Annotated in this window: 56 protein-coding genes (2 of these 56 running past the window's edge); 6 read left to right on the top strand and 50 right to left on the bottom strand. The window is 60.6% G+C overall.

The features are described from left to right. The 4 genes from KF814_10285 to KF814_10270 form a co-directional block, all read left to right on the top strand. Positions 1-1,311: the 3' end of a PAS domain S-box protein gene (locus KF814_10285; GenBank protein MBX3236532.1), read on the top strand. The gene continues 2,298 nt to the left of window position 1, outside the view; 1,311 of the gene's 3,609 nt are visible here — the last part of the coding sequence; its start codon lies off the left edge, out of view; its stop codon occupies positions 1,309-1,311. After that, positions 1,308-2,555, top strand: coding sequence for a response regulator (locus KF814_10280; GenBank protein MBX3236531.1), 1,248 nt, complete (start codon positions 1,308-1,310; stop codon positions 2,553-2,555). The genes KF814_10285 and KF814_10280 overlap by 4 nt, the downstream gene beginning before the upstream one ends. A 288-nt stretch (positions 2,556-2,843) precedes the next feature. Beyond that, positions 2,844-3,740, top strand: coding sequence for a DUF3473 domain-containing protein (locus KF814_10275; protein MBX3236530.1), 897 nt, complete (start codon positions 2,844-2,846; stop codon positions 3,738-3,740). Between the two features lie 140 nt (positions 3,741-3,880). Continuing rightward, entirely contained in the window at positions 3,881-4,447 is a 567-nt protein-coding gene (locus KF814_10270) for a hypothetical protein (GenBank protein ID MBX3236529.1), read from the top strand. Positions 4,448-4,574: 127 nt separating this feature from the next. On the opposite strand, the gene KF814_10265 is transcribed toward KF814_10270, so the two are convergent. The 23 genes from KF814_10265 to KF814_10155 form a co-directional block, all read right to left on the bottom strand. After that, complete coding sequence (locus KF814_10265; GenBank protein MBX3236528.1) at positions 4,575-5,105, bottom strand: peptidylprolyl isomerase; 531 nt, start codon at positions 5,103-5,105, stop codon at positions 4,575-4,577. Between the two features lie 153 nt (positions 5,106-5,258). Continuing rightward, entirely contained in the window at positions 5,259-5,966 is a 708-nt protein-coding gene (gene rnc, locus KF814_10260) for a ribonuclease III (protein ID MBX3236527.1), read from the bottom strand. 24 nt (positions 5,967-5,990) lie between these two features. Next, positions 5,991-7,241 carry a beta-ketoacyl-ACP synthase II gene (gene fabF / locus KF814_10255; protein ID MBX3236526.1) on the bottom strand — a complete coding sequence of 417 codons (1,251 nt, stop codon included), beginning with the start codon at positions 7,239-7,241 and terminating at the stop codon, positions 5,991-5,993. A gap of 14 nt (positions 7,242-7,255) precedes the next feature. Next, entirely contained in the window at positions 7,256-7,489 is a 234-nt protein-coding gene (gene acpP, locus KF814_10250; GenBank protein ID MBX3236525.1) for an acyl carrier protein, read from the bottom strand. Positions 7,490-7,586: 97 nt separating this feature from the next. After that, positions 7,587-8,330, bottom strand: a complete 744-nt coding sequence (gene fabG / locus KF814_10245; protein ID MBX3236524.1) for a 3-oxoacyl-[acyl-carrier-protein] reductase — start codon at positions 8,328-8,330, stop codon at positions 7,587-7,589. A gap of 42 nt (positions 8,331-8,372) precedes the next feature. Further along, entirely contained in the window at positions 8,373-9,320 is a 948-nt protein-coding gene (gene fabD, locus KF814_10240; GenBank protein ID MBX3236523.1) for an ACP S-malonyltransferase, read from the bottom strand. Between the two features lie 137 nt (positions 9,321-9,457). After that, the gene (locus KF814_10235; GenBank protein ID MBX3236522.1) at positions 9,458-10,432 is read right to left on the bottom strand and encodes a ketoacyl-ACP synthase III; all 975 of its coding nucleotides are present in this window, start codon (positions 10,430-10,432) and stop codon (positions 9,458-9,460) included. Next, on the bottom strand, positions 10,432-11,463 hold the full coding sequence (gene plsX, locus KF814_10230) for a phosphate acyltransferase PlsX (GenBank protein ID MBX3236521.1): 1,032 nt from the start codon (positions 11,461-11,463) through the stop codon (positions 10,432-10,434). The genes KF814_10235 and plsX overlap by 1 nt, the downstream gene beginning before the upstream one ends. Before the next feature lie 151 nt (positions 11,464-11,614). Further along, complete coding sequence (gene rpmF / locus KF814_10225; GenBank protein ID MBX3236520.1) at positions 11,615-11,800, bottom strand: 50S ribosomal protein L32; 186 nt, start codon at positions 11,798-11,800, stop codon at positions 11,615-11,617. A gap of 43 nt (positions 11,801-11,843) precedes the next feature. Beyond that, positions 11,844-12,452: a DUF177 domain-containing protein gene (locus KF814_10220; protein ID MBX3236519.1), complete on the bottom strand. Its 609-nt coding sequence runs from the start codon at positions 12,450-12,452 to the stop codon at positions 11,844-11,846. A gap of 92 nt (positions 12,453-12,544) precedes the next feature. Continuing rightward, positions 12,545-12,790, bottom strand: a complete 246-nt coding sequence (gene rpsR / locus KF814_10215) for a 30S ribosomal protein S18 (GenBank protein MBX3236518.1) — start codon at positions 12,788-12,790, stop codon at positions 12,545-12,547. Positions 12,791-12,835: 45 nt separating this feature from the next. Continuing rightward, positions 12,836-13,228 carry a single-stranded DNA-binding protein gene (locus KF814_10210; GenBank protein ID MBX3236517.1) on the bottom strand — a complete coding sequence of 131 codons (393 nt, stop codon included), beginning with the start codon at positions 13,226-13,228 and terminating at the stop codon, positions 12,836-12,838. Further along, on the bottom strand, positions 13,215-13,565 hold the full coding sequence (gene rpsF / locus KF814_10205; protein ID MBX3236516.1) for a 30S ribosomal protein S6: 351 nt from the start codon (positions 13,563-13,565) through the stop codon (positions 13,215-13,217). Before rpsF ends, KF814_10210 begins: the two co-directional genes overlap by 14 nt. Positions 13,566-13,753: 188 nt before the next feature. After that, positions 13,754-15,355, bottom strand: coding sequence for an ABC transporter substrate-binding protein (locus KF814_10200; protein ID MBX3236515.1), 1,602 nt, complete (start codon positions 15,353-15,355; stop codon positions 13,754-13,756). Positions 15,356-15,377: 22 nt separating this feature from the next. Continuing rightward, complete coding sequence (locus KF814_10195; GenBank protein ID MBX3236514.1) at positions 15,378-15,959, bottom strand: SCO family protein; 582 nt, start codon at positions 15,957-15,959, stop codon at positions 15,378-15,380. A 12-nt stretch (positions 15,960-15,971) separates the two neighbouring features. Then, positions 15,972-17,978 (bottom strand): YncE family protein, encoded by a 2,007-nt coding sequence (locus KF814_10190; GenBank protein ID MBX3236513.1) that lies wholly within the window; start codon positions 17,976-17,978, stop codon positions 15,972-15,974. Beyond that, positions 17,975-23,971, bottom strand: a complete 5,997-nt coding sequence (locus KF814_10185; GenBank protein ID MBX3236512.1) for a hypothetical protein — start codon at positions 23,969-23,971, stop codon at positions 17,975-17,977. The genes KF814_10190 and KF814_10185 overlap by 4 nt, the downstream gene beginning before the upstream one ends. A 39-nt stretch (positions 23,972-24,010) precedes the next feature. Further along, positions 24,011-25,561, bottom strand: a complete 1,551-nt coding sequence (locus tag KF814_10180; GenBank protein MBX3236511.1) for a hypothetical protein — start codon at positions 25,559-25,561, stop codon at positions 24,011-24,013. A 594-nt stretch (positions 25,562-26,155) separates the two neighbouring features. Continuing rightward, positions 26,156-26,725: an acyloxyacyl hydrolase gene (locus KF814_10175; GenBank protein MBX3236510.1), complete on the bottom strand. Its 570-nt coding sequence runs from the start codon at positions 26,723-26,725 to the stop codon at positions 26,156-26,158. 118 nt (positions 26,726-26,843) lie between these two features. Beyond that, positions 26,844-27,155, bottom strand: coding sequence for a hypothetical protein (locus tag KF814_10170; GenBank protein ID MBX3236509.1), 312 nt, complete (start codon positions 27,153-27,155; stop codon positions 26,844-26,846). 66 nt (positions 27,156-27,221) lie between these two features. Continuing rightward, on the bottom strand, positions 27,222-27,866 hold the full coding sequence (locus KF814_10165; GenBank protein ID MBX3236508.1) for a porin family protein: 645 nt from the start codon (positions 27,864-27,866) through the stop codon (positions 27,222-27,224). A gap of 147 nt (positions 27,867-28,013) precedes the next feature. Beyond that, positions 28,014-28,226, bottom strand: coding sequence for a hypothetical protein (locus KF814_10160; protein ID MBX3236507.1), 213 nt, complete (start codon positions 28,224-28,226; stop codon positions 28,014-28,016). Positions 28,227-28,260: 34 nt separating this feature from the next. After that, entirely contained in the window at positions 28,261-28,731 is a 471-nt protein-coding gene (locus tag KF814_10155; GenBank protein MBX3236506.1) for an acyloxyacyl hydrolase, read from the bottom strand. A 429-nt stretch (positions 28,732-29,160) separates the two neighbouring features. Here KF814_10155 and KF814_10150 point away from each other — a divergent pair, with 429 nt between their 5' ends. Beyond that, a complete protein-coding gene (locus KF814_10150) occupies positions 29,161-29,706 on the top strand; it encodes a hypothetical protein (protein ID MBX3236505.1) in 546 nt (181 codons plus the stop codon). Positions 29,707-29,778: 72 nt separating this feature from the next. Here the strand turns inward: KF814_10150 and KF814_10145 are convergent, their stop codons facing one another. The 10 genes from KF814_10145 to KF814_10100 form a co-directional block, all read right to left on the bottom strand. Next, positions 29,779-30,984 (bottom strand): hypothetical protein, encoded by a 1,206-nt coding sequence (locus tag KF814_10145; GenBank protein MBX3236504.1) that lies wholly within the window; start codon positions 30,982-30,984, stop codon positions 29,779-29,781. A 123-nt stretch (positions 30,985-31,107) separates the two neighbouring features. Continuing rightward, entirely contained in the window at positions 31,108-32,199 is a 1,092-nt protein-coding gene (gene ychF, locus KF814_10140; protein ID MBX3236503.1) for a redox-regulated ATPase YchF, read from the bottom strand. A gap of 79 nt (positions 32,200-32,278) precedes the next feature. Next, positions 32,279-32,860, bottom strand: a complete 582-nt coding sequence (gene pth, locus KF814_10135; GenBank protein ID MBX3236502.1) for an aminoacyl-tRNA hydrolase — start codon at positions 32,858-32,860, stop codon at positions 32,279-32,281. 5 nt (positions 32,861-32,865) lie between these two features. Further along, entirely contained in the window at positions 32,866-33,639 is a 774-nt protein-coding gene (locus KF814_10130) for a 50S ribosomal protein L25 (protein ID MBX3236501.1), read from the bottom strand. 38 nt (positions 33,640-33,677) lie between these two features. Further along, positions 33,678-34,619, bottom strand: coding sequence for a ribose-phosphate pyrophosphokinase (locus tag KF814_10125; GenBank protein ID MBX3236500.1), 942 nt, complete (start codon positions 34,617-34,619; stop codon positions 33,678-33,680). 223 nt (positions 34,620-34,842) lie between these two features. Then, positions 34,843-35,745, bottom strand: coding sequence for a 4-(cytidine 5'-diphospho)-2-C-methyl-D-erythritol kinase (gene ispE / locus KF814_10120; protein ID MBX3236499.1), 903 nt, complete (start codon positions 35,743-35,745; stop codon positions 34,843-34,845). Between the two features lie 21 nt (positions 35,746-35,766). Beyond that, a complete protein-coding gene (locus KF814_10115) occupies positions 35,767-37,146 on the bottom strand; it encodes a sigma-54-dependent Fis family transcriptional regulator (GenBank protein ID MBX3236498.1) in 1,380 nt (459 codons plus the stop codon). Beyond that, positions 37,131-38,825 carry a PAS domain S-box protein gene (locus KF814_10110; GenBank protein ID MBX3236497.1) on the bottom strand — a complete coding sequence of 565 codons (1,695 nt, stop codon included), beginning with the start codon at positions 38,823-38,825 and terminating at the stop codon, positions 37,131-37,133. The genes KF814_10115 and KF814_10110 overlap by 16 nt, the downstream gene beginning before the upstream one ends. A gap of 192 nt (positions 38,826-39,017) precedes the next feature. After that, positions 39,018-40,232 carry a type II secretion system F family protein gene (locus KF814_10105; GenBank protein MBX3236496.1) on the bottom strand — a complete coding sequence of 405 codons (1,215 nt, stop codon included), beginning with the start codon at positions 40,230-40,232 and terminating at the stop codon, positions 39,018-39,020. A gap of 159 nt (positions 40,233-40,391) precedes the next feature. Beyond that, positions 40,392-40,934 carry a CDP-alcohol phosphatidyltransferase family protein gene (locus KF814_10100; protein MBX3236495.1) on the bottom strand — a complete coding sequence of 181 codons (543 nt, stop codon included), beginning with the start codon at positions 40,932-40,934 and terminating at the stop codon, positions 40,392-40,394. Positions 40,935-41,107: 173 nt separating this feature from the next. Between KF814_10100 and KF814_10095 the strand changes: the two genes are divergently transcribed. Beyond that, positions 41,108-41,428, top strand: coding sequence for a hypothetical protein (locus tag KF814_10095; GenBank protein MBX3236494.1), 321 nt, complete (start codon positions 41,108-41,110; stop codon positions 41,426-41,428). Here the strand turns inward: KF814_10095 and KF814_10090 are convergent. From KF814_10090 to murF, 17 genes are all read right to left on the bottom strand, one after another. After that, positions 41,419-42,564: a serine hydrolase gene (locus tag KF814_10090; GenBank protein MBX3236493.1), complete on the bottom strand. Its 1,146-nt coding sequence runs from the start codon at positions 42,562-42,564 to the stop codon at positions 41,419-41,421. The genes KF814_10095 and KF814_10090 overlap by 10 nt on opposite strands. Positions 42,565-42,678: 114 nt before the next feature. Continuing rightward, the gene (locus tag KF814_10085; protein ID MBX3236492.1) at positions 42,679-43,188 is read right to left on the bottom strand and encodes a DivIVA domain-containing protein; all 510 of its coding nucleotides are present in this window, start codon (positions 43,186-43,188) and stop codon (positions 42,679-42,681) included. 19 nt (positions 43,189-43,207) lie between these two features. Beyond that, positions 43,208-43,504, bottom strand: a complete 297-nt coding sequence (locus tag KF814_10080) for a YggT family protein (GenBank protein ID MBX3236491.1) — start codon at positions 43,502-43,504, stop codon at positions 43,208-43,210. After that, a complete protein-coding gene (gene proC, locus KF814_10075) occupies positions 43,504-44,322 on the bottom strand; it encodes a pyrroline-5-carboxylate reductase (GenBank protein MBX3236490.1) in 819 nt (272 codons plus the stop codon). The genes KF814_10080 and proC overlap by 1 nt, the downstream gene beginning before the upstream one ends. Then, the gene (locus KF814_10070; GenBank protein MBX3236489.1) at positions 44,315-45,022 is read right to left on the bottom strand and encodes a YggS family pyridoxal phosphate-dependent enzyme; all 708 of its coding nucleotides are present in this window, start codon (positions 45,020-45,022) and stop codon (positions 44,315-44,317) included. The genes proC and KF814_10070 overlap by 8 nt, the downstream gene beginning before the upstream one ends. A 97-nt stretch (positions 45,023-45,119) precedes the next feature. After that, the gene (gene pgeF / locus KF814_10065) at positions 45,120-45,854 is read right to left on the bottom strand and encodes a peptidoglycan editing factor PgeF (protein MBX3236488.1); all 735 of its coding nucleotides are present in this window, start codon (positions 45,852-45,854) and stop codon (positions 45,120-45,122) included. Between the two features lie 38 nt (positions 45,855-45,892). Then, positions 45,893-47,092, bottom strand: coding sequence for a cell division protein FtsZ (gene ftsZ, locus KF814_10060; protein MBX3236487.1), 1,200 nt, complete (start codon positions 47,090-47,092; stop codon positions 45,893-45,895). A gap of 55 nt (positions 47,093-47,147) precedes the next feature. After that, a complete protein-coding gene (gene ftsA / locus KF814_10055) occupies positions 47,148-48,392 on the bottom strand; it encodes a cell division protein FtsA (protein ID MBX3236486.1) in 1,245 nt (414 codons plus the stop codon). Continuing rightward, positions 48,389-49,258 carry an FtsQ-type POTRA domain-containing protein gene (locus tag KF814_10050; GenBank protein MBX3236485.1) on the bottom strand — a complete coding sequence of 290 codons (870 nt, stop codon included), beginning with the start codon at positions 49,256-49,258 and terminating at the stop codon, positions 48,389-48,391. The genes ftsA and KF814_10050 overlap by 4 nt, the downstream gene beginning before the upstream one ends. 4 nt (positions 49,259-49,262) lie before the next feature. Continuing rightward, a complete protein-coding gene (locus tag KF814_10045; GenBank protein MBX3236484.1) occupies positions 49,263-50,264 on the bottom strand; it encodes a D-alanine--D-alanine ligase in 1,002 nt (333 codons plus the stop codon). A 6-nt stretch (positions 50,265-50,270) separates the two neighbouring features. After that, entirely contained in the window at positions 50,271-51,221 is a 951-nt protein-coding gene (gene murB / locus KF814_10040; GenBank protein ID MBX3236483.1) for a UDP-N-acetylmuramate dehydrogenase, read from the bottom strand. A 4-nt stretch (positions 51,222-51,225) separates the two neighbouring features. Then, a complete protein-coding gene (locus KF814_10035) occupies positions 51,226-52,614 on the bottom strand; it encodes a UDP-N-acetylmuramate--L-alanine ligase (protein ID MBX3236482.1) in 1,389 nt (462 codons plus the stop codon). A gap of 82 nt (positions 52,615-52,696) precedes the next feature. Further along, a complete protein-coding gene (gene murG / locus KF814_10030; GenBank protein MBX3236481.1) occupies positions 52,697-53,818 on the bottom strand; it encodes an undecaprenyldiphospho-muramoylpentapeptide beta-N-acetylglucosaminyltransferase in 1,122 nt (373 codons plus the stop codon). Then, a complete protein-coding gene (gene ftsW, locus KF814_10025; protein ID MBX3236480.1) occupies positions 53,815-55,023 on the bottom strand; it encodes a putative lipid II flippase FtsW in 1,209 nt (402 codons plus the stop codon). The genes murG and ftsW overlap by 4 nt, the downstream gene beginning before the upstream one ends. A gap of 105 nt (positions 55,024-55,128) precedes the next feature. After that, positions 55,129-56,514 (bottom strand): UDP-N-acetylmuramoyl-L-alanine--D-glutamate ligase, encoded by a 1,386-nt coding sequence (gene murD / locus KF814_10020; protein MBX3236479.1) that lies wholly within the window; start codon positions 56,512-56,514, stop codon positions 55,129-55,131. Between the two features lie 9 nt (positions 56,515-56,523). Next, positions 56,524-57,600 (bottom strand): phospho-N-acetylmuramoyl-pentapeptide-transferase, encoded by a 1,077-nt coding sequence (gene mraY, locus KF814_10015; GenBank protein MBX3236478.1) that lies wholly within the window; start codon positions 57,598-57,600, stop codon positions 56,524-56,526. A gap of 62 nt (positions 57,601-57,662) precedes the next feature. After that, positions 57,663-57,671, bottom strand: the end of a protein-coding gene (gene murF, locus KF814_10010; protein ID MBX3236477.1) for a UDP-N-acetylmuramoyl-tripeptide--D-alanyl-D-alanine ligase. The gene runs 1,431 nt beyond the window's last position; 9 of the gene's 1,440 nt are visible here — the last part of the coding sequence; its start codon lies off the right edge, out of view; it ends in the stop codon at positions 57,663-57,665.

Raw genomic sequence — 57,671 nt, 5'->3', positions numbered from 1 at the left:
CTGAGAGGCGATCCCGTTCGATTCCGTCAGATCGTCATGAATCTGCTCAGCAACGCCATCAAGTTCACCGATCAAGGCCGTGTTTCCGTCTCTGCGGCACTTCTGTCGGCAAGCGATTCCGACGCGGTGATCAGCATTTCCGTATCCGATACGGGTATCGGCATCTCAGGTGAGGCCCAGGAACGAATCTTTGAAGCCTTTTCACAGGCAGACGGCTCAACCACTCGCCGTTACGGCGGCACAGGGTTGGGCCTCTCAATCGCCAAACAATTGGCGGGGTTGATGGGCGGATCCATCACCATCGACAGCACCGTGGGAGCAGGGTCCACGTTCCGCTTCACCGCTCGTTTGGGGCGCCAACTGCCCGGCACGGCGGCTCACAAGGGCCTGAAAGGCATCGGCCGAGACATGCACTTCCCTGAGATTACGGAGCCGGCAGCTTTGCCATCTCAACCGGCAACTCTCGGCCCCGCGCCGGTCCGGATGAGGATTCTCCTGGCAGAGGACAATTCCGTGAATCGGGAGGTCGCATGCGGGATGCTGGAGTTGCTCGGGTATGAGGTGCAGACGGTCGAAAACGGCGGCCAGGCGGTTCGTGCCTTGATGTCTGCGCCGGACGGCCACATCAACCTCGTACTCATGGACTGTCAAATGCCGGAAATGGACGGATTGACTGCCACCAGTGAGATCCGCCGTCAAATGAACGCGTCGGGGCGGCGCCACATTCCGATCGTAGCCTTGACGGCCCACGCCATGCAGGGGGATCGTGAACAATGCCTGGCCTCGGGAATGGATGATTACCTCACGAAGCCCTTCTCTCAGATACAGCTTCGCGATGTGCTGACGAAATGGCTTTCGGCAAGCCCGCCCACTTCCGTTCCAAGTACGGCTTCGTCTCCGTCGGACACAACGACGCCGCAGGACCAGCCGGCAGCGGCCGACACGACGAGTCCGTCGCTTGACCTCAAGGCATTGGACAGTATCAGGGCCCTGCAACGCCCGAGCCGACCGAACGTGCTCGCGTCAGTCCTGCGTAAGTATCTCGACAGTTCTCGAGAAAGCGTCGATGCCCTCCGGGACGCAATTCGCGCTCATGATCCGGCTGCCTTACAGGCGATTGCCCACCGGCTGAAGTCCAGCAGCGCCCAGTTAGGAGCCATCGCGGTGGCGGCTCGATGCAAGGAGTTGGAAGCGCTCGGGATCCAACAGAATCTGATCGACGCAGACCGGATCTTTGAGCAACTACAGACCGAGTATGCCTTCGTATGCACGGCATTCCGCAATGAGATCTCCAAAGGAGGATCGGCATGATTCCCGCTCACGCGACGCGGCCCCCTCTCGCCTTGATCGCAGACGACGACATTATCATTCGGATGTTCGCTCGTGAGGCGTTGGAGCAGGTGGGATGGACCGTCGAGGAAACCGAAAATGGCCGCGAGGCGTACGAACAATTTCAACGTTGTACGCCGGATGTGGTGTTGCTGGACGTCATGATGCCGGAAATGGACGGGTTTACGACCTGCGCGGCCCTGCGAAAATTGCCCGCCGGCGAGCATACGCCGATCTTGATCATGACGGGCTTGGATGATTTCGAGTCGATCACCAAAGCCTACGACGCGGGCGCCACTGACTTCATCGTGAAACCACTCAATGCCCTGCTCCTAACGCATCGAATCCGCTACATGGTACGCGCCAGCCAGGTGCTGCAGGAACTCAGGAGCAGCCAGGCCAAACTGACCCAGGCTCGCGACGCGGCTTTGGAAGGGGCCCGGGTGAAGTCCGAATTCTTGGCCACCATGAGCCACGAGATCCGAACCCCAATGAACGGCGTGCTCGGTATGACCGATTGGTTGCTCGAAACCGAACTCACCCCGGAACAACGGGATTGCGCCGAAACGATCCGGACGTCCGGCGATGCCCTACTGGTCATCGTGAACGACATTCTGGATTTCTCAAAAATCGAGTCCGGGAAACTGGCCCTGGAAACGTTGGATCTCAATCTGCCGCAGTTCGTGGATCGAGTGCTGGCTCAATTCGCGGAGCGAGCACAACGTAAGGGTCTGATTCTGTCTTCCCAGGTCCATGAGGACGTTCCCCGAGCGCTTCGAGGCGATCCCGGGCGACTTCAGCAAGTACTGAGCAATCTACTCGGCAATGCGATTAAGTTTACCGACCAGGGGCACGTCTCCGTCCTGGTGGAGCTTGAAAGATCCACCCCTGCCCACCTTCTACTCGATGACGCCGGGCTGGGAGGCACTCCCCCCCCGACAAGCCCCACGGCCGCCAAGATCCGCTTCTCCGTGAAGGACACGGGCATCGGCATCCCCACTGTCGCATTCAAGAAACTCTTCCAACCGTTCGTCCAGGCCGACGGATCCACGACAAGAAAATACGGCGGGACCGGGCTCGGATTGGCTATCTGCAAACAGCTCGTGGAACTGATGGGCGGGCATATCGGTGTGGAGAGCCAGCCTGGTCAGGGGAGCACCTTCCGCTTTACGGTCCCTCTCGACCTGCAAACAGCCGCAATAGGAACAGGTTCGAAAGCCGCATAGCCCTCATTTCTCGCTGGAGCCGCCCCTCGCACGTCACGCGATTATCTTTTCCGATACGTCCTGGTATCGCCACAGATACAGATAATTTTCTCTACCAAACCCCTCGACAGGTATCCTGTTGAAAATACTCAATATCGTGAAAGGCGCGGAGCTTGCTCTGCAAAAGTTTGCTTTACATTACTGTCGTACCCATAGTATACAGGGCAGGCATTTGGTCCCCTCCCATAGGGATGACCCTCCAGGTCCAGCCGGCCCAGGATTATTCAGCAGACCACCAAGGGATCACCGGTGCACTGCCTCACTTTCGACATCGAGGAACATTTTCAGGTTTCGCGTTTCGATTCCCCCATTCGTCGCCGTCATTGGTCATCCTTCGAAACTAGGGTTTCCTCCAATACCTGCAAACTGCTGGATTTGCTGGCCCGCACCCAAACCCGCGCCACGTTCTTTGTGCTCGGTTGGGTCGCGGAGCGTCACCCTGGTCTGATCAAGCAAATCGCCGAATGTGGCCATGAGATCGCTTCGCACGGCTATGACCACGAACTCGTCACCGCTCAAACGCCAGAACTGTTCAGGGCCGATGTCCGTAAATCGAAGCGGATCCTCGAAGACCTAGTTGGCACTGCCGTGCACGGCTACCGCGCACCAGGTTTCACCGTGACTCAGGAAACCCTGTGGGCGTTACCCATTTTGGTTGAGGAAGGGTTCACATACGACTCCAGTATCGTCCCCATCCGTCACGACCATTGCGGGCTCAGCGGCGCTCTGCCGACGTATCACCTTCGCCACACGGATTCGGGTCCGATTTGGGAGGTTCCCCCCTCCACCGTCAACCTGTTGGGTGTCCGGATGCCCGTGGCAGGAGGCAGCTACTTCAGATTGTTGCCCTATTGGCTGTCCAGCCTCCTTTTGAAGCGCCTGGAAGGACAGGGACAGCCGCTGGTCATGTATTTCCATCCGTGGGAGTTGGATCCCCAGCAACCCCGAATGGACGGCCCCATGATCTCTCAGCTGTTCCACTATTCCAATCTGGATCGGATGGAAAGTCGGCTGAATGACCTGGTCATGAACTTCCGGTTCGGTCCGATTCTTCCGCAAATCAGTTTGATGTCCGCCATCCCGGGTGAAGTCAGACCGACGGCCCCGATCGTTCCTCCCGCAGAGATCGCTCAGGACGTAGCCTAACGGGCTTTGACCTCCCACTGCCCTCCTCGATTCCCTCGCATGACAGATCTCCTGCGCATATGGGGATTGCACTCAGGTTCTGATTTGAGTACGGTGAGGGCTCGACGTTGTTCTCACACTCAACCACTCCTGGAGTCCCCATGACGAAGGTCCGCTTGCGATTGCTCCATATCGTCGTCTCCCTGCCGACCATCCTGATGCTCGCCCTCCTGTTCCCCTTGAACGGGACGGCACAGACGGTCGATGAAACCGTCAAATTCATCGGCGAGATGGCAAACACCCACGGGTTCGTACGCGCGCTGAGTTGCCGCAATCCGAAGGCCCCCAAACCGACAAAGATGACCGAGATTTACACAGTCATCCCCACCGGCGCGAAGTTCGGATTGGTCGAGCTTAATCATGGCCACGACGAGGTCATGACCGGTTTTACCCAATTCGACCTGCATGACATTGAATCGGTGGAATATCAGGGACAACAGGCCCAAGAAGGACCGGTTGCACTCTATGGTGTCCGGTTGGTGTGCAAAGCCACTGGGCCCTGCATCCTCAAGACGAGTTATTGCAGCGGCGCCGTCTCCAATCTCGAAGCCCAGTTCCCAGACGACACCCTGTTGTTTCGATCGGCTTCTCACGCGGAGCGAGTTGCCAAAGCGCTGGCACACCTCCTCAGCCTAGTCCGAGCGGAAAAAAGCACCTCCCCATTCTGATTTCCACGTTGGAGTTTAGCGAACGTTGCGCCGAAGGCGCGCGGGCCGAGGCCGCTGAGCATGGCTCCGGCGACCACATGGCGTGATCGCCGGATCTGAGATCGGAAGTGGAGGCGGGGGAACTCGGCTATTCGACGATCGTCACCGTCATCTCGACACGATCCAGCGGATTGTCGCAGGGGCCCTTGTCCGGATGATTGGGCGCGCCACCCTGGCACATCACCCGTGGAACCGCCACGATCTTGTCCGCCACGCCGATGCCTTTAACCACCTCACCGAAGATCGTGTATTTGCGATCCAGGAACCGCGAATCCTCCACCACCACAAAGAACTGAGAGCCGGCACTGTCAGGGTCCTGAGCGCGCGCCATCGAGAGCACCCCACGCTTGTGTGGAAGGTCGCTGAATTCGGCCTTGACATTGTGACCAGGCCCGCCCTGACCGTAGGTATCCTTCTTCAACGAGTTCTTGGTGTTGGGATCGCCGCCCTGGATCATGAACCCTGGGATGACCCGATGAAAAATCGTGCCGTTATACAGCCCGCTCTTCGCTAACTTGATGAAGTTCTCCACGTGCTTCGGTGCAACATCCGGCAGAAACTTGATCTCCATGTCTCCGAACTTCGTCTTGATGATGGCGCGCGCGTTCTTGATGTTGATCGGCTCCTTCTCCGCAGCGGGCTGGTCGGCAGCCCAGGAGGCGCCGCCCATCTCCACCGTCAGTACGAGACCCGCCATTGCCACCAGTCGCATCCACCTGCTCTTTCTACGATCTTCCATGGTGCCTCCTCGTTGGTCATCCATCCGCATCGGTTACGGCATCACCTGAGCCAGCGCTTCCCTGGCCGCCATCTGCTCCGCCTCTTTCTTGCTGTGTCCCCGTCCGATCCCCATGACGGTTCCCTGAATTGTCAGCTCCACTTCGAAGATCTTTTCATGGTCCGGACCGGTCTCACGAACCGTGACATAGCGCGGGAGTTGGTCAAATCGCTTTTGACAGATTTCCTGCAGTCGAGTCTTGTAATCGTCGCTGCCGAGACGTCCGCCCTGCGTTCCGACCAGTTCGAGTTCCGAACCGAGCACCCGGAGTGTAAAGGTTCTGCTCGCATCCAGCCCTCCGTCCAAATACACCGCCGCAATGAGCGCTTCGAGCGCATCCGCCAAGAGCGAATTCTTTTCTCGGCCCTTTGAGAGCTCCTCGCCTTTTCCCAACCGTAAGAATCGGCCCAGGTCCATGCGCCGTGCGGATTTGGCCAGCGACGTCTCGCTCACCAACCGAGCCTTCAGCTTGGACAGGGCCCCCTCACTGCTGTCGGGCAGCGCCGCCGCTAGGTGCTCGCTGATGATCAGGGAAAGAACGGCGTCGCCGAGAAACTCCAGGCGTTCGTTCTGCTGCCGATCCTTCGTTCGGCGCTCGTTGCTGTAGGACTTGTGAGTCAGCGCCTCTTCCAACAGGCGCGGGCTCGCGAAGCGGTAGCCCAACAAGCGTTGGACGGTCTCGAGTGACGTGACCGGGGTCATAGGACCTGTTGGGCGCGGAAGAAGTTAGAATTCAACCTTGCGAAACAGCAGGCAGGCATTGACCCCGCCGAAGCCGAATGAATTGGAGAGGACCACCTTTGGGCTGGCCGTCCGAGCCTTGTTCGGGACATAGTCGAGATCGCAGGCCGGATCAGGATTCTCAAGATTGATGGTCGGCGGAAGCATGCCCTGGTGCAAGGCCAAGATACTGAACACGGCTTCGATGCCGCCCGCCGCACCCAGCAGGTGACCGGTCATGGACTTGGTCGAACTGACGGCGATCTTGTAGGCCTGTTCACCAAAGACCTGCTTGATCGCCTTGGTTTCGATCGCATCCGCCATCGTGGACGTCCCGTGCGCGTTGATGTACCCGATATCGGTCTTGGCCACGCCTGCATCCTTCAGGGCAAGTTCCATGCAGCGCACGGCTCCTTCACCCTCTTCCGGTGGTGCCGTAATATGGTACGCGTCGCTGTTCATGGCGTACCCGACGAGCTCGGCATAGATCCTCGCCCCTCGGCGCCGCGCATGTTCCAACTCTTCGAGAACAACCACCCCGGCCCCTTCGCCCAACACGAAGCCATCGCGGTCCTTATCGAATGGGCGACTCGCCCGTGTCGGCTCACTGTTGCGAAACGACAGGGCTTTCGCCGACGCAAATCCCGCCACGCCCAACGGCGTGATGGCCGCTTCCGCACCGCCGGCGATCATAACATCGGCATCTTCCCGCTGGATGAGCCGAAACGCGTCGCCGATGCAGTGGTTGCCGGTCGCACAAGCTGTGACCGCGCAGGAGTTCGGCCCCTTGGCGCCGATCCGAATGGCCACCTGACCGGAAGCCAGGTTGATAATGGTCATAGGAATGAAGAAGGGCGACACTCGGCCAGGCCCCTTCTCCTTCAACACATCATGATAGTGCTCGATCGAACCCAGGCCCCCGATCCCCGATCCGATGTACACGCCGACCTTGGTGGCCTCTTCCGGCGACACCTTGAGCCCCGCGTCATCCACCGCCAATTGGGCCGCGCCCACGGCATAGTGGATGAACGTATCCATCTTCTTGATTTCTTTTTTCTCGATGAATTGGGCCGGGTCGAAATCCTTGACCTCGCCGGCAATTTGGGCATCGTAAGCCGTCGGGTCGAATCGAGTGATTCGGCCGATCCCCGATTCCCCGGCACACAGGGCTTTCCAGGTCTTCTCGACCCCGGTGCCAAGGGGGGTGACCAGTCCAAGACCGGTCACGACGACGCGCCGTGTGGATCGTGTCTGCATAGGTAATCCGACCGCTAGACCTTTTCCTTGATGTAGTCGAGCGCCTTGCCGACCGTGAGGATCTTCTCGGCATCCTCGTCGGGAATTTCGATCTCAAATTCCTCTTCGAGGGCCATGACCAATTCCACGGTATCGAGCGAGTCCGCGCCCAGGTCCTCAACGAAATGAGCTTCCGGCGTCACTTCCTCTTCCTCGACGCCCAATTGTTCCGCAATAATTTTCTTCACCCGTTCATCGACTGTTGCCATTGACTTCCCCACCTCCTTCCCCATCTCACACACTCCATTTCTCGCCGGTGGCCGACCCGCGTCAGCGGGCACACAGCATACCGGCACCCGCACCTGCTTATACCATCAACATCCCGCCGTTGACATGAAGCACCTGGCCTGTGATGTACGACGCCGCATCCGATACCAGAAACTTCACCGCAGCTGCAATATCAGAGGGTAACCCGAGCCGCCCCAGCGGAATCTGCTTTTGCAACGCCTCTTTCACATCCGGCGGCAACCCCTGCGTCATTGCCGTATCGATGAAACCCGGCGCCACCGCGTTCACAGTCACTGAGCGACTCGCATATTCACGCGCCACAGTCTTTGTAAACCCGATCACCGCCGCCTTCGAGGCCGCGTAATTTGCCTGGCCGACGTTGCCCATCGCTCCCACGATCGAAGCAATGTTCACGATTCGGCCATAGCGTTGTTTGGTCATAGCCTGCAGGACCGCCTTTGTGCAGTGGAACGTCCCGTTCAAGTTGACCTGCAGCACCAAATTCCAATCCTCTTCCTTCATGCGCAACAACAACCCATCTCGGGTAATCCCGGCGTTATTGACCAGGATATCGATCTTGCCCCATTCCTTGAGTACGTGATCCGCCATCGCCTTCGTATCGTTGAAATCGGCGACGTTGACCTTCACATTCAGCGCCTTGCGGCCGATCTTCTCAATCGCCGCGACCGCTTCCTGCGAGCGTCCCGGATCCAAATCGGCGACGACGATATCGGCCCCATCCTCTGCCAAGGCTTCTGCAATAGCGCGGCCGATGCCCTGTGCGCCGCCGGTGACAACCGCCACTTTCCCCTGCAATCCCATGAGTCGCTTCTCCACTGATGTTGATCGTTCAAGGTGCGCCGATCAGCCGGTCCGGCCCAATGCCGCGATCGTCGCATCCAGCGATTTCGGATCATTCACGTTCAATGTCGTCGCCTCGGGCAGAATCCGTTTGACCAAGCCGGTCAACACGCTCCCGGGCCCGATCTCAACAAAGGTAGTCACGCCCAGTTTCGCCATCGCCTTGACCGAATCCTCCCACAACACCGAGGACGGCAACTGACGGACAAGCGATGCCCTGATATCTTCGGCCCGCTGGATCGACGCGGCTTCGGCGTTGTTGATGAGCGGCACCGACAAATCTCGCCACGCCACCGTTCCGAACTCCGCCGCCAACCGATCGGCAGCCTTTTGCATGAGGGGCGTATGGACCGGCACGCTCACGGGCAACGGAATCGCCTTCTTACAGCCCTTGGTCTTCGCAAGTTCGATCGCGCGTTCGACTGCTGCCTTCTCTCCGGCAATTACCACCTGTCCAGGAGAATTGAAATTGGCCGCCGCCACGACGCCGACCGTTGAAGCTTCCTGACAAGCCGCTTTCACCGCATCCGGAGCGAGACCTAACAGCGCGGCCACGAGTCCGGTCCCTGGTGCGACGGCTTCCGACATGTACCGGCCGCGCTTCTGAACCAAGGCGACCGCATCGCGGAACGAAAATCCCCCCGCCGCATAGACAGCGGAGTACTCACCCAGGCTGTGCCCTGCCACGGCCTGAGGCTTCACTCCGGCCGGCTCAAAGGCCTTCAATGCCGCAGCGCTGCTGATCAGGAGCGCCGGCTGCGTATGCTCAGTCAGATTCAGTCGTTCCGCCGGTCCCTCGAAACACAGCGTGGCGGCATCGTACCCCAAAACGGACGACGCCTCCTCGTAAACAGTCTTCAGGGCTGGGACGGCATCATACAATGCCTTTCCCATACCGACCGACTGGGAACCCTGTCCGGGGAACAAAAACCCAATTCCTGAAGGCGCCATAACCGGGTAAGATATCGTAGAAACCGTTCGGAATGTCAACGAGAAAAAGTTTTGAAAAGCCTTCAGCGATCAGCCTTCAGCCATCGACACTATCCCTAGTCCCACAGCTGACTTCTGGCCTCTAAGCGCTACCGTTCCTACCACCGAATCAGCGCCGAGGCCCAGGTGAGCCCTGCGCCGAAAGCCCCGAGCATGATCAATTGCCCATCGCGCACACGCCCGTCCCGCACCGCCTCATCGAGCGCGATCGGAATCGACGCCGCGGAGGTATTGCCATACCGATCCATATTGAGGACAACCTTTTCCAACGGAAGCCCCAACCGATCCACGACCGCTTTGATGATCCGCACGTTGGCCTGATGAGGCACATACAGGTCGACGTCGCTCACTCCGACCCCATGGGCCGCCAGCGTTTCGCGCGCCACCTCTTCGAGCGTCCGCACGGCCACCTTGAAGGTCTCATTTCCCTTCATTTTGATGTACTGCAACCGATCAGTCACCATCTGGTCCGAAGGCGGAATCCTGGTTCCGCCCCCGGGCACGGTAATCAGGTCGCACATGCTGCCATCGGAATGGAGGTGCGTCGAGAGGATCCCACGGTCATCGCCGGAAGCCGACACCACGGCTGCGCCTGCGCCGTCACCGAACAACACGCACGTGTTTCGATCGGTCCAATCCGTGATCGCCGACATGACCTCCGAACCCACAACCAACACGTGGCGCATACCGGTCCGAACATAGGCATCCGCCACACCCAGCGCATAGACGAAACCGCAGCAGGCGGCGCCTAAATCGAAGGCCGCGGCACGGGTTGCCCCCAGGCGATGTTGCAGTAGACAGGCTGTCGATGGCAGCGGCGTATCGCCGGTGCAGGTGGCGAGGACGATCAGATCGAGTTCCGAGGCGGACACCCCGGCGGCTTTCAAGGCCCTCTCTGCGGCAACCAAGGCAAGATCGGAACAGGCCTGCCCGTCGGCCACCACATGGCGCTCTCGGATGCCGGTCCGCTCCCGGATCCATTCATCCGACGTCGCGACCATGCGTTCGATGTCGGCGTTGGTCACCACCCGCTCAGGCGCGTAGCTGCCGGTGCCGGTGATGCGTGCCCTCATCATGCCTGCTTCCCTTCCCCGCGTTCGTCCTGGTGACGGGCCAACGTCTCCTCGATATCGCGGTGAATCAATTCATCGAGCCGCGTTTCGGCCAACCCTTTGGCGCGGCGGATGGCATTCTTGATCGCCTTGGCCGATGAGCGTCCATGGCAAATCATGGTCGTGCCGTTGACACCGAGCAAGGGGGCGCCGCCGAATTCCGCGTAATCAATCTTTCGCTTCAAATTCAGCAATGGGGAAGCGATCAAGGGATAGGCCAAGCGACCCAACCACGAGCCGGAAATTTCCTTGAGCAGGAGCTTTTTAATAACCTCCGCCACGCCCTCCGAAATCTTGAGCGCCACGTTGCCGATGAACCCATCGCACACCACCACATCGGCGCTGCCGCTGTACACTTCCCGCCCCTCCACGTTGCCGATGAAGTTCAATGGGCTGGCTTTCAACAGTTTGAAAGCTTCCTTCGTGACCTCATTGCCTTTTGTGTCTTCTTCGCCGATGCTCAGCAAGCCCACCCGAGGATTCGGCTTACGGTACAAGTGCTTGGCGAACTCATTCCCCATCAAGGCGAACTGTTCCAAATGCTGGGCGCTACAGTCGACGTTGGCACCGACGTCCAACATCACCGCGCTGCCGGTCAAGGTCGGGAGCATCGTCGCAATCGCCGGCCGTTCCACGCCCTTGATTAAGCCCAACACGAAAAATGCCGCGACCATGCTGGCACCGGTATTACCGGGACTCACCACCGCATCCGCCTCGCCGGTCTTCACCAGCTCGGTCGCGATCCAGATGGAAGAATCGCGCTTCTTACGCGCGACCGCCGCCGGAGATTCGTGCATCTCCACGACCTGTGGCGCGTGCCGTATGGTGATACGTGGATCGCGGCAGTTGAGCTTGCTGCACTCCGCCGTGAGTTCGTTCTCTTTACCGACCAGAATGATGCCGACGTCCAACTCTTGGGCGGCTTGCATCGCGCCTTCAATGACGGGAGCCGGACCATGGTCTCCGCCCATGGCATCGACAGCAATCTTCATAGGCAATCAGCAGCCCACGGATGGAGTGGCAATGAAAAGAATGGAGAGGGCGCGCCGGCGGGCCCCAGAATGGTGTCCCGCTCGGCACGGCCTAGGATCGTGATCACGGTCGGTGATTGTACCCGAATCACGCAGGGAAAGGAAAACCCGCTTAGGATTCCTCGACCGCGATGACTTCCTTCCCCTTATAGGTCCCGCAATTCAAGCAGGTATAGTGGGGAAGCTTGAGCTCGTGACATTGCGGGCAGAGCGAAAACCCTGGAGGAACCAACCGGGTCTTGGCCGTCCGTCGCTTGTCGCGTCGGGCACGTGAATGTTTATGTTTCGGATTTGGCATGGCGACTCCTTCGACTACGGGCACATCACCCGGTTGATACTGACTACGCGTTACCGCCCTTCGACGGCTTCGAATACCGCTCGCGCAGTACCCGAAACGGATTGGGCCCTTCGTCCGGAGGGCAGGCGCAACGCCGCTCGTTCAAATTCTGCCCGCACTGGGGACACAGTCCCTGACAATCCTCTCGACAGATCGGCTGCATGGGCGCTGCAAGAATGACCTGTTCGCGAAGCATGGGGACGAGATCGAGATGATCACCCTGATAGAGGTACACCTCATCCTCTTCCTTGTCCGCTTCCTCGGCCGCCTCAACTGTTTCTTCCCGACGTCGGCTTGCTTTCCGACGGGATTCAACCGCTGGGGGCTTGGGCGCCGTCCCACTCTGACGCATGAATTCGGCATACACCGAGACGGACAACGGATCGGGATACTCGGTCAGACACCGAACGCATTGGCGGATGGCCGTTCCGTCCAGTGAGCCGGTCACCACGATCGGACCTTCTACCTTGATCAACTCCAAGTGGATCGTCAGCGGGCCTTGGAATTTCTCATCCGGTTCCACCAACCCCAATTGCGGCGCGGCAGCGACACAGTCTACCGCCAAGCTCTCCGACGTAATATCGACGACCGCAGGGTTGAGGGCATCCATCATTGAAACCACCGAGTATGAGCAATATCCCGCCGCGCGAGAAACTTCCCGACTCGGTCCATCCGATCCAACTCTCACCAAACAACTCCCGGCGCTTATCTCTCTTCGGCAAAGCTCACGAGCGCGATATGCCGAGCCCGCTTCACCGCCACGGTCAACTCGCGCTGATGGTGGAGGCAGTTGCCCGAAATCCGCCGCGGAACAATGCGGCCGCGCTCCGTCAGGAAATTGCGCAGCAGCCCGACATCCTTGAAATCGATCGGCGCCTTATCCACACAAAACCGGCACGGCTTGCGACGCTGAAAGAACCGCCCGCCGCCACTACGTTCTCCACGCTCCATACCAACCTCCATCGCCGGCGGGACGCCACGCGCCCCGACCGCCTGCTAGAACTGCTCTTCGTCGTACGAAGGTTCCTCGTGGCCGCCACCGCTCTCCCCGCTAGCTTCACCGCGCTTGGGCAGAAAGGTGACTGATTGCGCCACGACTTCGTGTTTGCTTCGTTTTTGACCGTCTTCGGTTTCCCAGCGTCGCTGCTGCAACCGTCCATCGACGATCACGCCGTTGCCCTTGCTGAGATACTGACCGCAGTGCTCGGCCTGCTTCCCAAATACCACGATGTCGATGAAGCAGACCTCTTCCTTGAGTTCATCTCCCTGCTTGAATCGCCGGCTGGTCGCGAGGCCGAAACTGGCCACAGGCGTTCCACTCGGCGTATACCGCAGCTCGGGATTCTTGGTCAGGTTCCCGATGAGAATGACTTTATTAAACCCCGCCAACGGTGGCTCCCTGCGGCTGCGGCGTCACGGCACCTCGCGGCGGAGCCGGTTCCTGTTCCAGCCGCACGCTCAAAAACTTGATGATCGAATCCTCGAGACGATAGGCGCGCTCAAGCTCGCCGATCACCGTCCCAGGTCCCTTGAAATACAAATAGACGTAGGTGCCCTTCCGTTCGCGCTTGATCTCGTACGCGAGCTTCTTACGACCCCAATTTTCCGCCTTGGCGATGGCTGCGCCGTTCTTTTCGGCAATGCCCTTCATCTTTTCGACAAGGGCCGCCGTTTCTTCATCGCTCAACGACGGACGAATAATGAACAGAGACTCGTAGAGCTCCATGCAGACTCCTCCTGGACATAGGCCCCCGTTCTTTTGACGGGAGCGAGGTGTAGGAAAGCCGGTCTAGCCGGCACGAACGGGCGAAGGTAGCACAAGATTTTAAAGGCTGTCAACGACCTAGGCCGCTTTCAGTAGGGTCATTCGGATCTTCCTCCAGAGGCCAGCGGTGCCAACCGGCTACCGCAGTTCTACGGCCGCGATTTCGGAGCAGTCCAGTCACTATAAGGAACGGCCATGGGAGGATCATCTGAAAAACCCAGTACCAATACCCGATCATGCCCCAATCGACGCCCCGGTCCGAATGACAGAGGAATCCCCGCCCCCTCGTCCTGGTTGGCGAAGGTCTCAAGCGAACCGATCAGGGCCAGCCGGCTCAGGTCACGCCCTGCCCGCTTGAGAGCTTCCAGAAATGCGACCCCGGCAATTTGGGCCATCCGGGCATATCCCACGCTGGCAAGAGTGTCCTGCCCTGTCAGGGCTGCCAGTCTCGCAATGTCTTTAGCTGTCGGAGGGGGTAAGCCGGTTGCCAGGTAGACCTTTGACCGGAACTCCGGCGGCAGCTGCGCCACGCGGCCTCCCACCATGCCGACCGCGCCGAACAGGATGGGAAATATCCGCTCCCTGGCCAATGCCCGAGCCAGCACAAGCAGATCTTCGCCTTCGCCTATCCATAGAATCGCGTCGACCCGCTGTACCTTGATCTGGGTAACGAGCGGCTGAACCGCCAGTCTGCCGATTGGATAGCCCTCATTCAGCACGACCGTCAAACCATGACGGGCTGCTTGCGCTAGAGCGCTCTGGTGCGTCTCGTCATTGACTGAGGCCTGCGCATGAATGACCGCGACGCGCGGCTGTGCGCTCCCGACGAGTTCCGACGCGCGACCCGCAAGCAGGTCAATCAGAACGCGAAATTGGAGAGCAAATCCCGGCAGTGAATAGAACACATAGGGATTGGGTGGATCGGAGATTTTTGGTGAGAGTGCCAGGGGTCCGATCAAAGGGACCTGTTGTTGTTGCAGAAATGCGCCCGTCCTTTCATCTCCGGACGGGCTGAAATTCCCCACGAGTGCGAACACCTTATCTCTCTCGACGAGCAGACGGGTCGCCTCGACAGTCCCGTTGGGCTCGCCCTGCGAATCTTCGGTGACGAAGATCACCCGACGCCCATAGATACCGCCCCGGTCATTCATCGAGGCAAACAAACCGGCCAGGGTTGCGCTGACATCTCGGCCGATCTGAGCCAGCGGGCCTGAACGCGGCAGGGCGGCTCCGACCGTGATTGAATCCGAGGCAATGCCGGGGTCGACGTCGGCGTCCCCCCCAAGCTCTCGCATGTAGGCGAGCAAGGCTGTGGATTGAGCCGTCGTCATGCGGTAGCGCGGCATGGCAGGCTGCAACCGGTTGCCCGACGCGTCACGTCCTTCTGTGATGGCACGCAACAACGTTTCGTCCGTATAGGGTCTGCGCCTGCGACCGGGACCTGAGTCCGACGAGCGCAGGACAGCCGGGGTTAATGGTGGAACCCTCAGGCCCCCTTCTTGACTTCCTTCCCCCCTCGCCCCATGACATTGGGCACAGCGAAAGAGCGTTGCCGGAAGCCAGACATCCGATTCCTGACTTTGCGCCTCGATGGGGTCCATTTCCTCCCCTGCGCCACGCTGGTAGATCATCCGCCCCGCGCGCGCGCCCGGCGTCAGCGGATCCGTCCAGGCAAGGGCCGACGCAGAAACCGTCAGCACCATAAGTATGAGAAGTGCCAGCCGAGACAGGAGGTGTACGGAAGATGCCATGATACGGATCATGCGCGAAGGACTAGGGAAGCGGTGACGCTGCGGATGCCGGCACCGCGGAAGCCGCAGCCAAGGCTTCCATCACCATCGGCACAGATGCCTGTCCATATAAGCGCGTCCACACACCCGAGGCGTCATTGCCGACCACGATCAACGCAGGGTGATCGACCTTGTCGGATGCAGTGAGACCAAATGCCGCCAGCAACCGATCGATCTCGCGCTTGGATCCGGTGACGAACGTCCATCCCGCTCCGCGACCGAACTTTTCGGCATAGGCCTGGAGTTGAGCCGGACGATCGGTAGTCGGATCAATGCTGACCGACAGAAGACTCACGGCCCGCTCGGGTTGTGTACGCAATCGGTGTTGCACTCCGTTGAACAATGCGGCGGAGGCAGGGCAACTGGACGCGCACGCAGTGTAGACAAAATTGATTGCGACGGTCTTGCCCTTGATCAAATCGCTGTAGAACCGATGCGAAGTTCCGGTCTCGTCCAACACCTCCACATCCGGGATCACCGGCGCCGCCGAATCTGCGAGCGCAATCGACGGCGCGAGCATGGCCAACGAAAACGCCGCCGTGATCAGACCTGCTATCCCTCTCATTTCCACCCTTCCTCAGTGCCTTCCCGCAGCCTTCGTCCCGACTTCCGAGCGCGACTGAGCCGGTCCGACTGCCACGACCGTAGGTGTCCCATCGGTGAACCGAAGATGTCGCGAGGGGGCTTGCACCATCACCGTAAAGTCCCCGGCGTGTGGAAAGGACGAGGTCACGGAATAGGTGCCGCCCTCGAGTTCCTTCGCCCAATGCCGTTGCTGCCAGACACCCGGAGGTTCGACGAGGAGCACTTGCACATCCGTGAGTCCCATGATGGGCAGCGACGTCGAGGGATCGAGAAGTTTGAACAACAATGCGGTCGGCTGTTTCGCCGTAACTGGGACCTCCCCCGGCAACGCCTGCACGGTCGGCGGGCGGCGTGAGGCCGAAGACAATGTCTGTCCAGGCGATTCCTGCACCGTCACCTGAAAACAATGGGAGAGACGCGGCTGCTCCAGCAACAGCGGCACGTCAAAACGGCCCCCTTTCGGAAAGGTGACCGGCACCCGATAGGTTCCCGGGGCGACCTCCTTGAGGCTGCGATCGAGCATCACAATTCCTCGCGGCATTCGTCGGTAGTTTGAGAAGGCCCCCATCGGGGCCATCATGCCTTCCTGATAATAGTAGAGTGTCGCATCCGGCGCATTGGCCACCATCACCGCATTTCCGTCCGGAGTTGGCGCGATCATGGGCGAGACACCCAACTCCTGAGGTGCAACACTCGGTGCCTGTCGTCCGATCTGAAGATCTACCGGCGTGGCGTTCCCCTGACGGAGGGCACCCAATTCGATGAGACTGACCTTCTCCGATTCGATGCCACGCACATAAGCATAGTGCGATGTGAACACGATTTGATCGGGATCCTTTACCACCGGCACACGGGCCACGACCGTGTCGGTGGCGCTGTCGATGATCGAAACGTCGCTAGTCATCTGGTTGGCAGAAAAGACGAAGCGTCCCTGCGGTTCCACGGCCACGGCCACGACGCCTGGCCGGACAGCGACGTTTCTGCTGACGGATTGACGGGCCGGATCGATCACGGTAACGACCGAGCCATTCAACGACGCGACATACATCCGTTTGGCGGCGCCCGCGTAGGTCAATGCCACCGGAGTATCAGGAACAGGAATCGAGTTCGTCACTCTGTTGGTCTGAGCATCAACCACCGCCACGCTGTTATCCTGGCTGTTCGTCACATACAGGAGCCGGCTGTCCGGGGTGAACGCCAACGCATGCAGCCCTTGGCCTACCGAAAGGACCGCTGCAAGGCCGGACGTCGCCGCGTCCAATGCCGCCACCTGCCCGGTTCCGTCCAATCCCACCCACACCTGCCGCCCATCCGGCTGCAGCACGATCCGTCCAGGACGTGACCCGGCGCCGGTGGAAACCGTTGCGACAAGTCGTCTACTCCTGGTGTCCACCACTGCCACTGCCGCCTCATCCGGCATCGTCACATACAACAGGGTCCCATCGGCAGTGAGTACCCAATCGGCCCCGGTGCCAGGCAACGGCACCAGACTTTCCAGCTTGCTGGGGCTGAACTCCACCAACGGATTGATGACGGAAATGGTCTTGTCATGATTCAACGACAACACCACATATTGGTTCATGTCGACGTCGGCGCGGGCTCCCAAGCGACCGCCGAGAAGCCGCCGGATCTTGTCGGCGCAGGGCACTTCGTCGGAAACCATCTCCGAGGGCCGGCTGGTCATCCAGGCCCTGGGGCGGACACCGGTAACCGGCGCACCGGATTTTGCGTCCGTGAGGGAGAGTGTGACCATCGCTGGCCGACCGGCAGAAGGAGCGTGGCCGTCTCCCGTCTCATCGAACGGCGTCACACGCAACTCCACCGCAAGGCCGTTCTGCACGACACGCTGCAGCACTTCGTTCCCATCTTTTTCCGGAGACGCCGGGGGGGTAACCCTTCCTGGTTCTCCGCCGAACACCGGAGTGGTCACAAGCATCAGCGCCAAGGGAACCAGCCCCAGCCATCGCCGCCCGAACACCAATGTTCCTGCTCTTCTCATGGCTGGTCGCCGGACTTGGCTTGGGACAAGGCAACCTTACAGCTGCTGGCCTCGTCTCCGTTGTTCACGAGCTTCTTCCTGAACCAGCCTGATGGTTCCCACCAGCTGAGCCTGGGATTCTCTTCGACTCGGAGAATGCCCCACAGGCCCCCGCCGAACATGAAGCCCTCCTGCGTGCGGTAGAGATAGTCCCCTGTAACCTTACAATCCCCGCCGGCCGCGGTCAGGATATTGATGGCCCGGCCAGGCCCGATGCCGCCGGTCGAACCTACCCGCGCCTGATTAAACTGATTCCACCCCATCGTTCTCGAGTCATTGATCCAGGGAATGAGCCCCCAATCATGACCGAACAGGGTGAACCCATGTTGTCGCGGGTGGCCGCCCGGATGGACCACGCGGAACCGGAGATGATCTCCCGCCTTGGCTGTGAACAGCGGTGTCTCCGGATCGCAGTACCGTCCCTTCGACGGATTGGCATCGCAGCGGAAATGGGGAACTGTCGAGCTCAACACGTTCGACCAATCGAATTCGCTCATGGCATCCGGCTCATCTGCGGCGCTGGCCCCAAGCCTCGCCCAGAGGGGTTCCGTACGGTAATTGAAGGCTTTCTGCCCCGAATCTTCCGAATCGTCGCCGTTGCGCAAATTCGGGATCGGCTGGCCATACTGCTGCAGGCTCAGGTTGTCCTGGTAGAGCAGCACCATTTCATTGAACCGATACAGCTTGCGCGAATCCTCGGCCGGCTTGGGCGGGCAAGCCAGAAGTTGTCTCCGTTTTCCTCTCTGCCCAGGCACCGGCTGCCCATTCCAATAGTCGACCTCCGCCTGGTCCTTGCGAGAGCCGGTTACCTTCCACTCCGAGCATTGCGGTTCGACGATCAAGGCCCCAATCGCCCCGTGGGACGCATGCTTGATGACGTCCCCCATGTCCTGCAACGGAATCGCTCCGAACTCGTAAGGGATGCCTACGATTTTCTTACCCTTCTGACGGGCGGCAATTTCCCCGGCGTACCAGTAGTAGGTCTTTCGTGGCTCACCGGGTCCCACCGTGGAATCGTCGTTGACACCGACATGGGCGCCGTCACTCGTCTGGATACTGTGATCCACGAGTTGAGGATGCAGGCCCACCCGGTGCGAGGAGCGAACCTGATTGAAGGAAAATCCGGCAACAATCGGCGGCACCATGTTGTAACTCCAGCTCTCCGAATTGTCAGGGCCGTCCAGATGATGCTCGGGGCGAATCATGTTCTTCAGCGTGACACGGATACAGTCACCGGCCCGTGCACGCAGGATCAGCGGCTCTGCCCGCTTCCCGCCCGAACGCAATGCCGACACCTCCGACGCCTCCACGAACAGAATGGCGTTGGGATCGGCGATGCCGAAGTGTTCGTTGTAGACCAGCTTGCCGCCCGGCAAGAGGTCTTTCGCCAGCCAGGCTTCCACCTCGTAGTGCTGCTGGAACGACTGTTGTGCCGCCGACCGGCAAAAGGCTTCCAATGCGTCTTTCGGCTCCTCCAGATCGGTCGAGTCTGACGCCGTTCGTTCCGACGCTTCCCCATCGACAACCTCGAATAACTCGCTGTCGAGCGTCTCATCGAGCCCTTGCTGCACAAAGGCGGAGGCCAGGACGTCGTGCGTCCGCTCCGTATTTCCCGGCAGCCTGGTCAATCCCGGTGCGGACTCGGTGCGGGAGAAGACCCGCATGAGTCCCCATTGGCCATCCCAGAGATTGTCGGTCGCACCGGATGCGTAGAGGTGATCGACCACTTTCCGGCTCCCGTTGCCCTTGTCGAACGGCATGAACTCGACGACCCGATCGTTGAACTCGAAGTGTTCCGAAATACCGATATGTTGTGCGCTCACATAGCCGGTATTGGTTGAATCAGGCTGAGCCAACCATTTTGCGCCGTGCATCGTAAAGACATGCTGCTCTTCCTGCGCGCCTTGGATCAAACGAATCTGGACGCGATCCCCTTCATAGGCCCGCAGAAGTGGCGTTGCGGGATCGCCGGATTCGCGCCCCACATCGGTGCCCTCGGTGAAAATGCTGCTGTCTACTACGGATTGCTTGTCGTGCACCACGGAGCTGAACACGTGGGCCAAGTCACCACGGCCATTCTGTTCCGATAGTTGGACAAACTCTTTTCCGGTAGAGGCCTTGGTCGCAATCCGCAGAGGAATGGGCTCGTTGCGATAGTTGATCAGCTGAGTGCCCGGATCTTTCGTCGAGATCCCTTCCGGCACGGGAATCCGGCCTGGAAGGATCGGCGTTCGCAGTCCTCCCTCAATTTGGCTCGGCGGATTGATGGGTTGATTTTCCCTGTCATAGACGATCGCAAAATCGGCAAACGCCAGATTGAACTCTCTTGCCGTGCGCTTGTCATCAATCGTGTCCTTGTGGTCCAACCGGTCGCTGCAGACCAGGCCGTCTTTCTGTTCGGTGATGCACGCCGTGCCTTGGCCACGGACGATGAGATTTGCTGCGTAAAACGTGGGGCCACCGTCGTGCCGCCCGTCCACCTTCTCGGGTTTCCCCTGCGCATCCGTCCCACCCATCAATCGCCCATCAGGGAAAAACCATTTCGAGTTCCGAGGCTCCACGACGAGCGCCGCGTAGAATCCGTGGTGTTGGTGCGAACTCGGTCCGAAATGGTCATGGGTGAAGACGGTCCGCAAAGTCCGGTCATGGGAATGTTTGTCACCCGGCTTTGCGTTTAATACTGGGTCGGCCCACCAGCGCTGGATCGTGGTCTGGGCGCCGCACCAGGGATGCCGGATGCGATCGTTGTCGTTCCCGCCCATGTCGCTGCAGTATCCACGGCTATCTCCTGCCAGCGCGCCGTCTTCCGTCGCGCCCAATTGTCCTTTACGCAAGAACAGCCGGTGCGTGTGCGGCTTGATGGGAGTGGCGGGATTGGCAGCCCTGATCGCGTGAATGCGCTCGCGAATTTCGTCCGCCGCCAACGTGCCGTCCTCATAGTTCCAGCCGTTCCCCGAGCCATCCGACGACGTCACGTCGAACTTCACCAAATGAATGTGCTGTCCGATCGTATCGGTGGGCGAGTACACCTGGAAATCGTCCAGATTCAGGTTGCTGGGAATGAGATTCGTGGCTTTGAACACCACACATTCGCCCGACTGCGCGCGGAAGAACAGCGGCTCCGTGGGGCGCTTCCCGTCTAAAGTCGCCTGGACGTCCTCTTCCAGCACCGGGAACCGCGCCTGAGGATCATGCCATCCGGACTTGTTGACGGTCATATCCATCTGAATGTAGACGGCACGGTACTCACGGACTTTCACCTCGCGGATCTTCCCTGATTCGTCGATCCACTGTTTGGGACAGGGATTGGAAAACGGCGCCCCAGGCTCGCCTTTCCCGATATTGGGCAGCTCCACGTTGCCGCCACCGTTGACGCGAAACAGGACCCGCGTTCCCGCTTCACTGTCACAGGTGCCATCCGACAGACAGGTCTTGTAGCCGGGCGCTTCCCAATTGTAGGGAGTCGGCTGCCAACCTGCCGCCCCCACCCTGACGGCGGGAGCGCCGTTCACGATTGATTGTCCGGCGTGAAACCGCATGGCCGCCTGTTCCTGCTCATTCCCATGGTTGGGATAGGTCTTGACGGTAGCCCGTTCCAGCTCGCGTGCGAGCACCGACAGGTCTTCGCTTCGGTTCTGGGAGGAGACGCGGGCGGCGATATCAGCCGAGGCCTGGCGTCCACGATCGAAGAGATCGTGATTCTGCGGAGGAGCCTGCTTCATGTCCTGCGGGCCATGCGCTTCAGAGCCATCAAGCACCGCCCCGTCCATCACGACGTGCCGCCGCAAAGCCGTGGCGTGATCCTCGCCCTCGATATCCAGAGGCGGCTGCGGAGGACGGTGCCCCTTTTCGCCGGCAATGTAGAAGGGATACCCCTTGAAATCCTTTGTCGGCATCGGCGCGAGCGGCGTGCGGGGCAGAGGCACGACCGCCGGAGTCGGCGTGCCTTCCTCGATGTCGTGATCGGGCAACCACCGTAACCGGCTGCCATCCTCGAATACGTCATGGGCCCGCCATAGCTCCCACATGCCCTGCGCAAAGTGCGGATAGAGGTGGCAGTGGAAAATCGAATCGCCGGGACCGAGATTCCGGTTGCCGGATCCCCCGTAATGCACCTCGTACGAGAATGCCGTCCCGGGCGAGATCGTCTGGGAGTCCAAGTAATGAGACTGCGGATCGTGCTTATCCTCGACCCACTGATGCGCATGCAAGTGGAACACATGCGTTTCCTTCGGACCTGCATGCATATTTCGGAACCGGATCGGATCACCGAGGTAGGAATGGTGAACATTGGACGGATCATCCGGATACTTGGCCTTCATCTTGTACAGCGGGCGCCGTTCCGGCTTTCCATCACGTCCCTTCACCGTCGTTTCCCCGATTTTGATCAAGTCTCCCTGAGCGTTTCGCTCATAGCCCACCACCATCGCCGGGTCGCCGTTGACCCACGATGTCAGGAAGAACTCCTCGAGCTTGCACTCGGCACAGTCCCGCGCGGGCCCGAGCTTCTGTCGATTCGCCACGACCATCGGCCCCAGCCCGGAGACGCCGTAGTTGATCCCCATACCGTCACGGATCGAGGCCAAGGCAGCATCTTCCTGCCGAATATCGTCGAAGGCCTGAACCGCCGTCACCTCATCGTGAAAAATGACCGTAAACTCGCGGTAGGGCAAGCCGCAGGCATTTCCCTCTCCCATCTGTTCGCAACTCGCTTCCTTCTCGATGTCGACCACGGCATTGAGATCTGAATAGACGAGCTCGCCTCCGCTTGGACAGGCCACCCGGCCCTGCATGCCCCCTTCGGCACCCTTATCCCGGCACTTCAGCATGTTTAAAATAGGATCGCCCTTGCGCGGTCCCTTGGCAAAGACAGCCTCATAGGCAATGATCGGTTGGCCGTAGGTGGTGGTTCCGGTGGTTGCCGCCTTCAAGTCCGACTCCGCCACCTGAGACCGATACCAGTTCGCGCCGCGCGGTTGAACATTCACCGCGCCGAACAGTCCCAGTCCCAACTGCCCGCCGTCTCCCTCTCCTCCCGCAGGCGCGGCCATTGAATAGAAGAAGTAGGTGCCTTCCTTTTTCGCATACCACGTGTAGATGCGGGTTTCGCCCGGTGCGGCCAGCGCGCACAAATCTTTCCCAAAATCGACCGGATCGGCGGAGCAGCGGCCGTCCGTCTTGTTCCCCGACTGATCGTGCCAACCGTTTCTACCGACGTTCGCGCCGAGCGAATCGATCGAATCCACCAGGCTCAATCCATTGACATGCATGGAGGCATGGCGGGTCGTAGGCTCATCCCCATCGTTCGATACCACCAGGCGCTTCTCCGGATGGGTCAATCGCCGCTCTGGATCCAGCATCAGCTCCTGACCACCAGCGCTCGGCGCCAGCAGATTCGTCATCCTGACCTGCAGGCAGTCCCCTTCATTGGCACGCAGCACCAGCGGCCGCGGACGTTTGTCGGAACGGAGTTTCACCCGTCCGACCAGTTTAAGATCATCAGGGCCTGGTTCGGAAGAGATCGCCTGTTCGACCTCGTTGGGCCACTGGTCCAGGTCTCCATTCAACAGGTCCAATTCCTTATTCTCGGGCTCATGCTTGCGCTCGCCTCCGGCATCGCGCTCATCGGCCAGGACGACATCTTTCCGCAACGCATACATGATGCCCGCGGGATTAAAGGATCCGAACCGGTTGTAGTAATAGACCTGGTCCAGCGCAACGACGTCGGCGGTGATCGTCCGCTCGCAGACAGGCTTGTGCACAACCTGCGATTGAGGCGCCTGGTGCGTGACACAACCGGCGCCCACCAAGCTGATCAGTCCCACCAGCGCCATGGTACCGAGCGCTTTTGGCCGCCCGCCCCGCCAACGCACTCGGGATAGTGTCGTAGGCCCCACGGCCATCGGTGAGGGCGCTCCGGAATCCTTCCGTAGACAGACTCGCTCAACTCGCATCGTCGTAGTCTCCAAAGCCTAATGGGTTTGAAATGAATGCTAGTCGGTACAGGAAAAGAGCGGCGCTGCCTTGCCCGGCCAAGGCGTCAGCCGAGGGATATTCGGCAATCCGCTGTCCGGCAGCGCCCATCCTTGAGCGAGAAAGGCCAGACATTGAAAATTTAGCGCCGGCTGGTCTCCACCCTGAACGCCTGTCGGCTCAGGGAAGATGTACTCCCCCACCGGTGCGACATAGATGCCGGCGGTGAGACCATGGGCCGATTTGGGTCCACCGGGAATATCACTACCGTCGAGCAGCGGGCCTGGATTGTCGATGCGTACCATCAGTTCCCTGGTCGCCCCCTTCAGGACTCCATTGATATCGAATAACGCTGCGGACGTGAGCGGCGGCGTATACCGGAACCGACCGAAGACGGCCTGAACTTTGTCGGTGCTGTGCAGGAGACGGGTCTTCGGTGTCCCGCCGGGCGCTACGTCGACGGCATAGACGCTCACGGATCTGGTCGGATCGGTCGTGAATCCTTCGACCTTCAGACGGTCCTGACATTCCGCTGCAGCACCGCACTGTGCCACGGGCCCTTTGGTCCCGAGCAGCGATTCTTCCAACGTCACATAGGCGCGTCCGCCCGGCTTCGTATAAATGCCGACGTTGACCACCAGCGTGTGCACGGAAACAAAACGTCCCTGCGCACCATTGGCCAACGTACCGCCGAACGTCACATAGTCTCCGACTTTCAGAGGCGCCTGCTTCGTCGCATCACAAGCCGGACAGGCCTTGATAACATCGGCACCGAATCTCGTCGGTGGCACAAGATCGACTGTGTCCATGACGAACGTCCCCTCGGCGGGCCGATTGGCGGCAGGACATTCGTTATCACTGGGTGAGCGGGGCACGCACATGGGATATCCGGTGAGGGCATGGACGGTCGGGTTCCCCTGATCCACCGTGAACCGCGGATCGGGAAAGCGGGAGTCCGGATTGTCGGCACCGATTGCGGGCGGCGCAGGATTTGGCAAGCCATAGCGACCGTCTCCGGGAAAGGGATCGGATACATCAAGGGCCGGATCGTTGAGCCTGATTCGCGTGTCGCCGGCACTACACACCGTCGCCGTCTTGCTGGCGCCGACGCAGATCACCCCGGTCGTCACATCAATCTGGTGGATGAACCCAGCGCCCACGTTCAATGCCTGCTGAGAAATCGAGACCAAGCCGGCGAGGTAGACGCCGTCCACAATATTGCCGTCGATGGATGCTTCGAACGCAGCCAGCGGCGGAAACTTGTCGCTCAAGGCCAGACCGGACTCATGGTATTTCTTCGATACACCTTGGGCCTTCTCAAAGATCTGCTGCGGCGTGAAGTATGCGGCCGGCAGTTGCACCACGAGGTTCTTCGGCAGAACAACCTGGATGCCGTTGACGGTCATCTTGGCCCCGGTCAGCTTATCGGCGGGATTATCGAGCGAGAATTGTTCGATATGCCCGACAAGCTGAAACGGTGTGACCGTCTGCGCAAAGGCCTTCGGCTGGCCCGGCGCAAGAGCCGACAGCACGGCAACGAGTCCTGTGACGACAAGAGTACATGAACGCATGAGGTCCTCCCCACTCGATAGGCGCGAACAATACGTAGCGGCAAAACGGGCCGGAATATTGATCGGACCATCCGGCCACTGCAAGCTCGTCTTGGACCGACAGCTCTAATTGCCGGCGATATCTGCAGGATGCTTGCCATTGTTGCTCCTGAATGGTGGGAAATATCTGGAGATCTCAAACCAAGCCGCAGGCCGCATCGGCGGCAGGATCGCACCGCGCGCTCCTTTGGTACTGCAGTAAGCGGCTGGCGAGAATTCGTCGGCGCAGCTATCGCGACGCGGAGTGGTAGACAAACCGCATTGCCGTCACACGGGCCCGAGAGCGAACATCGGCAGCTGCTCATCATCTGGGGCGATGGATATTTATCCAAGTAGATACACGATGTACGAAATGAGATACGGCGAGGGATTGCGGAAAAAGGAGAGCCGACACCACCGCTCAGCGAAACCCTTGTCTCACATTACGACAGTCACCGCTGGACAAATCCTGCATCGTCGATTCGATGAGTCGTCGATGCCGAAGAGTCCAGAAGATCTCTTCGACCTTCGGCTGTTTCGGAAGAAAATCGGCGGGAGTGAGAACACTGAGGGCGGCTAGAATCGATAGGTCCACTCAATCATGTGCAGATCGACTCCGCGGCTGTCGCGGCCGTAGATCGTGCCATCCGAGTAGTGCTGAAAACGGTAACCCACGGTGAAAGGGTGGATGAGGACTGCGCTGAGTCCGGCAGTGCCGACGAATTGGAACGGCCCGCCGAAGTCTTGAAGACCGAATCGGTGCCGAGTGAGCAACGCGCCTCCGGCCCCGGCGTCCAATGTCACGCGCCCGTCCCGATCGCCGAATGCAATCAAGGGGACGGCCGTGAGCACGCCCGCCGTTGCCCCTTCTCCTTCCAACACGCCGACACTCGCGAGAAGCCGCGTGCCGACACCCCATCCGGAAGCGCCGTACCAACTCCACGGCAAGCGCCACATTGCGAGGGCATCGCCGGCGGCGAAGACGCGGCGTTGCTCTTCCCCAAGAGGTGAACTCCCCTTGACGCTCAAGCCTCCCCGGAGGCCGACCGCCATGAGTTCGGTGTCACCGGCATAGGCCGTCCATGCGACTCCCCAGAGGAACGCACCGACGAACATCATCACACTTCCAAACGAACCTCGGGGCACACTCCACTCCTTCGACTCGGTTCCTCACCGAGCGAAGCGGAGTTCGGACCGCCGGCACGTCGAGCAACCACAAGATGCAAGTTGCACCATAGCACGAGACGGCGCAGCCTCGCATGCCTCATTTCTTTTTGAATTGCGGCGGTGCATTGGCCGGTGGACTCGGTTTCGGTGTCGGCGAACCGGCGCTCTGACGCCCCGTCGCTCCAGATCCCCCGCCGAACCAGCCGTAACCCGGATAGCCGTAGTACCCGAGCGGCCACCAGGCCGGTCCGAAGTACGCTGGTCCGGGCTCCTCATAGCCGTAGCTGACGGCTTGATCGAGCCTCGTGAGCCGTTCGGTTTGATGAAGTGACTGCGCGCAGGAAGCCGGACTCAATAAGATCGCGCCCACCACCGCATTGCGCAGGAACGATCGAATGGCTCCCATCATCTGACACCTCCTGTCTGTACCTCGGACATGACAACTCCTCATACATGCCTCGGCAGCCGCCTCCCGCTAAAAATGGTACGACAGCCCGACAAAGACTTGGTGTGCTCGATAGGTGGCATCGAATCCGCCGACCGGACCGAACGCTCCCCCGAATCGAAAGGTCGAATCCGTGTACTTATACTCGGTGAACAGGGCAACCTGAGGCGTGAGAAACGTGCGAATCCCCGCCAGCACGTTGCCGCCGATCGAGACTTGGCTGTCCGACTCCGTCGTCGCGGAACTGCCGAGCCGGGCCACCAGCACAGTTGGACCGCCGCCGATATAGGGCTGCCACGTGACCCCGGGATACCGCAATAGCACATGGGCCCCGATGTTCGTCACGCTCAGATGAATACCGGGCACCTCATCGAGATGTTTGATGTGGGGAGCACTCTGAGTGACGTCGAGTTCGAGGCCCAGAATCCCGTGACCTGGGAACAACCCAATCTTGCCGCCGAAGGCGGGACTCGTGACAAGATTGAAGTTCGGCGAATCGAGCCCTGCCAGTGCCCCGCTCCCTCGCACATTGCGCAGGGGGTCGGCAAAATTCACACCGATCTGCCCGGCCACGTACCATTCCGCGTGGAGCCGGCTCGAACAGAGTATGAGATTAATGAGGAGGACTAAGAATCCGAGGAAGATCTGATTGCGGATGGACCTCGCGTGTACCATGGCTGTTGCTCCCATGGGCGAGGCTTGTCGATATCATAACAAGCAGCCGCGCGAGGACATTGGACAAGTTGGCGATCGCGCCGGCGGTCCGGTCGAGTCAGGTTGTGAACCCTGCGAAGTTGTGCGGATTTGTGAACCGGAATTGGACTACGGCTGGTTTTGCGCGGTGGAATTGTACAACCGATAGAGCAGAAGGCCTGCGCCGACGGCAATCACCAGCCCGGCGAGGAACCTGGTCCCAAACCCCAGGGGCCCGACCACCAGTTCATAGAGGCGGGGAAGGCCAAACGGCGCCACGACTGCCAGCACGAGCACGAGCAGGTGTCGACCAAGATAAATCGGTTCACCGGGCTTACGCATCGGAACAAATCCTCAAACCGTTCAGGTGGAACGATCAAAACCGGTAGCCGACTTCGAAGAGGTGCAGATCGACCCCGCGGCTATCGTGTCCATAGATCGTGGCATCGGAGTAGTGCTGGAAATGATAGGCCAACCCGACCGGTCCGAACAAGCCGAGATTCACGCCGAAGGTCCAGACGAATTGAAAGGGCCCGCCGAAATTCTGTTCACCGAACTTGTAGTCGCTGAGCAGGGCACCGCCGCCACCCATATCGATGGAAAACCGCTCATCCTGGCTGCCGAACGCCACCACCGGGACTGCCGTGGCAATCAAGTTGGTTTCCTTGGCGCCTGTCAGTGCCCCTCCGCTCAGAACGAGCCTCGTGCTCAGGCCCCAGCCGGAGCTGTGATACCACTGCCAGGGTAGGCGCAATGTCGCCGCTACGTCGTATTGGTGAAAGTCGGTCTGGGTCTGCTCGCCGATGGGCGAGCTGCCGCTGATCCCATAGCGCACATTGACGGACATGAGCGATACGCCGCCTGAGATCGACGGACCTGGCTGCCACGCGAATAGGGTCAGCACAAACCAAAGGACGAGGCCTGAGCGGATACGGGGCAGTCTGATGGCAGAACCGTTGAGTGGATAGGATCCGATGACCGTGCTCCCGGCGTTAGTCGAGGAGCATCACAGGCACCGGACAACACCGGCCGAAGCTCCGAACCTTCATCACGGCCGGACAATAGCACAGAACCGCTCCGAGCGGGAGCCCCGGGGTTGTTGGGGGCTTTGTGCGCGGCAGAGTGGGCCTCCGACCTCGGGGACCTAGGAGCCTTCCTGGTGGACAACCGGTCCCCGGCTTGGGGTAGGATGGGGAGGCGCGGGAATTCAACAACGCGCGCCAAACGGCCGGACATAGCAGTTCGTCGACCGGGCCTGCAACAGAAAGGACCGGGCATGTCAGCGACTCGCCGCCTCCTCTCAGGCCTCTTGTTTTCGGGAATCCTCCTCGGACTGCTCCCCCTCTACGCCCGCGCCGTTCCCATGTCCCCCGACCCGCAAGGGTTCGAAGGCATCCCGTGGGGCGCGACCTTCACGGAATCCTCAGAATTTGCCCTCGTCGAGAACACGCAACACATCAAGGGCTACGAACTCAAGCAGGGACCGCTGCACCTCGGCTCCGCCCAAGTCGACTCGATGCGATTCCAGACCTATAACGGTCAATTCGTGCGAGTCATTATTCGTTACCATGGCAAACCCGTCCACCAACAAATCGTCGACTACTTCCAATCTCAATATGGGCAGCTCGATCGCACACCGGGCCAAATATCCAAAGGACCAGTGCAGCAATATAACTGGCAGGGGGAAGAGAGTGAGATCGTGTTGCGCTACGAAGAGATGAAGGACCGGGGCATCATCTTCTTCGAAAACCGTGCGTTTGCCCTCCGCTTCTCGGAGGGTAATATGGCCCCGGATCCAGACCTCGGCGGCGCCACCTACTGATCGCCTCACCGCCGGGCGAGTTCACCGATCGATCCACTCGATTTCTTGACCCCAGTCGAAACTCAGCAGCATTCACGAATGCGTCGCGCGCTTCGTTTCTTCGAGGTGTTTGGATAGGTAGGGCATGAAGGGAGTGCCGCCGGTCCCCACTGCGGTGGGATTGCTGGCATGCGATTGGTGCTGCCGGAAGATATAGCGGTCTGCATAACCCACGTGAATCTCGCGGAACTGTGCCAAGAGATCTATGCAGATGCAGTAGGCAGACCAGAGTTCCGGGTGAGTTGCCTTCCGATCCTCCACATACCCTAACAGCAGAGGACGCTGCCTCGCATCAATTCGGGATTCCAGCGCCGCGACAAAAGCCCGATGGCGAGGCGGCATGTACTCGCGCATCTCCTGCAAGTATTGAGTCAACGGATCATCGGCATGGCGGATGCCTAACCCGGCGTCGAGCGCGGGGACAATGGCACTCTGTGCGCCGGTTTCGCCGCGGAATTGCTGCGGCCGGTCGGCATAGTCTGCCACACCTTCGTAGAGAAGCCCTTGGGGAAGGGAGAGATTATTCTTCCACCCATGAATGTAGGGGCGAACTCGGCTGTAATAGATATAGGGATCACAGCGCTCGGGCATGCGGAGAAGCGTCTCCCGCATCGATTCTTGTGCACGAGCCAGGCGTTGAAGTCCTTCCAGCACCCCGGCCGGATCATTGACCGCCGCCGCATTCTGAGCCTGGACCAGGCCCACCAGCCCCGGGCCCGCTTTCGCTTCGATTTCCACATGCACCAGCACGAACCACTCTTCATCGAGGCCGCCGAGAAACATCTGTCGCAGCACGATATTACCCAACTCGATCGGCTTGCTCGGATCCAGACGCCGCCAGTTATGCAACGCGTAGGAGGCGTACGAGAGCACGGGAGGACGGCCAAGTTGCTTCGCGACGAGCCACCAAGGCATCGCAAGACTTGCCGGCAGGCGCATTGCAGGATGCTCCGGGTCCTCCCACACATACGCATGGCCCGCAAACGACAGGGTCCGCATGGCGGCCCGGAAGGTGTCGAGGTTCCAATCGTCGGCCACGGCCCCCACGACATCCCGGCGATCGTGGATGAAATCGCGGAACCGGCGCGCGGTGAGCAAGTGGTGAAGGTCCAGGGCAATCTCGTTTAAGATCGGCTCACCCGGCACTTCGCTGAGGGGATCGGTCGCAGGGAGGAATCCGCGCTCGGGGGAAATCTCAAAATCGGAGAGGGACAGCGGTGAAGGTCGATGCGCCGTCATGGCATCCCTTCTGCTCGTGATCCTGCGATTCTGCTTTCACTCTACCACATGCAGAACCGCACACAAGGGCCGTTTGGTCCGCAAGTCCCCGCCGCCAAACTTTGCAGTCTTATCGGCAACCTGCTAGACGGCGAAGCGGAAGTAGACGATATCTGCCTCTTTGATCACGTAGTCTTTGCCCTCGAGACGAAACAAGCCCTTTTCCTTTACCTTCGCCTCGCTGCCGCAGGCCAGCAGGTCGTCGTAGTGGTAGACCTCGGCCCGGATAAATCCCCGCTCCATATCGGTGTGGATCTTTCCGGCCGCTTGCGGCGCCTTGGTCCCTTCGGGAATGGGCCAGGCGCGCGATTCGATTTCGCCCGCCGTGAAGAATGTCACGATCCTGAGCAGGGTATAGGCTTCGCGGGTCAGTCGCACCAAGCCGGACTCCGTCAAACCCATTTCCTTGAGGAAATCGTCGCGCTCGGCCTCAGGCAAGGAAGACAGCTCCGCTTCGAACTGGCCGCAGATCGTCACGACCCGCGAGCTACGTTTGTCGGCCAACTCCCGCACCGCCTTGACCAACGGCTCATCCGCCGCGGCATTCTCGGAAACGTTGGCGACGAACAGCACCGGTTTTGCCGCGAGCAATTGAAACTCGGTGAGCATGGCCCGTTCATCCGGCGTATAGGAGAGGTTGCCGAGCCACTGCCCCTTGTCGAGCAACTCCATCAGTTTCTGGATGAAGGCGACTTCCCCCGCGGCCTTCTTCTCGCCCGCCCGCACTTTCTTCTCAGTCTTCTGCTTCCGGCGATCCAGCGTCTCCAGGTCGGCCAGCATCAGCTCCGTCTCGATGGTGCCGATGTCGCGAATGGGATCCACTCCGCCGCTGACGTGGACCACGTCGGTTCCCTGAAAACAGCGCACGACGTGCAGCAACGCATCGACCTCGCGAATGTGGCCCAGGAACTGGTTGCCCAATCCCTCGCCCTTGCTCGCTCCCTCGACGAGGCCGGCGATATCACGGACCTCCAAGGTGCTATAGGTCGTTTTCTTCGACTTGAATATATCGGTCAGCACGCGGAGGCGCGGGTCCGGGACAACGGCGACGCCGGTGTTGGGATCCACGGTGGCGAAGGGATAGTTCGCCGCCAGCGCTCCACCACCCGTCAATGCGTTGTAGACCGTTGTCTTTCCGACGTTCGGGAGCCCGATCATTCCGCAGCAGAGACCCATCTGTTCAACCTAACTGTGAGTGGTGAGTGATCTGTCTTAAAGGTGGAAGCCTGAACGCCCGCCCCTTGAGGTTGGAAAATCAGGTCTGATCCGTTTCACGGGGCCGGACATTGAACTGATTCATCGCAGCGGCAACGTCCCGGTTCAACAGTATTTCCAAGGCATCCACGGCCCGTTCCAGGCAGGGATCGTATACCGCCCGCTCGTCCTTGCCTACGTCTTCCAACACGTAATCGGCGGAGTCCTGACCGGGGGCTGGACGGCCGATCCCGATCTTCACGCGAACGAAGTTTGCGGTCCCAAGGGCGTCGATGATGGATTTGAGGCCGTTGTGCCCACCGCTTCCGCCCGACGGTCTGATGCGCAGACGCCCCGGTTCCAAATCCAAATCGTCATGGACGATCACGAGGTCGTCGGCGGTGAGGCTCAACTCGCGCAGGAGGCCCTTGAGGGGAGGACCGGTGACGTTCATCCAGTCCAGCATGCCGGCCAACTCGACCAGCTTGGAGCGGGCCCGGCCCGACCCGCGCATGGCCACCCCTTTCCTTGCGAGGCGGATGGACCAACGCGCGGCGGCCCGTTCGATGACCCAGCATCCGACATTGTGCCTGGTCTCGGCATAGTCGGGGCCGGGATTGCCCAACCCAACAATCAGACGCAACGCAGCTACTTCTTCTTCTCCGGTTCCTTCTTCTCGGCCTTCGGAGCCGCCGCAGCACCGGGCTTTGCTTCGGCCGCCGCTCCGGCCTTGGCCGCGCCCTCGGCGCCGCCGGCCGCCGCTTCAGCCGCCGCTTTCCCCTTCGCCGCCACTTCCGGCTCCTTCGCCCCTTCGGCTCCACCAGCTGTGCTGGTGAGCAAGGCTTCGAGCTTCGCATCGGACATCGGCGCCGCCACGCTCACGACCATGTGATCCGGATCATCGAGGAACCGGAGTCCGGCTGCCCGGGGCAATTCCTTCAGATGGATGCCCTGGTTGATGTGGAGACCCGATGCGTCGACTTCAATGAAATCCGGCAGTGCCGCCGGGAGACATTCGATGTGGATGTCGCGCAACACGTGGTGCAGCACACCGCCGTCCTTGACGCCCACCGGCTGACCGCCCGTCAGGTGCACCGGCACCTTGACGCGAATCGGCTTATCCATCGAAACCTCGAAGAAATCGGCGTGCAGCACGTTGCCGTCCACCGGTTCCACCTGGTAGTCCCGAAGGAGCGCAGTGCGCGTCGGCTTACCGGAAGTCCCCTTCACCGTCAAGGTAATCAGCGCGGTGGAACCGGTCTGGGCGCGGAGCACCTTCACCAGTTCTTCCGGGCTTACGCTCAACAGCAGGCACTCTCCCTGTCCATACAACACGGCCGGCACTTTCCCCGAACGCCGCAATTGGCGGGCCTGTCCCTTGCCGCCCTGTTGTCTGATTTCCGCGTTCATCTCGAATTTCATCTCTATGCCTCCTCGACCCGTCGCGCCATGCGGACGGACTACACGAACAACGAACTCACCGATTCATCTTCATGGATGCGCCGGATGGCTTCTCCCAGCAGGGGCGCCACGGACAATACATGCAACTTCGGACACTTTATTTCCTTGCCGCGCAAGGGAATGGAATCAGTCACCACGACCTGCGTGAGACAGGAATTCTGCAAGCGTTCCAGTGCCGGGCCGGACAAGACACCGTGCGTACAACCGGCCCAAACTTCACGGGCTCCCTTGTCGAAGCAAGCCTGCGCGCCTTGGACGATCGTGCCGGCGGTATCGATCATGTCGTCGAGCAACAACGCGCTCTTGCCCTGCACGTCGCCGATGATGTTCATCACCTGGGCTTGGTTCGGCCCCTCTCGACGTTTGTCGATGATGGCCAAATTCGCCTGCAACCGTTTGGCGAAGGCCCGCGCCCGCTCCACGCCGCCGGCATCGGGCGACACCACCACGAGATCCTCGATTTTGCGCTTGGTGATGTAGTCCATCAGGACCGGCAACGCATACAGGTGATCAACTGGAATATTGAAGAAACCTTGAATCTGGCTCGCGTGCAAATCCATCGTGAGCACCCGGTCGGCACCGGCCGTGGTCACAAGATCCGCCACCAACTTCGCGGAGATCGGCACACGTGGCTGGTCCTTACGATCCTGCCTGGCGTAGCCGAAGTAGGGAATGACGGCGGTAATACGATTGGCCGACGAGCGCTTCAGCGCGTCGATCATGATCAGCATTTCCATGATCGAATCGTTGACCGGCGAGCAACAGGATTGGCTCACAAAAACATCGGCACCGCGCACGTTTTCATCGATCCTGATGCGGATTTCGCCGTCGCTGAACGACGAGACCGTGGCGCAACCGAGCGGAATCCCCAAATACTTACAGATATCCTGCGCAAGCGCAAGATTGGCGCTGCCCGAGAAGAGCTTCAGTTCCCTATTCATTCCACCCCTCAGACGCGGTACGTGGCGATGCCGGTGTTCAGAGATTACAGATCGAATTCGTTCAAAACGGCGGGCACGGACGACCCCTCACGGGAATCCCGATGACCTCGTACTGTTGTCAGGACAAGAGGATGCCTACCGAAGCACAGAACAATAGCGAAAACCTTGAGAAGTTGTCAACAAGTCGTGCAGAGGAGGGGAAGCGGAGAGAGACACCGGCCTGTCAACCGGAAGTCACCTGGATGCCCTTGTCGCAGGTTGGGACAACGAAGACTTTCATGCCGGGACGATTACCCCAGGATGCAGCCGCACCCCCCGCCGTTGCCTGCTCGGCAAAGACCCCGAACACGGTGGCTCCGCTGCCCGATAACAACGCTGCCTCGGCACCATGGGTCAGGAGATGCCGCTTAATCTCGCCCAAGACCGGATGGGCTTCAAATACGGGAGGCTCAAAGTCGTTCTCGGCAAGCAGGCTCAGGCTTTCCCAAGCAACCGCGGCTCCGGACGCAAGGTGCTTCATGGTGTCCGACACAGGCCTCACTGCGCCTCTTGTGGAGGAAAGCTGCTGATACGCCCACTTGGTTTCCACCGGAAACCCGGGATTCACCAACACGATCCAGCGATGCCCCGACAGCCGGATCGGCTGAACCACTTCACCCCGGCCGGTCACACAGGCCGAAGGCGCCACGAAAAAGAACGGCACGTCGCTACCCAGTTGTGCCCCTACTTCACTCATCAGGCCCAGTGACCAGCCCAGGCTTAACGCCCGATCCAAACCTATCATTGTGGCGGCGGCATCGCTGCTGCCCCCACCCAACCCGGCGCCCATCGGAATTCGCTTGGTCAGTCGAATCGACACGTCGGCACGCTGTCCCGATCGGTCCAACACCAGCCGGGCGGCGCGATGAACGAGGTTCGATTGATCCACTGCCAGGCCCGGTTGATCACAGGAAAGATCGATCCGCCCGGTCCCGCCCGGTCGAACTTGAATGGCCAGGTCGTCTTCCAGACCGACGGTCTGCATGACGGACCAGACCGCATGAAAGCCGTCCGGCCGGCGTTCGAGCACGCGGAGAATGGGATTGATCTTGGCGGGAGCCTGAACTACCAGGTTGGTCGCTGTCACTCGCAGACTACAGGAACGGCGCTAATCCCGGCCTCCTTTGATTTCATACTTTTCGAGGCGGTACCGGAACGATCGGGTATTCAGCCGCAACAACCGTGCGGCCCGTTTCTTGACCCACTGGCTGCGCTCCAAGGCCTTCAGCAGCAGATCCTTTTCGATGGAGTTGATGAGCCCTTCCAGATCCAACCCGTCTTCCGGCAGATCGGTCGGGAGCGCTTGCTGTGTGCTCACCGGCTTGTGCAACCATCCGCGAATATCCGCATCCGTCACCGACGATCCCGTGGTGAAGGCCACGACGCGTTCGATCACGTTTTCCAGTTCTCGAACGTTTCCCCGCCATTCATGCGCCAACAGGACACGCATGGCCTCCTGGCTCATCGTCGGAACTGGTTTACCACTTTCCTTGGCAAATTTCTCCAAGAAATGTTGCGACAGAAGGGGAATGTCGCCCGACCGCATTCGCAACGGCGGGAGGCGGATCGGAATGACGTCCAGCCGATAGTACAGGTCTTCACGGAACGCTCCTTCGGCCACGGCTTTTTCCAGATCCCGGTTGGTCGCAGCAATGATCCGCACATCCACCTTGACGTCCTGCGTACCACCCACCCGACGAAATTCGCGTTCCTGGATCACCCGGAGCAGCTTCACCTGTATGGCGGGCGTCGTGTCGCCGATTTCGTCCAGAAAGATCGTGCCGCCGTTCGCCACCTCGAACAGTCCGGCCTTGTTCGACACGGCCCCCGTGAACGAACCCTTCATGTGCCCGAACAGCTCGCTCTCCAGCAGCGTTTCCGGTACCGCACTGCAATTGACGGTCACGAACGGCATCTGCGCGCGGGCACTGTTGTAATGGATCGCCCGCGCCACCAGTTCCTTACCGGTACCGCTCTCTCCGCCGATCAGCACGTTGCTCTTGGAGTCGGCGACCTTCTTGATGACCTCGTAGACCTTCTGCATCGCCTCGCTTTGGCCGATGATCTGGGAAAAAGACGAGTGGCTCGCCATCTCCCGCTTGAGCAGCATGTTCTCGGTGGAGAGGCGGCGGCGCTCGAGGGCGTTGCGGATGATGAGCTGCACTTCATCCACTTGGAACGGCTTGGTGAGATAGTCATAGGCGCCGTGCTTCATCGCTTCGACGGCGGAATCGGCCGAGGCAAACGCCGTAATCATGAGCACCACGGTCTCGGGAGACGCGGCCTTGACGGCCTTCAACACCTCGAGCCCACCGATCTTCGGCATCCGCAGGTCGGTAATGACAAGGTCAAAGATTTCCTTCTGAAGATTCGCGATCGCCTCTTCGCCGTCGGCCGCGACCGTGACGGCGTACCCCGCCCGCTTCAGCATGATGCTGAGCACGTCCCGCAAGCTCTGTTCGTCATCGACGACTAAAATCTTTTCCACGGTTCCCTTCCCTCATGCCACAAACGCACGCCGTTCTCCGTCGACTGCGGCAGACACACGACAAAGCGCGCGCCCTTGCCGACGTCGCTTTCCACCTTGACCCACCCACCGTGCAGATCCACGATGCGGTGCACCTGGGCCAATCCCAGCCCCGAGCCTTCTCTCTTGGTCGTGAAAAACGGAAGAAAAATCTTGTCGAAGTTCTGCTTGGGAATACCTTCGCCAGTATCTTGAAAGGAAATTTCGATCACATCCGAGCGCCGTCCGCCCACGTCGATTCTCCTGAAACCGGTCCCGATCGTCAGCGTGCCGCCGTCGGGCATCGCATCGAAGGCGTTGGTCGCCAAATTCCAGAAGACCTGCCGCAGTTGATCTTGATCCACGGGCGCCTTCATAGAATCCGGCGCGATCGTCGTTGCGATCTTGATGCGTTTCCTCGACCTGGCTTCATGTTGGATCAGATCGAGCGTATCGGCAAGGACTTTGTTCAAATCATGCTCGATCAACTGCAGGGCCGGAGGCCTGGCGTACTGAAGAAATTCCGTGATGATGTTGTCTAGGCGCTTGGCTTCACGGATGGCGATATCCATCAGACGCTGACTGGTCTCGTCCGATCCGACATCCTTGCGCAACATCTGCATGGCGCCGGCCAGGGCGCCCAGCGGGTTACGAATCTCATGCGCCATCCCCGCCGACATCTCTCCGAGATTGGCGAGCCAATCTTTACGCCGCATCTCCTCTTCCATATCCCGGATTTGGGTCAGGTCCTTGAAGACCCCGACCAACCCGGTCTGCCGTCCCTGCTCATGCAGCGGCGACACGGTCATGCCCAGCACCAGGCGAGTGCCGTCCGCACGCTTGCACTCCACCTCAAATCGCACGGGCGCCAGCGAGGTCAACGTCGCTTCTTCCGACGGTTCACTCGGGTGCCAATTGAAGACCTCCCGCCACGATCGGCCCTTCACCTGGGCGAAGTCGTAGCCGGTCGCCTCCTGCGCGGCCGGGTTGAACGACGTGATGCGGCCGGCCTCATCGGTCGTAAACACCCCGCTGCTGATGCTCTGCACGATGTTCTCGTGAAAGACTTGAAGCCGCGTCAGCCCCTGTTCCTTCTCGCGCAGCGATTGGTCGGCATGGCGCAACTGATCGGCCAAGACACCGCTCAGCAGCCCCACCACCATAAAGGCCAATCCATAGACGCCGAAGGTCTGCAGCGTTTCGGCCGCCGTGAGCTTGCTCGGCGCCAACCACCCGAGCGACTGGAAAAACCCGAAGTATTGCGCCGCCGTGACGACACCAAAGAGCAGGGTGCAGCCGCTGCCCGTCACGAGGCCGACCCGCCGGCGTGGAACCAGGCTGGCGACGGTCACGGTGATGACATAGAGAACGGCGAAGGGGCTTTCGATACCGCCCGTGCGAGCCACCAAAATCGTCTCGAGCGCGAAGTCCATTCCGACCTGCGCCCAGGTAAAAAGGGTCAGGTTCGGTTGGGAAGACAGGGTACGCAAGAGAAAGGCATAGGCGATCGTAATGACATACGTAAAGATGATCAGGGCATAGAAGGTGGGAACGACTTCGCCCCTGGTCACCTGAAAGGCGAGCGACAGACCCAGCAGCAGGGTCACGACGAGGACCCGCAGTCCCATGAGCCAATTCAATCTGGTTTTCAATTCATCCATGGAGACTCATGCCGCACACGAAGCAGGCGCGGACGTGGGATCGGAAATGCCGAAGATCATGCCGGCTCGGCCCCGTACAGATAGCTTGTGGATGGGAGGGAACCATGGAGGGCTCTGTGCCCCGATGGATGGGCGGAAGCGAGCCGGATCGCACGATCCGGCCCGTACGCCCTTGAGATGCCCGGTCGACGCTTAGCCGATGGCCTGCGCCATGGTGAAGATCGGCAAATACATCGCGATGACGATGAATCCGATGATGGTCCCGAGGATAACCATCATCATCGGCTCCAACAACGACGTCAGGGCCGCCACCGCCTGGTCGACCTCGTCTTCATAAAAGTCCGCAATCTTCCCCAACATCGCGTCGAGCGCGCCGGTCGATTCGCCAACGGCAATCATGTGGGTCACCATCTTGGGGAATACTTGGCTTTTGGCCAGGGGCTCCGAGATGGTTTTGCCGCCGCTGATGCTGATTCGGGCGTTCATCAGCGCTTCCTCGAGGACCTTGTTTCCCGACGTCTTCGCGCAGATGCTCAACCCTTCGAGCAGCGGCACGCCGCTGGTGATCAGGGTCCCGAGCGTCCGGGTGAACTTCGCGACCGAGGCCTTTCGGATCAGGTCTCCGACGACCGGTGTCTTCAGCAGCAAGCGGTCGATGAAGATGCGGCCTTTGGTCGTCCCATAATATTTCTTAATCCCGATGACCGACGCAATGAACCCGCCGAGCATGAGGTACCAGAAGCTCTGGAAAAAGTTGCTGATATCGATGACGAGCTGTGTCGGACCAGGCAAGCCCATCTTGCCTTGCGACATTTCGGCGAACATCTTGGCGAAAATCGGGATGACCCACACCATCAAGACGCTGATGACGATCACGGCCACACCGATGATCGCGGTCGGGTACACCATGGCCGACTTGATCTGGGCCTTCAGCTTCATCGCTTTTTCGATGTGTTTGGCGAGACGAGTCAGAATGGTATCGAGCAACCCGCCGACTTCCCCGGCGTGGATCATGTTCACATACAGTTCGTCGAACACCTTGGGGTGCCTCTTCAACGCGTCGGAAAAAGTCGAGCCGGCCTCGACGCTGTTCTTCACCTCGCCGACGGTTTCCCGCAGCACCTTGTTTTCCGATTGCGTCGAAAGAATGTCGAGACATTGGATCAACGGCAACCCGGCGTTGATCATGGTGCCGAACTGCCGAGTGAACACCACGAGGTCCTTGTCGGTCAGGCCGCTGCCGAGTTTCAGCGAAAACTTGCCCTTCCCGGATTTTTCCTCGAGGCTGGTGACCACCACATTTTGCTTGCGAAGTTGGTCGACGGCTTCTTCACGGGTTTTGGCGGTCAGTTCGCCTTTTTTTACGGCGCCCTGACGGGTTCGTCCGACGTATGCGAATGTGCTCATAAAATTCCTTGCGCTCCTCTGGACGCCTTGCAATACGCGTGCTTATGCGCCTTCGACCATGTTCGAAGTCTATAAGACGACCGAAAAACTGTCAAACGAATGCACCTTTCGCGCAGCGGCGGCTGAAGGTGCGAAACGCCTCAACTGGAGCGGAGAATCTCAGGCTTGGCTGGTAGTGACGTGGACGTAGCCGCGGTACAAATAATGAAGCCCGGACATCAAGGTGACACCGCCCATGGCATAAAGGAGCGGATCGAGAGTGGCGAGATCATAGCGGCGGGAGGCGAAGAACACGACGGCCACCAGCGTCGTCAATTGCACTAGGGTCGTCCCCTTGCCCAAGGCCGTGGGCGAGATGTCCACCCTCGTCTCGGTAAACTGGGCGACCGCGGTTCCCAGCATCAAGATCAAGTCGCGGCTCGCCACGAGAATGGTGACCCACAGGGGAACAAGATGCATGACCGAGAGGGTGATGAAGCCGGTCGTGAGCATGAGCTTGTCGGCCAGAGGATCAAGGACCTCGCCCAGCCTGGTCCGTTGATTGGCAACGCGTGCGATCGTGCCGTCCAGGGCGTCGGTCAGCCCCGCAATGAACAGTACCGCCAGCGCGTAGTCGAACTGCTCGTAATTCAACAGCCCCACGTACACCGGAATCAGAAGAATCCGGAGAATCGTCAGGCTATTGGGAACATTCATGTTCATCGACGCGGAACGGCCTCATGTGCTGATCAAGCACGTACGACAGAGCTGCGGAGGAAAGCGCATCATAGAAAGGCCTGCAGAACCTTGTCAACGACGGTTGCACTCCGACCGGCAGGTCCCTATAATCTGGCCCTCATGCGCGCCGGCGGGCGGCGCGAATCATGGAGGTAGGCATGAGTTCCCTCCCGCTTCTGTTCAAGAAAGAGGGCCTGGTCGAGCGACACCAGATCGAAGGGATCGATCCCAGCGATCGGTATTTCAACCGTGCGGTGCTGGTAAATCGCGTCGCAGGCGGTTACATGGGAAAAGTGACCTACGAGGCACTGGCGGTCGAAGGGTCGGCCCATCCGACGGCGGCAGAGGCAGTCAAGTCTGTCGTGGACCGGTTGCAGGGTCTCGGCTTTACGCGGCTCCGCTCGCGCCCCAATTTCAAAGGTAGTCGGTACCTGGCGGAGAAGGAAACCTGGACCGATTACGCGGATCTTCAATCCTGATCCCCCGCTGACAATCCCAGCAATTCCTGACAGACCAGATCGTGAATCTTCGGGCGGAACTCCCGGATCCGCTCGTTGCGCCTGGTCGGATGCACGCGGTTCGACAGCAGCACGACTTCGAGTTCCCGGCTGGGATCAACCCAAAGCGACGTCCCCGTATAGCCCAGGTGGCCGAACGAACCGGCCGAGAATTTCGTGCCGGATGAAGACGGAGCCGTGGGAGTATCCCACCCCAATGCCCAACTCGAATCAGGCACTGTCTGCCGCGCGACGAACTGCCTGACCAGCTGCGGCTCCAAGAGCCCGGGCTTCCCGCGGTAGCCGTCCATCCAGAGCTGCGACACCGCCAACACCGCTCCGGCCGTACCAAACAATCCGGCGTGACCGGCGACGCCTCCAAGCGCACAGGCGTTTTCATCGTGGACTTCGCCGCAAAGCAACCTCCCTCGCCATGGATCGAGTTCCGTCGGCGCAATGGTCATCGGCCTCCCAATCCCGAATAGACTCCGTTCCGACCACTGCTGGGGCAAATATCCGATCGGGGACACGGCAGCCGGTCGATAGATGCGCGCTTCGCAAAATCGATCCAGAGACTGACCGGTCAATCGCTCCACCACCATCCCCAACAACATGAACCCGAGATCACTATAGAGACTCCTTGCCCCGGTGTCATAAATGAAGCCCTCGTTGCGAATATAGTCGAGCACGGCCAGACGGGCGGCGGGACTGCCGAGGAATCCCGGTTCAGCGGCCTCCCGCTCCGCCACACGCTCATAGAATGGACGCCAGCCGGGCAGGCCGGAACTGTGCGTGAGCAGGTGCCGGATCCGCACGGCTCCAACTTGTGCCCCCAACAGCTCGGGCAGGACGGCATCGAGACGGGTCTCGAGATGGAGCGCTTCTTCCTGAACAAGCAGGAGCAGGGCTGTCGTGGTGGCGAGAACTTTGGTCAGGGAGGCCAAATCATAGACGGTGTCATTGGTCACCGCCGGACCGGGAGGATCGAGAGAAACCACTCCCGCTGCGCCTTCATATACCAGTACGCCCCGGAGCCTTACGGCAAGCACCGCTCCCGGAAACACACCGTCCGATGCGGCTGCCTGCATTGCGGCATCGAGCGTTCGCGAACCGGTCATGGAAAGGGCCTCAGACCCGGCGTGGGGATTCGAAGCAGGTGACTGGGACGATGGAAACCACTGGGCAGACCGTCGTCAATGGCCGAAGAGGCATCGAAACGGCGGTCGCGAAGATTATCGTGCAGAGCTCGATTCGCCGGCCAACTTGTCATCGGCCGCCGACTCCGCGTGAAAGACCTCGCTTTCCTCGACTTCCAGCATCCGCTCAAACGAACGCAAGGTGGAACGGAAGCGCTCGACCATCATGAGCCGCTGTTTCTGCAGATCCGACAAGTCTCGCTGCATGCCGGTCAACTCGACCCGCGCCTGACGAAGAATCTCGCTGGCCTTGAGTTCGGCCTCCTTGATGATCAAGTCGGCCTCTCGCTGGGCCGAACGTTTGACGTCTTCCGCAAGGGATTGCGCCGACACCAACGTATTGGACAGCGTCGTCTCCGTCCGCTTCAGATCGGCGAGCTGCTGTTCGGTCACGGCCATCTTCTCACGCAAGGATGCGTTGTCGCGATTCAAGTTCTCGAACGTCAGGGCCAATTCTTCGAGAAAGCGGTTCACCTCATCCTTGTCGTAGCCCCGGAACTTGACCTGGAAGACCATCTGCTGAATGTCGATCGGGGTGATTTTCATGCGACACCTCTAGCCTTGGTTAGTGCATCCGGACGGCGATATCCCGCAGTGACTGAACGACGGCATATTGTAGAAATACGAGGATCAGGATGGCAATCATCGGCGAGAGATCGATCCCCATTCGCCAACCGATCAGGCGGCGGATCGGCGTGAGGACCGGCTCCGTGACCCGCTCGAGAAATTGCACGATGGGATTCCAGGGATCAGGGTTGACCCACGAGATCAACGCCCGGGCAATGATGACCCACATGTAGAGCCACAACACCGTATCCAGCACCGTCGCGACCCCCTGCAGCACGTTTCCCATGACAAACATCAGCGTCCCAACTCCTGTGATCGTTTGGTGGCCGCCTCGACCGCCCCCATGAGGCAGCTTCTGAAGCCGCCCGCTTCCAATTGGTGCAAGCCCGCAATCGTCGTCCCTCCGGGGGACGCCACTTGATCCTTCAGCTTGGCCGGATGCTCGCCTCGCTCCAACACCAGTCGTGCCGCGCCAAACACCGTCTGTGCGGCCAACAGTTCTGCCGTCGCTCGTGGCAACCCCATCTTGACGCCGCCGTCGGCCAGCGCCTCGATCGCCACGAAGACGTAGGCAGGCCCGCTGCCGCTGAGACCGGTCACGGCATCCATCAGCCGTTCTTCAACCGTGACCACACGCCCGACTGCCGCGAAGAGATGTTGCACGGCAGCCGCATCATCCGAACTCAAGTCGCCCTGATAGGCCAGGGCAGTGACCCCTTCACGGACCAGCGCCGGCGTATTCGGCATGGCCCGCACGATTCCGCGCGGAGCCGTCACTTTGGACTTGATCCATTCCGTCGTCACCCCGGCCGCGATCGAGACCACCAACTTGCCGGCCATCGAGGCACCAACCTCAGCCAGCACCGGCCCCATGACTTGCGGTTTCACGGCGAGCACGACCATATCCGCCTGTCGAACAGCTGCGACGTTCTGCTCACCGACCTGGATCCCGAACCGTGACTTGAGCAGGTCCCGCCTGGCCGGGGCCGGATCGGTAGCCCAAATCGCTTCGGGCTGACTCGCTTGCGAAGCCAGCAGGCCGCCGATGAGCGCCTCAGCCATTTGGCCGCCGCCCAAAAATGCCAGCGATCGGTTCTTCCCTGCCCTAGACATGACGCGCTCCAAAAATCGCCGTTCCAACCCGCACGTAGGTCGCCCCCTCTTCAATGGCTACTTCATAGTCTTGGGACATTCCCATCGAAAGCTCGAGCATATTAATGTTCCGGAATTGCCCCCCTGTCAATGCTCGTCCGAGTTCGCGGAGCCGCCGAAAGTAGGGCCGGGCATCCTCCGGGGTCGGCGTCGGCGGGGGAATCGCCATGAGACCGCGGACTTCAAGGTGGGCCAGCCGGTCCAGCACCGGCAAGACGGTCGGAAGGTCCGTGGGATCAAATCCCCCTTTACTGGCCTCTCCTCCGAGGTTGATTTCCAGCAAGACCCGCTGGCAGATCCCCGCCTCGGCGGCACGCCGGTCGATTTCCTCAGCCAATGCCAGGCTATCGACGGAGTGGATCGTATGAAATCGGCCGACGACGGCCTTAACCTTCCGGCGCTGCAGTGTCCCGATGAAATGCCAGGTCACATCCGGACAGCCGAGTTGCTCGATCTTCGGCAGGGCTTCCTGCAGTCTGTTTTCTCCAAAATGCCGCACCCCGGCCTGCCAGGCGTCACGAAGCCGCTCCACCGGAGCGGTCTTTGACGCGGCAATCAGGCGGACCAAAGCCGGCGGACGACCTGATCGCTCGGCGGCCCGGTGGATTCGCTCCAGCACCACCTTGACCTGCCGCTCGATCGCTACGACATCCCCGTCCATCCCGCCACCAGTCGGGCACAATCCTATTCCTCGCCGACGGACTCGATTGCCGCCGTCCGAACCCACGAGCAGCTGCACACCAGCGCTCAGGCCACGGCTATCGCGGCGCCGTCAGCACGATCCCGCTGACCATCGTCGCCTTGACGGCCCCCTCGCGGCGGTAGCTGTAGAACAGGTCCGGGTGGCAAATCGTGCAGGCATTCACGGTTGTGACTTGCTCGGCCCGCAGGCCGTCCGCCATGACCTGCCGCCGAACGAAGTCGCGGAGATTCAGATGGGCCTTGGCATTGCCAACCGGCCGCACGACGGTTTCCCAGTCGGAGAAGGCTTCGCGCAGCCGAGCCAGCACCGGCTCGTCGACTTCATAACAGCAAGGCCCGGCGGAAGGGCCGATGGCCATGCGCAGAGCCTCGAAGCGCACGCCGAAGCGATCCGCCATCAGGGCGATCGTTTTCGGCACGATGCCCGCCACCGCGCCACGCCATCCGGCATGGATGGCTGCGACGACACGGCTGGTCGGATCATGCAACAGCACCGGCACACAATCCGCGGTGCGAACCGTGACCATGACCCCGGGCTGATTCGTCACGAGCGCGTCCCAACCCCCCTCGAACGTCTCTTCTTCTCTCACCGGCCGATCCACCACGAGGACATCAGTGCCGTGGACCTGCTTGACCGACACGACCACATTGGCCCTTCGGCCCCCCTGATTGCCGGCCGGCTGAGAACGACCCGGCGTCACCTGCAGGGACGATCCCCGAGTGCCGAAGAAATGCTCCACGCCTTGCCTGCTCGTCGCGAACGACGGCAGTGTGATATGCGCCGAGGCCATGTTGCGTTGCTGCTCCTGCCCGCTCTTTCAGCGGAGGGTTAGTCCGCCTGCTTTCTCAAAAACGTCGGCACATCCCACTCGTCGTCGCCCAGCACCGCCACACGTTCGGCCGCTTCTCTTGTATCACCCATCCGGCGCAGGAAAGTCGGGCGATCCAGATCCTTGTGCGGCCGCTCCATCCCGGAAGAATGCACCCCGGCTAGGACTTGTTGGCCGGTTCGGGCGGGAGCGGGCTTGGCCGCCGGACGTTCTGCCGCGACGGGACGTGCAGCCGGTTGTTCCTCTCGCTCGAAACCGGTGGCGATGACGGTGACCACCAAATCGTCGCCGATCTCAGGGTTGATGACCTGGCCCACGATGATGTTGGCTTCCGAGTCCGCCGCCCGTTGCACGATCGACGCGGCTTCCTCGACTTCATGCAGCGACATGTTGGGGCCGCCGGTAATGTTCAGCAACACCCCGCGGGCGCCTTCCACGCTGCCTTCTTCCAACAGCGGGCTGCAAATCGCTTGATTGGCCGCTTCCTGCGCGCGGTTTGCGCCACGGGCCATGCCCATGCCCATCACCGCTCGTCCTGTGTGGGCCATGATCGTCCGCACATCGGCAAAGTCCACATTGACCAGACCGGTCGTCGTGATGACATCGGCGATGCCCTGGATCGCTTGGCGAAGGACATCATCGGCCACCTTGAATGCGTCGAGCAGCGGAGTCGCCTTATCCACGATGCCCAACAGACGCTGATTGGGAATGATCAGCAAGGTGTCGACATGCCGCTTCAAATCCCGAATGCCTTCCTCCGCGTGGCTCATGCGCCGATGCCCCTCGTATTGGAAAGGCTTGGTCACGACCGCCACCGTGAGAATGCCCAACTCCCGAGCGATGCTCGCGACGATCGGCGCGGCGCCGGTGCCGGTCCCGCCACCCATGCCGGCCGTGACGAACACCATATCGGCGCCCGACAAACTCTCCCTGATCGCATCCTTGCTCTCCAACGCCGCATCTCGTCCCACCTCCGGCTTGGCGCCGGCTCCGAGACCGCGGGTCCGTTCCGGTCCGATCTGAATTTTGTAGGCCGCATGGGAGCGTTCCAACGCCTGCACGTCGGTGTTCGCGGCGACAAAATCCACGCGGCAGAGGCCGCCGGTAATCATGGTATTGATGGCGTTGCACCCGGCCCCTCCAACGCCGATCACTTTGATGCGAACGGGTGACTGGGGTTCCTCCTGGAATGAAAACATCGTGACACCTCCCTTTGACGATGTCGCGTACCCGGCATCATGCCGACCGCGAAAGTTAGAAGAACTCAAACATCCACGAGCGCATACGATCGAACACCTTCCCAAATCCTTTGCCGTGGCGGATTCCCGCCGTCTCCAGTTCTTCGGCATGCTGCCGCGCATGCAGCAGGAGGCCGACGCCGGTGGCATGCATCGGATTGCTGACGATGTCGCGCAATCCGCCGATTCCCGTCGGAACCCCGCGCCGCGCCGGCAGGTTCAAGACCCGCTCCGCCGCATCGGGCATGCCTTCCAGCAAAGACGTACCGCCGGTGATGACTACTCCGGCGCCCAGCATTCCCTCGTATCCGGCCCGCACAATTTCACGTTTGACTAAATCAAACATTTCCTCGACGCGCGGCTCGAGAATCTCGGCGATGTCCCGGCGAGAAAACTGCCGGGGCGGCCGATCTCCCACCGACGGCACTTCCACGGTCTGATGGCCGTGGATCAAATCGGTGCGCGCGATCCCGTGCTGGACCTTGATCCTTTCCGCGTCGGTCTGCGACGTGAGCAAACCGATCGCCAAATCTTTCGTCAGGTTCTGTCCGCCGATCGGCAGGACCGCCGTGTGGCGAATGCTGCCGTCGAGAAAGATCGCCAGGTCGGTGGTGCCGCCGCCGAGATCGACCATCGCCACACCGAGCTCGCGTTCTTCCGCACTGAGCACCGCTTCACTGCTGGCGAGCGGCTGCAAGATGATATCGACGACATCAAGACCGGCCCGATTGACGCTCTTGATAATGTTCTGTGCGGAGGTCACCGCGCCTGTGATCACGTGGACATTCACCTCAAGGCGAGTACCGGACATCCCGAGCGGTTCGCGAACCCCTTCCTGATCGTCGACCATGAATTCGCGCGGCAGCACGTGCAGAATGCGTCGCTCGTGCGGGATGACGGCGAGTGTCCGCGCGCTCTCCACGGCGCGGCTGATGTCTTCCCGCGTGACCTCCTGTTTTTTGAGGGCCACGACCCCCTTGAGGTTCTCTCCGGAAATATGGCTTCCCGCGATCCCCGTATAGACCGAATTGATCTGCACGGCTGCCATGAGTTCCGCTTCCTCCACGGCCTTCTTGATCGACTCCACCGTACTTTCGATGTTCACTACCACACCCTTGCGCAGACCGCGCGAGGGACAGGAGCCGACCCCGATGATGTTCAGCGGCCCTTCCTCTGGCACTTCCGCAACAATGGCGCAAATCTTCGTGGTCCCGATGTCCAGACCGACCAAGATGTGATCTCTCTTCGGCACTCGCCTCACCCCCTTCCCCTTACAATGACGCGGTCGGCAAACCGCAGATCGATCTCGCTTGCCCGCGCGCCCTCGCCGTCAAACGCCACGTCCCGCAATGCGGGCCGCATTTTCAAGAAGCGTTGCCACTGCTGATCCATCGACGATTCGCTGAACTGAAAGGTCACGCCCTGCACGGACACCACGAGATTGTTCAGGTTATGTACGTCGATGTCGGGCCGCCCTCCCGTCGTTTGCCCCACCATCTTTGCCAGCATGGCACCCACGGCAACCGCCTTACGCTCCTCCGACCGGCCCTGCACCAATCCTTTGCCGTCTACACCGGAGAGGATCGGCAGCGCGGGATCATCGGTGGAGCCGATTCGGGCCAGCAGATATCCGTCGGCATCCGCCAACAAATTCTCCGAAATGGTTCGGACGACGACCGCCGGCACGCGCTCTTTCACTTCAATGTGCACTTCGTGTAGCGGCTTGAGCGTCACCGTCGCGTCTTTGATCCATGGATGCGTCCGCAGTCGCTCGGCCAACCAGGTCGGGTTGACGGAATACAGAGTGGTGTCCGGCTTGAGGGCCAATCGGCCGATGACTTCTTTTCGCGTCACATGATTGAGTCCCTCGACCGACACGGACCGCACCAGGAACCACTCCCTCGTCATCGGGCCCAATTCGCGCGCTAACACGAACAGTCCCGAACAGCCGCCGACCAAGACGGTGATCGTGGCCACGACCCGCAACGTGATCAACATGCCGTGGCCGAATCGCGCCCATGCGCTTTGCCCATCCTTGCCGCGATGTCGATCCCCCGCGGCCTCCAAACGCGCGTTGGCCCGAGGGCTCAACTTGTCCTTGTTCGCGCGTTTGAACTTCCAGGCCATCCCGTCACCTCACCGTTCGAAACGGTCCCACCCCGCTACGCTGCAGCGCCGATTGCAGAATCCGCTCGGTCAACGCGTCGTACGAAATCCCCGCCTTTGCGGCCGCCATCGGCAACAAACTCGTTTCCGTCATGCCCGGCACCGTGTTGATCTCCAACACATACGGCTTACCTTTGGGCGTAATCCGAAAGTCGACGCGCGCGGCGCCCTGGCAACCCAGCACGCGAAACGTCGTGATGGCCAATTGGGTGATCAGTTTGGTGATCGGCTTTGACAGGGGCGCGGGACAGAGATATTGCGTGCGACCCTTTTGGTACTTGGCCGAAAAGTCGTAGAACCCATCCGGCGCCACGATTTCCACGGCAGGCAATCCGGCCACGGAGCCGTCCCGGGCTCCCAAGAGCGACAGGGTCACTTCATGGCCGGGAATGAATGCCTCGACCATCGCTTCCTCATCGTAGCGATGTGCAAGTTCCAGCGCCGCTTTCCATTGGGAGGGCTTGCGGACGATCGTGACGCCGATGGTGGAACCCTGGCTTGCGGGTTTTACAACGACCGGCAGTTTCAGCTTGGCTTGCGACAGGGTCCGAGTCAGTCCGGCGGAGGCCCCGCGCAGAACGACCGTACCGGCCGGTACCGGAATGCCGTAGACCGCCAATTGTGTCTTGGTCGCCACCTTATGCATGCCGATTGCGCTGGCTCGCACACCGGAACCCGTATAGGGAATGCCCACGGTTTCCAGAAACCCCTGGATCGCACCGTCTTCACCTCCCGGTCCATGAAGCGCCAGGAAAGCGATCTCCACCCTTTGATCCTGCAGGGTTTGATGGAGCGTCGGACCGACGTCGATGGCGACCGCGTCGTACCCGCTCCGCACCAGTGAGCGATGCACCGCGTCACCCGTCTTGAGCGACACCTCCCGCTCGGACGACTGCCCGCCCATTAAGACTCCGATTCTCGACTGCGTCAGGGGCTTGCGCGCTTGGCTTTCCATCTCACTCCCCATTCGTCCTCAGGCCGTTCCCACGACTTTCAATTCCAGTTCCAGCGTGACGCCCGTCTGCTTCTTCACCGCCGCCCGCACCTTCTTGATCAGGGCCAACACGTCTTGGGCCTTCGCCTGTCCCACGTTCACCATGAAGTTGGCGTGCTTCTCCGACACTTGGGCATCGCCGACCCTGGCCCCCTTCAACCCGGCGGCATCGACCAGTCGGCCGGCCGAGTCACCGGGAGGATTCTTGAACACGCAACCGGCGCTCGGTTGGGTCAGGGGCTGCGTGTCTTTCCGGTACTGCAGATAGTCTTTGACGACCTTGTCGATTTCCTCGTGCTTGCCGGGACGCAGCTGCACCCACACCCCCACCACAATGCCGGGCGGCAAATGGGCCCGCCGGTAGCTGAACGGGATCTCGGCGGCGGGGATCTCCAGGAGACGGCCTTTCGGGTCGACCATCTGCACCGCCTTCAATGAGTCTTTCATCTCGCCCAATCGAGTCCCGGCATTCATCACGACACAACCGGCGACGGTACCGGGGATGCCGGCGCCCCATTCAAGCCCCGCAAGGGAACGACGAATGGCGTACCCGATCAACGTCGGCATCCCGACGCCTCCCTCCGCATAGAGCACCTCGCCCGGTTCCTGCCTGATCGCCTTGAGTTTCGAGAGGCTGAGCACGATGCCGCGGATCCCGCCGTCGCGAATGAGAAGGTTCGTGCCGCCGACCACGAAAACCGGGACCTTCGCGGCTTTGGCCTGGGCCACGATGCGCTGCACATCCTCGACATCCGCCGGCTCGACCAGGACATCCGCAGGCCCCCCGATACGAAACGAGGTAAAAGGGCCCAAGGGCGCACCGAACGTAACGGCCCCGCGCACACCCGCGAGAATGCGCTCCCAGTCCTGACGACTTTGGCGCTGTTTGGACCGAGACGGTCTTGTTGCACCCGGCTCCTTTCCTCGCATGGCTTTACGCCGATGCCGGCAACCGTTCGAGAATCGCCATTCCAGTCTTCCAGATATCGCCCGCGCCCAACGTGATCACCAGATCGCCGGGTTTCAACGTTGGGAGCACCTGATCCACCAAACCATCCTTCCGCTCGACAAACGTCGCGGAGGGGTGTCCCGCCGCTCGCACGGCTTCCACCAGCTTTTCACCCGACACGCCTGGAATCGGCTGTTCGCCGGCCGCGTAAATCTCGGTCATGAACAGCGCGTCCGCCTGGTCGAACGCATGGGCGAACTCCTGCATCAAATCCCGGGAACGCGTGTAGCGATGGGGTTGAAACAGTACGACCACCCGCCGGTTCCATCCTTGTTTTGCAGCCGCGATCGTGGCCTTCACTTCGGTCGGATGATGCCCATAGTCATCGACAACCATGATCCCGGCTTTCTCACCCCGCAAGTGGAAGCGCCGTTCAACGCCCGTGAAGGCCGCCAGTCCCTTCCGAATGAGGTCGACCGGGATGTCCAGCTCCATGCCGATCGCAATCGCGACCAGCGAGTTCGACACATTGTGGATGCCGGGAATCGAGAGCCGGAACGGGCCAAGATTGCGCCCGCGGAAGAAGGCTCGAAACTCCGAGCCCCACTGCTTCAAGCTGATGTCCGTGGCGCGGAAGTCCGGCACCATGCCCGGCTGTTCGTTCAACCCGTAGGTCTGATACCGCTTCACGATGCGTGGGAAGAGATTCCGCAACCGCTCGTCATCCGCGCACAAGACCGCCAACCCATAAAACGGCACCTTGTTGATGAACTCGAGGAAGCAGTCGTTCAGCCGTTCCATCGAGCCGTAATGATCGAGATGCTCGCGATCCAGATTGGTAACGGCCACGATCGTCGGGGACAGCCGCAAAAACGACCCGTCGCTTTCGTCGGCTTCCGCCACGAGCAGGTCGCCGCGGCCCAAACGAGCATGACTGCCCAGCGCGTTGACCTTCCCGCCGATCACCATCGTGGGATCCAGCCCTCCCTGGGCCAGGACGTTCGCCACCATCGACGTCGTCGTCGTCTTGCCGTGGGCGCCGGCGATCGCCACGCCGAACTTCAATCGCATCAACTCCGCCAACATCTCGGCTCGCGGGATGACCGGGATCTGCCGCGCTTTGGCTGCGACGACCTCCGGGTTCGACGGCGACACCGCGGAGGAGATCACGACCACCTGCGCTTCGCCGATATTGGACTCGTGATGGCCGACGGCAATCCGTCCGCCGAGTTCCTCCAGTCGGCGGGTCGTTTCCGACTGGGCCAAGTCTGACCCGCTGACTTTGTAGCCGAGAGTCAGAAGCACCTCGGCAATGCCGCTCATCCCCGATCCCCCGATGCCCACCAAATGGATGTGTTGTGTTTTTCTAAACATTGCCGTCCGCCTCAACTTCGTTCCCTGTGTCCCGCCATTGGTATTGCCTCTCCGCTCAAGCCGCCCCTCCCAGGGGCGCCGTTCAGCCGGCGCTAGCACCTCTACTGGTCTCATGACGCCTCCCCATCACGTCATAGCATTCACGGACGATGGTCTCCGCCGCGTCGATGCGGCGCATACCCCAGCTCCGGCGGCCCATCGTCTCGAGCTTTCCCTCATCGCTCATAATGTCCCGAATCGTGTCAGCCAATCTCGCCCCCGTGAGATCCGCCTGGGGCAGCAGCACCGCCCCACCCGCATTGGCCATGACCTCGGCATTCCGGAGTTGGTGGTTGTAGATCGCCGTCGGCAACGGAATCAGGATGGCCGGCTTACCGCAGACCGTCAGTTCGGCGATCGTCATCGCGCCGGACCGGGCCACCACCAAGTCAGCCGTCCGTAAGACCGAGGGCATGTCGTAGAGAAAGGGCACCACCTCAGCCGTGACTCCTTGCTCCCGGTACGCCGCAACCACGCGCGCGTGATCCGCCTCTCCTGTCTGATGTGTAATGGCCGGTACCTCTGGCATCCGCTTGAGCGAGGGAAGAGCGTCGATCATCGCTTGATTGATCGCTTTCGCCCCCTGACTTCCCCCAAAAATCAACAGATGGCGCGCGGTTTGTTTTTGTTCCGTCACCGCGGACTGCACCGCTGCCTGCAAAAAGGCCTGCCGAACCGGCGTCCCCACCACCCGCGTCTTGGCCCGATCGAAGAATCGCACCGTCGACTCAAACGCCAAGAAAATCCGACTCGCCAACGGGGCCACCGCCTTGTTCGCCATTCCCGGGTGGGCGTTGGGTTCCAGGATCACTCCCGGAATTCCCTTCATCGCCGCCGCCAGCACCATTGTGGGGCTGGTATAGCCACCGACACCAAACACCAAATCCGCCTGGTTCGCTTTCAAAATTCGGAGCGACTGCCACAGGCTCACAGGTACCGCGAGCAGCGCCTTGACGATCTCCACCGGACTCTTCCCCATCAGAGGCTTCGCGGAGATCAGTTCCAACGCAAATCCCTCATGGGCCAACACTTTTCGTTCGATGCCTCGGGCCGTCCCGACGAACAGAATCTTTGTCGAGGGATCCCGCCGCAAGAACTCGCGTGCCACGGCCACGGCCGGATACAGATGTCCGCCGGTTCCGCCGGCCGCGATCACAATCGTCATCCTTGAGCCGCTCGACTCACACGCCCGCTCCGTTGCGGTTCCGATTCGCGCCCGCCGTGCCGATCGCGCGAAATGTTCAGCAGAATCCCGACCCCGAATAGACTCGCAACCAAGGATGATCCCCCGTAACTGACGAACGGCAACGTCAATCCTTTGGTCGGCAAGAGCCCGGTCACAACGGCGGCATTGACCAAGGCCTGCATGCCGATGAGCAACGTAATCCCGGTCGCGAGATGGCGGCCGAACGGATGCCGCGCCCGTCGTGCGATCTGGAATCCCTTCACGACGAACAGCCCGAAGAGGAGAATGATCGTGGCGCTTCCCATCAGGCCCAATTCTTCGCCGACCAGGGCCAACACGAAGTCCGTATGCGCTTCCGGCAGAAAGAACAGCTTCTGTTTCCCCTCGCCGAGTCCCACGCCGAACAGTCCGCCGCTCCCGAAGGCCAGAAAAGATTGCGTGATCTGGAAGCCCGCATCCGAGGCATCCTTCCACGGCGAAAGAAACGTCAGCATCCGTTGACGGCGGTACGGCGATCCCAAAATCAGGATGGCCACAGCCGGCAACGCAATCAAGGCCAACAGGGCGAGATGCTTGACCCGCGCGCCGCCTAGAAACAGTAGCGTCACGACCACAAGCCCCATGACCACGACCGTGCCCAAGTCCGGCTCCAACAGGACCAGGCCGCTCAGCATGGCGAGAACCATCAACGGCGGCAGCAAACCCCGCGCGAAGAGCGTGAGTTTGTCGCCTTTGTTCGTCAAGAACGACGCGATGTAGATCACCGCCACCAGCTTCACCATCTCGGCCGGCTGCAGATTGACCGGCCCGAGTCGCAGCCAGCGACGGGCGCCCTTCGCTGCACTCCCCAACGACGGCACCAGCACGAGGACCAGCATCACCGTCGTCACGAACAACAGTGGGATGGCGGCCTTTTTCCAGATCGCGTAGTCGATCTTCGAGGCCACGTGCATCAGAACCAGCCCGACCGCCAACCAAGCCAGCTGGCGCTTCAGGAAATACCAGGGGTCGTGAAAGCGATTGCCCGCCACGACCGCGCTGGCGCTGAACACCATGACCAAGCCCACCATGGCCAAGATCAGGGTGACCGCCAGGATCACCGGATCCAACGCGACACTTTTCGACGGCCGCTGCACCGACGTCGGCCAGGGGAGCGACAGGGTTCCCGCAGCTCGCTGCGCCATACATCATCCCCTCGAAAGCCGGCCGCGATGCCGGGCGCCGGATGCCGGACGACGTACACACCACCGTGTCATTGATTCCTCATCATGAGTGCTGAGTGCCCCGGGTTACGGCAGGGCGTTCACCAGGGCCTTGAATTGACGCCCACGATCCTGATAGTCCGCGAACATGTCGAAGCTGGCGCAGGCCGGCGAGAGTAAGACGACCTCGCCGGGCTGCGCCCCTCGAGCAGCGAGTTCCACGGCGTCGCGGAGAGTCGCTGCATGACTGATTCGATCGAACGCACCCATGACGCTTTGAATGCGCCCGGCCGCCTCACCGATCAACACAAGCCGCTTCACCCTCTCCCGAATCAACGGCACCAGGCGGGAAAAATCTCCGCCCTTGTCCCGTCCGCCGGCAATCAACCAGATCGGTTGTTCAATGCCTTCCAACGCTTTCACTACAGCATCGACGTTCGTGCCCTTGGAATCATTGACGTAGCGAACTCCTCCCCGTTCCCGCACCACTTCCAACGCATGCTCCAACCCCGGAAAAGTCTTCAGCACCGACCGGATCGCCTCCAGGGAGCAGCCGCAGAGGAGACCATAGGTCACGGCCGCCATTACGTTTTCGACGTTGTGCAGGCCGATCAACCGCATCTCGCTGCGGCGGCAGATTTCCTCACGCGTACCGCGTACCGTAGTGACGATCCGATCGCCGTCGAGGAACGTCTCCCCCGCCAGGCCCGGCACTGAAGCGGCGCTCCGGCGAAATCCGATCACCCGGCTCTTGGCTTTCGTCCGCAGCGCGGCCACCGGCGCGTCGTCCAGATTGAACAGGGTGTAGTCGGCTGCCGTCTGGTTCTCAAAAATCCGTGCCTTCGCGGCAATGTAATCCCGCTCGGAGTCATAGCGATCCATGTGGTCCACGGTGACATTCAAGATCGCCGCAATCCAGGGATGAAACTGTTCGATGGTCTCGAGCTGAAAGCTGGAGACTTCGATCACCGCAAAGTCGTAGGCCGCGCCGCCCCGTTCCTTGGCGTTGAGCGTCGCCAACGCCGCTTCGCTGGCGGCCGTGCCGAGGTTTCCTCCCACGAAAACCTTCTTTCCGGCTTCCTGCAGAAACTTACCGATCAGAGTGACGGTCGTGCTTTTCCCATTGGTTCCCGTCACCGCCACGATTGGAGCGGTCAGGTACCGGCTGGCCAATTCCAACTCGCCGATCACCCGCACGCCGCGCGCGCGGGCACGCTTGAGGGCCTCATGGCCGGTGGGTACACCGGGACTGATCACGACCAATTCAGCATTGTCGATCGCCGCTTCGTACGATGCCCCGACCTGAACCCCGATCCTCGCGCGATCCAGTTGCGCCAACATGGCCGTCAGATCTTGCGGCTCTTTTCGATCCGCTACCGTCACCTTCGCTCCCAGGCGGTCGAGTAATTTGGCAGCCCCGACGCCGCTTCGAGCCAACCCCACGACTGCGACGCGCATATCCTTGACGTTCACGATGCTCCCTTACCGCAGCTTCAACGTGCTCAAGCTCAAAAGGGCCAACAGGATGGCGATGATCCACAGCCGCACCACGACTTTCGGCTCATCCCAGCCCTTCATTTCAAAATGGTGATGGATCGGCGCCATGCTGAAGATGCGTTTGCCGCGCAGCTTGTAAGAACCGACCTGCAGGATCACCGAGAGTGCCTCGATGACGAACACCCCGCCGACCAAGAGCAACAGCAGCTCATGCTTGCTGATGACCGCCACGGTCCCAAGCGCCGCACCCAACGGCAACGACCCCACGTCGCCCATGAACACCGAGGCGGGATAGGTATTGAACCAGAGAAAGCCGAGGCTCGATCCCAGGATCGCGCCGGTGAAGATCGCGATTTCCCCGGCTCCTTCTATATAGGGGATCAGCAAATACTCGGCCATCACGCGATTGCCCGTCACATAGGCGACGATCGTATAGGCCAAGGCAGCGATCATGACCGGACCGATCGCAAGTCCATCCAGGCCGTCGGTCAGGTTGACGGCATTCGAACTGCCGACGATCACCAACATGACGAACACGATGTAGAACCACCCCAGGTCGGGATTGAACGACTTGAAGAAGGGGACGCTCAGTTTGGTCGTGTAGCTGGGCAACGTATAGAGGAAGATGCCGATGGCCAGTGCGACGAGAATCTGCCCGGCAAATTTCTGGGAGGCCGACAGGCCCTTCGATTGCCGCTTGATGAACTTCAAGTAGTCGTCGGCAAACCCGACCGCGCCGAAACCTACGGTCGCCAGCACGACCAGCCATACGTACCGATTGGTGATGTCGGCCCACAGAACCGTCGACAACACCACGGCAAAGACGATCAGGATACCGCCCATGGTCGGGGTTCCGCTCTTCGTCAAGTGACGTTTCGGACCGTCGTCGCGAATCTGCTGCCCGAGCTTGATCTCCTGCAGCTTGCGAATGACCCAGGGTGCCATCACAAAGGCGATGAGGAACGCGGTGACCGCCGCATAGATGATTCGGAAGCTTTGGTACCGGAAGACGTTGAGAAACGAAAACTGTGTGTGGAGGGGATAAAGCCAGTTGTACAGCATCCTACTGTGTCTCTGCCCGTCGATCCGTGACGGGCGGTAAAAGGTCTACCTCAAACCACCCTTCATGAGGC

The organism is Nitrospiraceae bacterium, assembly GCA_019637075.1.
Classification (GTDB): Bacteria; Nitrospirota; Nitrospiria; order Nitrospirales; family Nitrospiraceae; genus JAHBWI01.
The sequence above is the reverse complement of the archived record's forward strand: the minus strand, read 5'-3'. Positions and strand labels throughout refer to the sequence as shown.

Coding starts and splice junctions, on each gene's coding strand:
- murG (MBX3236481.1), bottom strand. CDS start 53,818: ATGACGATTGTGATCGCGGCCGGCGGAACCGGCGGACATCTGTATCCG.
- KF814_10195 (MBX3236514.1), bottom strand. CDS start 15,959: ATGAGAGGGATAGCAGGTCTGATCACGGCGGCGTTTTCGTTGGCCATG.
- murB (MBX3236483.1), bottom strand. CDS start 51,221: ATGCGAGGAAAGGAGCCGGGTGCAACAAGACCGTCTCGGTCCAAACAG.
- KF814_10235 (MBX3236522.1), bottom strand. CDS start 10,432: ATGAGGGCACGCATCACCGGCACCGGCAGCTACGCGCCTGAGCGGGTG.
- KF814_10070 (MBX3236489.1), bottom strand. CDS start 45,022: ATGGACGGGGATGTCGTAGCGATCGAGCGGCAGGTCAAGGTGGTGCTG.
- ychF (MBX3236503.1), bottom strand. CDS start 32,199: ATGGGTCTCTGCTGCGGAATGATCGGGCTCCCGAACGTCGGAAAGACA.
- KF814_10165 (MBX3236508.1), bottom strand. CDS start 27,866: ATGGTACACGCGAGGTCCATCCGCAATCAGATCTTCCTCGGATTCTTA.
- fabF (MBX3236526.1), bottom strand. CDS start 7,241: ATGCAGACACGATCCACACGGCGCGTCGTCGTGACCGGTCTTGGACTG.
- acpP (MBX3236525.1), bottom strand. CDS start 7,489: ATGGCAACAGTCGATGAACGGGTGAAGAAAATTATTGCGGAACAATTG.
- KF814_10145 (MBX3236504.1), bottom strand. CDS start 30,984: ATGACGGCGCATCGACCTTCACCGCTGTCCCTCTCCGATTTTGAGATT.
- KF814_10200 (MBX3236515.1), bottom strand. CDS start 15,355: ATGGCATCTTCCGTACACCTCCTGTCTCGGCTGGCACTTCTCATACTT.
- plsX (MBX3236521.1), bottom strand. CDS start 11,463: ATGAAGATTGCTGTCGATGCCATGGGCGGAGACCATGGTCCGGCTCCC.
- KF814_10050 (MBX3236485.1), bottom strand. CDS start 49,258: ATGGCCTGGAAGTTCAAACGCGCGAACAAGGACAAGTTGAGCCCTCGG.
- fabG (MBX3236524.1), bottom strand. CDS start 8,330: ATGGGATTGCAGGGGAAAGTGGCGGTTGTCACCGGCGGCGCACAGGGC.
- ftsZ (MBX3236487.1), bottom strand. CDS start 47,092: ATGTTTTCATTCCAGGAGGAACCCCAGTCACCCGTTCGCATCAAAGTG.
- rnc (MBX3236527.1), bottom strand. CDS start 5,966: ATGACCCCGGTCACGTCACTCGAGACCGTCCAACGCTTGTTGGGCTAC.
- KF814_10045 (MBX3236484.1), bottom strand. CDS start 50,264: ATGGGGAGTGAGATGGAAAGCCAAGCGCGCAAGCCCCTGACGCAGTCG.
- KF814_10190 (MBX3236513.1), bottom strand. CDS start 17,978: ATGAGAAGAGCAGGAACATTGGTGTTCGGGCGGCGATGGCTGGGGCTG.
- KF814_10130 (MBX3236501.1), bottom strand. CDS start 33,639: ATGAAATTCGAGATGAACGCGGAAATCAGACAACAGGGCGGCAAGGGA.
- KF814_10100 (MBX3236495.1), bottom strand. CDS start 40,934: ATGAACATGAATGTTCCCAATAGCCTGACGATTCTCCGGATTCTTCTG.
- KF814_10160 (MBX3236507.1), bottom strand. CDS start 28,226: ATGCGTAAGCCCGGTGAACCGATTTATCTTGGTCGACACCTGCTCGTG.
- KF814_10035 (MBX3236482.1), bottom strand. CDS start 52,614: ATGTTTAGAAAAACACAACACATCCATTTGGTGGGCATCGGGGGATCG.
- pgeF (MBX3236488.1), bottom strand. CDS start 45,854: ATGGCCTCGGCGCATATCACACTGCCGTCGTTCGCGACGAGCAGGCAA.
- KF814_10270 (MBX3236529.1), top strand. CDS start 3,881: ATGACGAAGGTCCGCTTGCGATTGCTCCATATCGTCGTCTCCCTGCCG.
- KF814_10105 (MBX3236496.1), bottom strand. CDS start 40,232: ATGAGCACATTCGCATACGTCGGACGAACCCGTCAGGGCGCCGTAAAA.
- KF814_10170 (MBX3236509.1), bottom strand. CDS start 27,155: ATGATGGGAGCCATTCGATCGTTCCTGCGCAATGCGGTGGTGGGCGCG.
- KF814_10220 (MBX3236519.1), bottom strand. CDS start 12,452: ATGATGGATGCCCTCAACCCTGCGGTCGTCGATATTACGTCGGAGAGC.
- KF814_10080 (MBX3236491.1), bottom strand. CDS start 43,504: ATGTTTGTCATGGGAAACGTGCTGCAGGGGGTCGCGACGGTGCTGGAT.
- KF814_10110 (MBX3236497.1), bottom strand. CDS start 38,825: ATGGATGAATTGAAAACCAGATTGAATTGGCTCATGGGACTGCGGGTC.
- KF814_10280 (MBX3236531.1), top strand. CDS start 1,308: ATGATTCCCGCTCACGCGACGCGGCCCCCTCTCGCCTTGATCGCAGAC.
- rpmF (MBX3236520.1), bottom strand. CDS start 11,800: ATGCCAAATCCGAAACATAAACATTCACGTGCCCGACGCGACAAGCGA.
- KF814_10125 (MBX3236500.1), bottom strand. CDS start 34,619: ATGAATAGGGAACTGAAGCTCTTCTCGGGCAGCGCCAATCTTGCGCTT.
- KF814_10090 (MBX3236493.1), bottom strand. CDS start 42,564: ATGACCGGTTCGCGAACGCTCGATGCCGCAATGCAGGCAGCCGCATCG.
- KF814_10180 (MBX3236511.1), bottom strand. CDS start 25,561: ATGCGTTCATGTACTCTTGTCGTCACAGGACTCGTTGCCGTGCTGTCG.
- mraY (MBX3236478.1), bottom strand. CDS start 57,600: ATGCTGTACAACTGGCTTTATCCCCTCCACACACAGTTTTCGTTTCTC.
- rpsF (MBX3236516.1), bottom strand. CDS start 13,565: ATGGAGCTCTACGAGTCTCTGTTCATTATTCGTCCGTCGTTGAGCGAT.
- proC (MBX3236490.1), bottom strand. CDS start 44,322: ATGTCTAGGGCAGGGAAGAACCGATCGCTGGCATTTTTGGGCGGCGGC.
- fabD (MBX3236523.1), bottom strand. CDS start 9,320: ATGGCGCCTTCAGGAATTGGGTTTTTGTTCCCCGGACAGGGTTCCCAG.
- KF814_10085 (MBX3236492.1), bottom strand. CDS start 43,188: ATGAAAATCACCCCGATCGACATTCAGCAGATGGTCTTCCAGGTCAAG.
- KF814_10150 (MBX3236505.1), top strand. CDS start 29,161: ATGTCAGCGACTCGCCGCCTCCTCTCAGGCCTCTTGTTTTCGGGAATC.
- ftsW (MBX3236480.1), bottom strand. CDS start 55,023: ATGGCGCAGCGAGCTGCGGGAACCCTGTCGCTCCCCTGGCCGACGTCG.
- KF814_10155 (MBX3236506.1), bottom strand. CDS start 28,731: ATGTCCGTCAATGTGCGCTATGGGATCAGCGGCAGCTCGCCCATCGGC.
- rpsR (MBX3236518.1), bottom strand. CDS start 12,790: ATGGAGCGTGGAGAACGTAGTGGCGGCGGGCGGTTCTTTCAGCGTCGC.
- KF814_10095 (MBX3236494.1), top strand. CDS start 41,108: ATGAGTTCCCTCCCGCTTCTGTTCAAGAAAGAGGGCCTGGTCGAGCGA.
- KF814_10185 (MBX3236512.1), bottom strand. CDS start 23,971: ATGCGAGTTGAGCGAGTCTGTCTACGGAAGGATTCCGGAGCGCCCTCA.